The 57,671-nt window shown below is 63.3% G+C and carries 53 protein-coding genes and 1 pseudogene (2 of these 54 only partly in view); 22 read left to right on the top strand and 32 right to left on the bottom strand.

All coding sequences use genetic code 11. The annotated features are described in order from the left end of the window. Together ABC969_RS14200 and ABC969_RS14195 are read right to left on the bottom strand one after the other, a co-directional pair. On the bottom strand, positions 1-357 hold the 5' portion of the coding sequence (locus ABC969_RS14200; protein ID WP_345865779.1) for a hypothetical protein. The gene continues 27 nt to the left of window position 1, outside the view; only the first 357 of its 384 coding nucleotides appear in the window; it begins with the start codon at positions 355-357; its stop codon lies beyond the left edge, outside the window. Between the two features lies 1 nt (position 358). Then, positions 359-841, bottom strand: coding sequence for a terminase small subunit-like protein (locus ABC969_RS14195; RefSeq protein ID WP_345865778.1), 483 nt, complete (start codon positions 839-841; stop codon positions 359-361). 225 nt (positions 842-1,066) lie between these two features. Between ABC969_RS14195 and ABC969_RS14190 the strand changes: the two genes are divergently transcribed. Further along, positions 1,067-2,203 (top strand): hypothetical protein, encoded by a 1,137-nt coding sequence (locus tag ABC969_RS14190; RefSeq protein WP_345865775.1) that lies wholly within the window; start codon positions 1,067-1,069, stop codon positions 2,201-2,203. Positions 2,204-2,205: 2 nt separating this feature from the next. On the opposite strand, the gene ABC969_RS14185 is transcribed toward ABC969_RS14190, so the two are convergent. The 8 genes from ABC969_RS14185 to ABC969_RS14150 form a co-directional block, all read right to left on the bottom strand. After that, positions 2,206-3,888 (bottom strand): hypothetical protein, encoded by a 1,683-nt coding sequence (locus ABC969_RS14185; RefSeq protein ID WP_345865773.1) that lies wholly within the window; start codon positions 3,886-3,888, stop codon positions 2,206-2,208. Then, positions 3,878-4,195 carry a hypothetical protein gene (locus ABC969_RS14180; protein ID WP_345865771.1) on the bottom strand — a complete coding sequence of 106 codons (318 nt, stop codon included), beginning with the start codon at positions 4,193-4,195 and terminating at the stop codon, positions 3,878-3,880. The genes ABC969_RS14185 and ABC969_RS14180 overlap by 11 nt, the downstream gene beginning before the upstream one ends. Beyond that, positions 4,192-4,452: a hypothetical protein gene (locus ABC969_RS14175; protein ID WP_345865769.1), complete on the bottom strand. Its 261-nt coding sequence runs from the start codon at positions 4,450-4,452 to the stop codon at positions 4,192-4,194. Before ABC969_RS14175 ends, ABC969_RS14180 begins: the two co-directional genes overlap by 4 nt. Further along, positions 4,449-4,910: a hypothetical protein gene (locus tag ABC969_RS14170; RefSeq protein ID WP_345865768.1), complete on the bottom strand. Its 462-nt coding sequence runs from the start codon at positions 4,908-4,910 to the stop codon at positions 4,449-4,451. Before ABC969_RS14170 ends, ABC969_RS14175 begins: the two co-directional genes overlap by 4 nt. Next, on the bottom strand, positions 4,907-5,071 hold the full coding sequence (locus tag ABC969_RS14165; protein ID WP_345865766.1) for a helix-turn-helix domain-containing protein: 165 nt from the start codon (positions 5,069-5,071) through the stop codon (positions 4,907-4,909). The genes ABC969_RS14170 and ABC969_RS14165 overlap by 4 nt, the downstream gene beginning before the upstream one ends. 88 nt (positions 5,072-5,159) lie before the next feature. Next, positions 5,160-5,822 (bottom strand): hypothetical protein, encoded by a 663-nt coding sequence (locus tag ABC969_RS14160; RefSeq protein ID WP_345865764.1) that lies wholly within the window; start codon positions 5,820-5,822, stop codon positions 5,160-5,162. After that, complete coding sequence (locus ABC969_RS14155) at positions 5,815-7,026, bottom strand: tyrosine-type recombinase/integrase (RefSeq protein ID WP_345865762.1); 1,212 nt, start codon at positions 7,024-7,026, stop codon at positions 5,815-5,817. Before ABC969_RS14155 ends, ABC969_RS14160 begins: the two co-directional genes overlap by 8 nt. A gap of 319 nt (positions 7,027-7,345) precedes the next feature. Beyond that, a complete protein-coding gene (locus ABC969_RS14150) occupies positions 7,346-7,528 on the bottom strand; it encodes a hypothetical protein (protein WP_345865761.1) in 183 nt (60 codons plus the stop codon). Positions 7,529-7,702: 174 nt separating this feature from the next. On the opposite strand from ABC969_RS14150, the gene ABC969_RS14145 reads away from it, so the two are divergent. From ABC969_RS14145 to ABC969_RS14110, 8 genes are all read left to right on the top strand, one after another. Further along, positions 7,703-7,828 (top strand): hypothetical protein, encoded by a 126-nt coding sequence (locus tag ABC969_RS14145; protein WP_345865760.1) that lies wholly within the window; start codon positions 7,703-7,705, stop codon positions 7,826-7,828. Positions 7,829-7,962: 134 nt separating this feature from the next. Then, positions 7,963-9,093 carry a dynobactin maturation radical SAM/SPASM protein DynA gene (gene dynA / locus ABC969_RS14140; protein WP_345865759.1) on the top strand — a complete coding sequence of 377 codons (1,131 nt, stop codon included), beginning with the start codon at positions 7,963-7,965 and terminating at the stop codon, positions 9,091-9,093. 11 nt (positions 9,094-9,104) lie between these two features. After that, a complete protein-coding gene (locus ABC969_RS14135) occupies positions 9,105-9,287 on the top strand; it encodes a hypothetical protein (RefSeq protein WP_345865758.1) in 183 nt (60 codons plus the stop codon). An 80-nt stretch (positions 9,288-9,367) separates the two neighbouring features. After that, complete coding sequence (locus ABC969_RS14130) at positions 9,368-9,565, top strand: ApyA family aminopyruvatide-related RiPP (RefSeq protein WP_345865757.1); 198 nt, start codon at positions 9,368-9,370, stop codon at positions 9,563-9,565. 10 nt (positions 9,566-9,575) lie between these two features. After that, positions 9,576-10,475, top strand: a complete 900-nt coding sequence (locus ABC969_RS14125; protein WP_345865869.1) for an MbnB/TglH/ChrH family RiPP precursor modification enzyme — start codon at positions 9,576-9,578, stop codon at positions 10,473-10,475. Further along, positions 10,472-11,254 carry a PqqD family protein gene (locus tag ABC969_RS14120; RefSeq protein ID WP_345865756.1) on the top strand — a complete coding sequence of 261 codons (783 nt, stop codon included), beginning with the start codon at positions 10,472-10,474 and terminating at the stop codon, positions 11,252-11,254. The genes ABC969_RS14125 and ABC969_RS14120 overlap by 4 nt, the downstream gene beginning before the upstream one ends. 4 nt (positions 11,255-11,258) lie before the next feature. Continuing rightward, on the top strand, positions 11,259-13,157 hold the full coding sequence (locus tag ABC969_RS14115) for a B12-binding domain-containing radical SAM protein (RefSeq protein ID WP_345865755.1): 1,899 nt from the start codon (positions 11,259-11,261) through the stop codon (positions 13,155-13,157). Next, a complete protein-coding gene (locus tag ABC969_RS14110; RefSeq protein ID WP_345865754.1) occupies positions 13,154-14,206 on the top strand; it encodes a class I SAM-dependent methyltransferase in 1,053 nt (350 codons plus the stop codon). The genes ABC969_RS14115 and ABC969_RS14110 overlap by 4 nt, the downstream gene beginning before the upstream one ends. Here the strand turns inward: ABC969_RS14110 and ABC969_RS14105 are convergent. The 7 genes and pseudogenes from ABC969_RS14105 to araD1 form a co-directional block, all read right to left on the bottom strand. Then, a complete protein-coding gene (locus tag ABC969_RS14105; RefSeq protein ID WP_345865868.1) occupies positions 14,141-15,265 on the bottom strand; it encodes a radical SAM protein in 1,125 nt (374 codons plus the stop codon). The genes ABC969_RS14110 and ABC969_RS14105 overlap by 66 nt on opposite strands. Before the next feature lie 269 nt (positions 15,266-15,534). Continuing rightward, positions 15,535-18,378, bottom strand: a complete 2,844-nt coding sequence (locus tag ABC969_RS14100) for a TonB-dependent receptor (RefSeq protein WP_345865753.1) — start codon at positions 18,376-18,378, stop codon at positions 15,535-15,537. A 305-nt stretch (positions 18,379-18,683) separates the two neighbouring features. Further along, positions 18,684-19,712 (bottom strand): annotated as a pseudogene (locus tag ABC969_RS14095) (glycoside hydrolase family 43 protein); the annotation flags it as partial. A gap of 12 nt (positions 19,713-19,724) precedes the next feature. Further along, positions 19,725-20,762 carry an arabinan endo-1,5-alpha-L-arabinosidase gene (locus tag ABC969_RS14090; RefSeq protein ID WP_345865752.1) on the bottom strand — a complete coding sequence of 346 codons (1,038 nt, stop codon included), beginning with the start codon at positions 20,760-20,762 and terminating at the stop codon, positions 19,725-19,727. 2 nt (positions 20,763-20,764) lie between these two features. Then, entirely contained in the window at positions 20,765-22,324 is a 1,560-nt protein-coding gene (locus tag ABC969_RS14085) for an alpha-N-arabinofuranosidase (RefSeq protein WP_345865751.1), read from the bottom strand. A 10-nt stretch (positions 22,325-22,334) separates the two neighbouring features. Next, positions 22,335-23,267: a Gfo/Idh/MocA family protein gene (locus ABC969_RS14080; protein ID WP_345865750.1), complete on the bottom strand. Its 933-nt coding sequence runs from the start codon at positions 23,265-23,267 to the stop codon at positions 22,335-22,337. After that, positions 23,264-24,256 (bottom strand): AraD1 family protein, encoded by a 993-nt coding sequence (gene araD1 / locus ABC969_RS14075; RefSeq protein ID WP_345865749.1) that lies wholly within the window; start codon positions 24,254-24,256, stop codon positions 23,264-23,266. The genes ABC969_RS14080 and araD1 overlap by 4 nt, the downstream gene beginning before the upstream one ends. Positions 24,257-24,521: 265 nt before the next feature. Between araD1 and ABC969_RS14070 the strand changes: the two genes are divergently transcribed. Beyond that, entirely contained in the window at positions 24,522-25,271 is a 750-nt protein-coding gene (locus ABC969_RS14070) for a FadR/GntR family transcriptional regulator (RefSeq protein ID WP_345865747.1), read from the top strand. Positions 25,272-25,489: 218 nt separating this feature from the next. Here the strand turns inward: ABC969_RS14070 and ABC969_RS14065 are convergent, their stop codons facing one another. The 12 genes from ABC969_RS14065 to cyoA form a co-directional block, all read right to left on the bottom strand. Beyond that, on the bottom strand, positions 25,490-25,903 hold the full coding sequence (locus ABC969_RS14065; RefSeq protein ID WP_345865746.1) for a Na+/H+ antiporter subunit G: 414 nt from the start codon (positions 25,901-25,903) through the stop codon (positions 25,490-25,492). After that, positions 25,900-26,169, bottom strand: coding sequence for a K+/H+ antiporter subunit F (locus ABC969_RS14060; RefSeq protein ID WP_345865745.1), 270 nt, complete (start codon positions 26,167-26,169; stop codon positions 25,900-25,902). Before ABC969_RS14060 ends, ABC969_RS14065 begins: the two co-directional genes overlap by 4 nt. Then, the gene (locus tag ABC969_RS14055; RefSeq protein WP_345865743.1) at positions 26,166-26,657 is read right to left on the bottom strand and encodes a Na+/H+ antiporter subunit E; all 492 of its coding nucleotides are present in this window, start codon (positions 26,655-26,657) and stop codon (positions 26,166-26,168) included. The genes ABC969_RS14060 and ABC969_RS14055 overlap by 4 nt, the downstream gene beginning before the upstream one ends. Next, positions 26,654-28,174 carry a monovalent cation/H+ antiporter subunit D gene (locus tag ABC969_RS14050; protein WP_345865742.1) on the bottom strand — a complete coding sequence of 507 codons (1,521 nt, stop codon included), beginning with the start codon at positions 28,172-28,174 and terminating at the stop codon, positions 26,654-26,656. The genes ABC969_RS14055 and ABC969_RS14050 overlap by 4 nt, the downstream gene beginning before the upstream one ends. Further along, positions 28,171-28,527 (bottom strand): Na+/H+ antiporter subunit C, encoded by a 357-nt coding sequence (locus ABC969_RS14045; protein ID WP_427916133.1) that lies wholly within the window; start codon positions 28,525-28,527, stop codon positions 28,171-28,173. Before ABC969_RS14045 ends, ABC969_RS14050 begins: the two co-directional genes overlap by 4 nt. Next, positions 28,527-31,349, bottom strand: coding sequence for a monovalent cation/H+ antiporter subunit A (locus tag ABC969_RS14040; RefSeq protein WP_345865740.1), 2,823 nt, complete (start codon positions 31,347-31,349; stop codon positions 28,527-28,529). Before ABC969_RS14040 ends, ABC969_RS14045 begins: the two co-directional genes overlap by 1 nt. A 450-nt stretch (positions 31,350-31,799) precedes the next feature. Continuing rightward, the gene (gene scpC, locus ABC969_RS14035) at positions 31,800-33,311 is read right to left on the bottom strand and encodes a succinyl-CoA:acetate CoA-transferase ScpC (protein WP_345865739.1); all 1,512 of its coding nucleotides are present in this window, start codon (positions 33,309-33,311) and stop codon (positions 31,800-31,802) included. 126 nt (positions 33,312-33,437) lie between these two features. Further along, positions 33,438-34,460, bottom strand: coding sequence for an alcohol dehydrogenase AdhP (gene adhP / locus ABC969_RS14030; RefSeq protein WP_345865738.1), 1,023 nt, complete (start codon positions 34,458-34,460; stop codon positions 33,438-33,440). A gap of 297 nt (positions 34,461-34,757) precedes the next feature. Further along, complete coding sequence (gene cyoD / locus ABC969_RS14025; RefSeq protein WP_345865737.1) at positions 34,758-35,153, bottom strand: cytochrome o ubiquinol oxidase subunit IV; 396 nt, start codon at positions 35,151-35,153, stop codon at positions 34,758-34,760. Next, positions 35,150-35,785, bottom strand: coding sequence for a cytochrome o ubiquinol oxidase subunit III (gene cyoC / locus ABC969_RS14020; RefSeq protein ID WP_345865736.1), 636 nt, complete (start codon positions 35,783-35,785; stop codon positions 35,150-35,152). The genes cyoD and cyoC overlap by 4 nt, the downstream gene beginning before the upstream one ends. Position 35,786: 1 nt before the next feature. Further along, positions 35,787-37,781, bottom strand: coding sequence for a cytochrome o ubiquinol oxidase subunit I (gene cyoB / locus ABC969_RS14015; RefSeq protein WP_345865735.1), 1,995 nt, complete (start codon positions 37,779-37,781; stop codon positions 35,787-35,789). A gap of 21 nt (positions 37,782-37,802) precedes the next feature. Further along, positions 37,803-38,897: a ubiquinol oxidase subunit II gene (gene cyoA / locus ABC969_RS14010; RefSeq protein ID WP_345865734.1), complete on the bottom strand. Its 1,095-nt coding sequence runs from the start codon at positions 38,895-38,897 to the stop codon at positions 37,803-37,805. A 216-nt stretch (positions 38,898-39,113) separates the two neighbouring features. Between cyoA and ABC969_RS14005 the strand changes: the two genes are divergently transcribed. Then, positions 39,114-40,472, top strand: coding sequence for an MFS transporter (locus ABC969_RS14005; RefSeq protein WP_345865733.1), 1,359 nt, complete (start codon positions 39,114-39,116; stop codon positions 40,470-40,472). A 12-nt stretch (positions 40,473-40,484) separates the two neighbouring features. Then, positions 40,485-41,117 (top strand): hypothetical protein, encoded by a 633-nt coding sequence (locus tag ABC969_RS14000; protein ID WP_345865731.1) that lies wholly within the window; start codon positions 40,485-40,487, stop codon positions 41,115-41,117. 35 nt (positions 41,118-41,152) lie between these two features. On the opposite strand, the gene ABC969_RS13995 is transcribed toward ABC969_RS14000, so the two are convergent. The 3 genes from ABC969_RS13995 to uxuA form a co-directional block, all read right to left on the bottom strand. After that, complete coding sequence (locus tag ABC969_RS13995; protein ID WP_345865730.1) at positions 41,153-41,863, bottom strand: Crp/Fnr family transcriptional regulator; 711 nt, start codon at positions 41,861-41,863, stop codon at positions 41,153-41,155. A 167-nt stretch (positions 41,864-42,030) separates the two neighbouring features. After that, on the bottom strand, positions 42,031-44,670 hold the full coding sequence (locus tag ABC969_RS13990) for a glycoside hydrolase family 3 protein (protein ID WP_345865729.1): 2,640 nt from the start codon (positions 44,668-44,670) through the stop codon (positions 42,031-42,033). 132 nt (positions 44,671-44,802) lie between these two features. Beyond that, on the bottom strand, positions 44,803-45,993 hold the full coding sequence (gene uxuA / locus ABC969_RS13985; protein ID WP_345865727.1) for a mannonate dehydratase: 1,191 nt from the start codon (positions 45,991-45,993) through the stop codon (positions 44,803-44,805). A gap of 637 nt (positions 45,994-46,630) precedes the next feature. On the opposite strand from uxuA, the gene ABC969_RS13980 reads away from it, so the two are divergent. The 10 genes from ABC969_RS13980 to ABC969_RS13935 form a co-directional block, all read left to right on the top strand. Further along, the gene (locus ABC969_RS13980) at positions 46,631-49,279 is read left to right on the top strand and encodes a glycosyl hydrolase 115 family protein (protein WP_345865726.1); all 2,649 of its coding nucleotides are present in this window, start codon (positions 46,631-46,633) and stop codon (positions 49,277-49,279) included. A gap of 157 nt (positions 49,280-49,436) precedes the next feature. Next, a complete protein-coding gene (locus ABC969_RS13975) occupies positions 49,437-50,132 on the top strand; it encodes an endonuclease/exonuclease/phosphatase family protein (RefSeq protein ID WP_345865867.1) in 696 nt (231 codons plus the stop codon). A 25-nt stretch (positions 50,133-50,157) separates the two neighbouring features. Next, a complete protein-coding gene (locus ABC969_RS13970; RefSeq protein WP_345865724.1) occupies positions 50,158-52,452 on the top strand; it encodes a patatin-like protein in 2,295 nt (764 codons plus the stop codon). Positions 52,453-52,632: 180 nt separating this feature from the next. Next, positions 52,633-52,995, top strand: a complete 363-nt coding sequence (locus ABC969_RS13965) for a hypothetical protein (RefSeq protein WP_345865722.1) — start codon at positions 52,633-52,635, stop codon at positions 52,993-52,995. Further along, positions 52,992-53,666, top strand: coding sequence for an orotidine-5'-phosphate decarboxylase (pyrF, locus tag ABC969_RS13960; RefSeq protein ID WP_345865720.1), 675 nt, complete (start codon positions 52,992-52,994; stop codon positions 53,664-53,666). The genes ABC969_RS13965 and pyrF overlap by 4 nt, the downstream gene beginning before the upstream one ends. An 8-nt stretch (positions 53,667-53,674) precedes the next feature. Beyond that, the gene (locus ABC969_RS13955) at positions 53,675-54,313 is read left to right on the top strand and encodes a phosphoribosylanthranilate isomerase (RefSeq protein WP_345865719.1); all 639 of its coding nucleotides are present in this window, start codon (positions 53,675-53,677) and stop codon (positions 54,311-54,313) included. Positions 54,314-54,489: 176 nt separating this feature from the next. Further along, positions 54,490-55,734, top strand: coding sequence for a tryptophan synthase subunit beta (gene trpB, locus ABC969_RS13950; protein ID WP_345865718.1), 1,245 nt, complete (start codon positions 54,490-54,492; stop codon positions 55,732-55,734). Between the two features lie 142 nt (positions 55,735-55,876). Beyond that, positions 55,877-56,680 (top strand): tryptophan synthase subunit alpha, encoded by an 804-nt coding sequence (gene trpA / locus ABC969_RS13945; RefSeq protein ID WP_345865716.1) that lies wholly within the window; start codon positions 55,877-55,879, stop codon positions 56,678-56,680. After that, positions 56,677-57,534, top strand: coding sequence for an acetyl-CoA carboxylase, carboxyltransferase subunit beta (gene accD / locus ABC969_RS13940; RefSeq protein ID WP_345865714.1), 858 nt, complete (start codon positions 56,677-56,679; stop codon positions 57,532-57,534). Before trpA ends, accD begins: the two co-directional genes overlap by 4 nt. A 44-nt stretch (positions 57,535-57,578) precedes the next feature. After that, positions 57,579-57,671, top strand: partial view of an endonuclease domain-containing protein gene (locus tag ABC969_RS13935; protein ID WP_345865713.1) — the 5' end (the start) only. The gene runs 279 nt beyond the window's last position; only the first 93 of its 372 coding nucleotides appear in the window; its start codon is at positions 57,579-57,581; the stop codon falls past the right edge of the window.

Raw genomic sequence — 57,671 nt, 5'->3', positions numbered from 1 at the left:
CGGGGCCTCTATGCTGGCGGTTGGAGCGGCGATCATGTCACCGTCTGCGGCACCATTATAGCCGAGCTCGACCAGCTTCGCTCGCATCTGGATAGGGTGCCAGCCCGTTGCCCACAGCTCGTCATTGTCGGCCTTCACGCGCGCACGCCCGTCCTCGATCGCGCTGGCTATGCTGCTCACCGGCGCCTCTGGGTAATTATCGAGCGCTTTCTGCATCTGCATGCGCCAATGATGATCGCGCGGGCTGGATGCCAGGGAAGTCATCAGCTCACCCATCTCGCGGCATTGGTCCTGCGACGAGCTAGCAATCAGTGTGATAAATCGGCGGCCTTCTTCCAAGCTTGGCGTTTTGAACACGTCAGTCTCCCTGTGATTGGTTGATCGAGGCCGCGAGGGACGCGAGCCATGCCGCCATCTGCGTGTTGTCCATGCCTTCCAGCTTGCGCCCGTCAGGATCGCCCAGCTTCAGCAGCGAGGCGTCTCCGTACTTTTTGGGGGCCAGCCGGGCGGCGATCCATTTGCGGCTGTCGACACGAAGCCGGGACCGCTGCACATGCTCGGCGTCGAGCGCGGTAACGTCCTCGCCGTCCTTACCCCTGCGTTGCGTCCAGTCGTTGGTGCCATCGTCCGATATCTCAAGGATCTCGTCGACCAGCGCGTCGGCCTGCATCTCGCGAGCGACGGCATAGCGCAGACGGAAAGTCTCATCATCGGCTAGCCACTGGCACACGGTCTTTTTGCTCGGCACGTCATCACCGCGGCAGATCTCGCGCAGGCTCAGGCCGTCTATCAGCCGGTCACAGATTAGGGCCTGGGCAGTCGCTCGTTCGTCTTCCGTCATCTCAGCCTCGCGCGCGCGTCGTGCGCGTAATGGTCACCTTAAGGGGAAGGACGGCGACATGTGAATCGACGCAGCATTTGCGGGTGTTGCGGGTGTTGCGGGTATCAATCCAGCTCTTACGCGGGCAAGTGTCAGTGACAGTTTATAGAAGACGGGCTGAAACGATACCCGCACTACCCGCAACACCCGCAGATAGTAGATCGCAGGTTGCGGACGTATGGCGCGATGTTCGCACGATCAATCACGATCGACCAATCGGCGTCAAAGCCCTTTCGACAATTCCTCTCCATTCTCAGCGCGTTGCGCATTGCTCCAAACGCTGCGCCCCGCCATACAAAACCAGCCTACGGTCAGGCTTTTAATGGGGGGCTAAAATTGGACGAAATTGAGGAGCGTTCCACGCTTATTGCGCGGACGGGCACGTGGCTTGATCGAATAGAATTTCTATACTTGAGGGTTCTGCGAGCAATGCTGCTGGTGGGGGCAACCGTTTTATTAATATGCGCCCTCGTTTGGGCCGCAACGAGTGTAACGAGGATCTTGAGATCCCCAGACTCTGTTGCCGAGCGCCCCAGTGTTGTTTCAGCCAATGAGCTGCAAGAATCAGGGTTGAAAATGTCTAGTAGCGCATCATCAAATGCTGCTTTGAATAAGGATTTTCGGGAGCAAAGATCCAACTACGACAGCTTCTTAAGGCGATACTACAGCCTGTATCGAACACGGTATCAGCCAAACCTTCGCACCGATGACAAGACTTTAGCGATCGGCGAGTTCGATGATTTGACAATCAACTCTTCTGCTAGGCTCGCGTCTATTAGAAAGGGAGAATTGGATTTCGCAGTCGACAAAAAAGATCTGGACACGTTCTTGCCGGTAATCGTCACTGCTTCGTCCTCTAAATCGACCGACGATCGCCTGTCGAAGTATCGGCTCGCGACAAAGAAGCCTGTAGCGACACAAGTGCAACGTACTCGCACGGAAACCCGCCGTGGCTGGGATCCGTACAGCGAGAACTGCCCGGCGTGGTATGAATCACCGATTGGCTGCGCGGTTAATCGACAGGTGGTGGTGCCCTATAGCGAGACAGTGAAGGTTATGCGCTATCCTGACGGCATCGCCTCTCCGAACGAAATCCTAAAATCGTATCAAGACCGATACTTCGGGCTGCTTGCGGAGCGGCGCCGGACAAACGCCGATAAGGCGTCATCCGAGCGTCAGGATATTGTTGCGGGTCAGGCTACCGGCTGGGGCGGACTATCGCAGTCTGTGATGATTGTCGGGGCTTTCCTCGTCCTGATGTTCTTCTTCCTGTTGGTTGCCATCGAGCGCCACCAACGGCGCATTGCGGCTCTTTTGCCTTAACCCTAGGCAGTGAATGGTTCGGGGGTAATGGTTTTTCCTCCGGGCCATTCAGAGCCCACCGCGCGGCCCACTTCAATTACCTGCCACCAGTTCTGCTTCGAATGGTTATCTTTGAAACTGACCAGCTTGAGCCCGCCTACGATCCGGCCTGCGTATCGCCCAAGGTATTTGCCCAACGCTAGGCTGCTAATCTTACCGTATTTGTCGGTTGCAATATCACCAAGCGCCTGCCGGAATTGCGCCCGTTTGGTATTGCCATACTGATCAATCATCTCAGCAATGGATATGATTTCGCCCACCGGCTTAGCATCGCCGCCGATGAGGTCGTGCCATGCCGCGAAGAGGACCGTCAGGCTGCTTGTCACCGGATCTTCCTCCCGCGCCTTGTCCATCGACTTCACTGGGTCAGATCGGCCCAGCCATACAAGCGCGGATCGAACCAACCGGCTCCACGCCTCAAACGAGGCCAAAGGTGATTGCGCTCCAGGATACCCGGCAACGGCGTGAGCCCGGACGATCGTCAGCGCCGCCGAAATATAAGTCGCTCGATTGGCAATCACCGCAGCAAACGGGTCGCCGTGAAACGTGCGCAGTTCCGGCCGTTCTACATCCGGATCGAGGGAGCAGAGCAGGACACGCCGCGTCATGTCGCCGACAAGCTGAATGTTATTCCCGGTCGCAAAGCAGCAGGCCCGACTTTCCACCTTCATGGGTTTCGAGGTGCCAAGCGGACGAACTGATACGATCGGCCGTTCGACAAGTTGGCACAGGAAGTCGCCGCCCAGGCCACCATTTACGTTGTCGACCGTTATTAGCGGGTGCCCTTCGATTGTTGCGCCAACCAGCCGCTTTTCCGTTTCTTCTTCAGTCTTGCCGGCGCTCATCACCGGCGCTCGCTCGCCACCGCTGATCGCTGACACGAGATCCACGATGTAGCTTTTGCCCGAGCCGGGCGCCGTTGCCGTGATCGCGTGCATCGGTGCCACGGTCATCGCGCCCCGAACGACAGGGGTAATAAGAGCGGACAGAGCCACGGCACGGCTGACGTCGTCGGTGAAGGGGAAGTCGTCTAGCAGCGCATCCAACTTCGCGAGTGCATCTTGTGCGTCCGCCTTGTTGGGCGCGTCGGGGATAGCCGGAAGGTTCGGCGGATCCAGCAACAGGAGGTGCGTCGCCGGGTCGTATCCCGCCTTCGACAAGATGGTGCCATCAGGCCGCATCGTCGGCGTCGTAATCACGCCGCTGAGATGGGGAAATTGCCATTCCCCGTCGCGGGAAAGAATTGTCGTCGCAACACTCGACGGCGGATCGGCCGTGACGAGCGCCTGTTTCCGCGCATCGAATTTTTGCCACGTCGCTGCGCGCGACAAATGATCAATCATAGCCCCTTCTTGCACAGCCAAGAGACGGGCGGCCTTCACCAGCGCCCCCGACGAGCTCGGCAGCTTATCGACCACTGGTCGTACGATCATGCCGCCACGTACATAGAACGGCGTTTCGGCCAAGATCAGCGCACGTTCGGCTTGCGTGGCGATGTTGTGCAGCTCTCCCGCCCGCACGATAACAGTTGGTCTGATGTCGCTTCCTGGGGCGCCCTCCCCAAATGGATCGCTATCAGAGTTTTCGGCAGCGCGAAGCGGTGCTGCTTTCCTTCGCGCGTATGTTCCAGACGGATTATTGTGCATGGCGCTCCGCCTTTTCCAAGGCGCAGGCGCCCATCATCAAGAGATTGAGCCCGGATCGTACGAGCAACAGGTCGCCGAAAGAGCGCTCTGCATAAATGGTTGCGGTTGCGGTCCGGGCTACCTCCAGCAAAACGGCGTAGGCGCTTTCCGAGATCGCCCGGTGCATCCCCTTCGCTGCGTGATCGCGCAATGCCGCCAGCTCAACGCGAACTGCGAGATCAAACTCGTTGCAGTTGGGGCGGTGGATGCTGATGGAGCGGCGATATGGGCACCCCGGCTCATAAACGATGCTAGTGGGCGCGTTCATTGCGCGGCCTCCCATGCGTCTTTTTTAGGATCGAAACGACGCAGCTTTACGCCGTTGGCCTCAATGCCGAGCGGCAGACGTTGGAGCGTGGCCGCCTCAATCGCCGCTTGGCATGCCCGCGCATAAGGCCGTGCCGTTGCGATCCGAGCATCAAAGACCCGCTTGGCGCCCTCGAACCGATGCCGCACCACACACCATTGCGTGCCTTCGACCTGGCGCAGCACGATCAGCGGGCGGTATCTTGGCATCGCGCTCACGACGCAAGCGCCGGCACGCTGGCCCGACCCTCCGTCGTATCGTCGATACGCTGCACTCCGATCTTGCGCGCCAGCAGGTCGGCAGCGACCAGTGTGCCGTGCCGCGTCGGAAACCGATAAAATGTCCACTCAATGACCGGCGCCTGGGGAGTCGATCCGCGGATCAAAATGACGATATCGGCGCCGGGCAGGTCGTTATTGCCAAGCGCGGTGACTTCGGCGGATGGCTCAGCGTCGCGAACAAGTACCGCCTTGATCTGGCGGCGGGGGATGCTGTTGAGCACTTCGCCTTGGTCGCTGAAGTTGGGCGTCTGGCCGTGAGCATACACGTCGATCCGTCGATTCAATTCATCGGCGGATCGCGTGTATGCCGGCTTCGGTCCTTCTCCTTGACCCTGATTTGAACCCTGCGACATCGCCCTGTGTCGCGGGGTTCTTTCGTCTGGCAGCGCGCTCATGCCACGCTCACCAGCGCGCGGATGCTGTCGGCGCGGACCAGGGTGCGACGGCCGACCTTCACCGTCTTAAGCCTGCCTGCTTTAATAAGCTGGTACACTGTCGTCCTGCCGAGCCCCAGCGCCTTGCGCGCGCCATCAATCGTGACTGTGACTGGTTCCATTGCCGATCCTCCGATTGCCGAGCGGTGCTGCCGCTGGGCTTCGTATTTGACCGTCAATGTTCGGACGTGTGATTGGGTGGGGGGATAATCAGATTTTTGATTGGACCGGCGGACTGTTCGCCGTCTCGCGCGCCCAATCCAAAACCGCCGCTTCCGTCATGGGCGCTTTAGTATCGGCCGCCCACTCGGCCACGAAGCGTTGAATCTGGCCATACTCCTCGGCATTGTCGGGGGCACTGATTACCCAGTTCAGAATTGTGCCGTGATCGAGAGAATGGCTGCCGTCCTGACGCCGCTTACGTCCTTTCACACCCGCGTCGCTAAAAACGCGCGCGACTGCAGAGCATGCGGCCTTTTCATTATACCCTAAAAACTGCAGGCATTTCACACCAGTGACCGCCTGCTTTTTGATATAACGTCGGCCAAAGGTATCCTTGCCCTTGCCCACCCCCGCACGGCGCTGGAGTAAAACAGGCTGACCGCCGGTGACCAGATCGCCCAAAGCCTGCGCCAGATCTTGCAACGGCAGTAGCCCTTTTCCCCCGGCGAACTGTGGAAGCGCAGCGAGCGCCTGATGAAGATCGATCAAAGCGAATGCGGTGGCAACGGTGGCTTCTACCCGTACCTCCTCTGGGTCGCGATCCGGCTGAGCTTCTTTCGCCAATCGGTATTGGGCTTCCCGGGTGTACAGCCTGGCCTGCAGATCGAGCACCCAGCGAACCAAATCGTTATGGTCCTCGCGGTCAGCCAACGTACGCGCCCCACGCATCAAGCAGAGTGCGCCGCATCTCGAGAAACGTCGTCCGCTTGTAGGCTGCAATCACCTTGTCGGACACGACATGCGCCAGTGCAGCCTCGGCAACCGGATCAGGAATATGCGGCATCTGCTCAGCCGCCCAATCGCGGAACGAGCTGCGGAACCCATGGGCGTCGTGTGGCAAACCTGCGGTCCGCAGCACTTTATTCAACGTCATGTCGGACATCATTCCGCCGCGCTGGCCGGCGAAGACGAGGTCTGTCGGTTTCGGCGTGCGATCGCCCTTCAATTCTGTGAGCAGCGCTATCGCAGCGTGGTTCAAAGTGACCGTGTGGGCCGGCGAGCCGAATCCCTTCATTAACTCGGCAGGCCGCTGCCACTCGCGTTTGGCAAGGTCGATCTGACCCCAACGGGCACCGCGGGCTTCCCCAGGCCGGGCGGCGGTGTAAATCTGAAACAGCAACATCGACCGCCCGCCGGTAGGCGGCTTGGCGCGTGCGTCGGCGACGAACGCCGGGACATCACCATATGGCATCGCGTCGTAATTCCCCGCCTTGGGCTGGCGTGGCAGTCCGACCGTCACGGACCTGCCCGGCGCCTCTGTCGGCCGCCAACCCTTGCCATGCGCGAAGTTGAGCACGGTGCCGATCCGCTGGCGCACCTTGCGGGCCATGTCCGGCTTGCTGGTCCAGATTGGCGCCAACGCCGCAGTGATGTCGGCCGACGTTATGTCACTGACGCGGGTGTCGCCCATGGTCGGGAAGGCGTGGTTGGTGAGCGAGTTAATGAAGGTCTTGGCGCCCTTGGCGGTCCACCCCTCTTTCAGTGCCTCATGTGCATCCTTGGCCGCGTCCCGGAACTTAGGCACAGTCCGCCGGCCACGGTCACGCTCAAGGACAGGATCAAGGCCAGCCTTCGCCGCGCCGCGGAGCAGACCAGCCTTTTCCCGCGCCTCACCCAAGGTGAGCAGCTTTCGCTGCAGTATGGGAATGACGATTGGGGACGGCTCCGCTTTGCCGGTCGCCCTTGCGGATGTATCAACGGCGCCGAGCCCGACGTCGCGACGAACGCCATCCACCTGCACGCGGATCAGCCATGACTTGGCGCCAGTCGGCTTCACGAGCAGGTAGAGACCATCGCCATCGGCATGCCGCCCTGGCTTCGCGCTCTTCACAGCCATAGCGGTCAGCTTGCCCATTTAGCTCCCCTGTTCGTTCCCACACTTTTACGCGACTGTGGGCGAACGTCAACGAACAAAGGCGAAACGCCGAACGTGAATCAATCAGGAACGCCGTGGGTTAGACGACCATCGGCGATCAATGGCGAACATCTAATACGATTCCTGCAACCGGCACCACGCCAATTCCTCTGGAATTGGCCTTAAATTATTGATTTATCTTATTCAATACGACCATATATAAGGCGGCGCGGCGCCTCGCGACGACGTCCGTGGCTCCCCCGATTTCGTCGCTCTTAGACGAGTTTGGGCGACTCCGGTGTACGAGGCAAATACGAGTTCAATGTTCCTCGAGGCCGATAGGGAATCGGAATATCCTCGAAGAGGCATCTTCACTCGCGGCACCATCGAAGCGCGCACTGAAGAAACAGGCCGTATCGATCGCCGCCAATTCGGTTGATATTCGATCTGCAGGTGGTTGTCGTCCGTTGATGCCGCTCACGTTGAAGGCCGCAATCTTCATGCAGGGGCTTTCACCTTTTGAAGGTCAAATCGGCGGTTGCGTCGTTCTTTTTGTGTACGGGTTTTGTACCCGGCCAATCTTAACCACCAGTTTCCTTAGGGATAACCGCCCGACAGCAGCGTATCTCTGCGGATATAAGGTGGGCCACTGAGCGCTCCCAGTGGGACATCGGTAATGACCGATCTCGATTCTTCTGTTTTTGATATTTGCCGAATACATGGCGATGCGACTGCAATCGTCGTGCCGACAATTATCTGGTATCGTATTTTAATGTTGCATTTTTCTCATTTTAACCGCTGAGATACCTAACATTTTTATAATGTCAGAAAGAATAGTATCCGAGCTCGCATTACCACGCTTGACTCTAAAGTAGTACTGACACAATATTAACATACAAGACCGTGACCCGCGCACTTCTTCCTAAGGAGGCTAGCGTGCCCGATGTGTTCACCAATGTCGTCAAGCCGACGCACATCTGCAACATATCGTGCCGCTATTGCTACAATGAGGATACACGCGCGCCGATCATGACGCGTGAAACGCTCGTCAAGGTCATCGAGCAAACATTTGCCGTACCGTGTTCCGGCCCGCAGCGCACGCGCTACGATTTTATCTGGCATGGTGGGGAGCCGCTGGTCCCAGGACTTTCGTTCTACAAGGACGTCATAGATCTTCAACATCGTCACGCCAACGGACGCAGATTTGAAAACACAATGCAGACAAATGGCCTACTGATTAACGACGATTGGGCCACATTCTTTAAGGCAAATCGTTTCAATGTTTCAATCAGTATTGATGGACCAAAGCACTTAAATGATCAAACGCGGATCGATCTGAGAGGGCGGGGTACGTTTGATCGCGTGAGCCGCTCGCTCGAAATTTTGCGACGCTGCAAGGTTCCATTTGGAGTTTGCGTTGTGATAACGCGAGCAAATGAGTCCTTTGTGGACGATATATATGATTTTCTGGTCGCGGAGCGGCTGCCTTTCAACGTTATTCCCTTGACTCTTAGCGGATCAGCCAAAACGTCGTTTGACGAGCTTGGTCTTGACGCTGAAGAGTATGCATCGCCTTGGATAACAATGTTTGACCGGTGGTTTGATTCTCGATCGGGCGATTATATTTATTGTTCTGATTTTGCCTTCAAAACAAAAGCTATCCTGTCAGGGCGACCCGCTGATTGCATTGGACAGGTTAACTGCTCTCGCCATCATGTTTCGACTGATCCAGATGGGTATGTATACCCCTGTGCAACTTTGTCAGGCAATGCCGAATGGCGGTATGGCAATATCCATGAAACGGCGTTGCCAGATTTACTTTCATCTACCGTCGCACAATATGCCTTAGGACGGGAGATAGACCCACAGTGTGCAACCTGCAAATGGCAGCATGTTTGTCACGGTGGCTGCATGCAGCGAGCATTTAAATTCACCGGTGATCATAATCGGCGGGATTATTACTGCCCCAGCCTGTTCAGGATGTACGAACATGTCGAGAATAGGCTGCGAAATGATGGGAGCTTGACGATCGCTCCTGCTCCTCATTCGATACTCTCTGAAACATGAAGGAGGTAGACATGGAACTTGATGAAACAGGCGCTCGGCAAGCTGTGACGGCAGCAGAGCCGCAGCTTCGCGCAGCACTTCAAGATGTAATCCAACGCTTCGGAAGCACGTCGATCCAGATCGAGCTACCAATCGAGCACTCATTTACTGATGATCAGCAATGGTCCGGTAACGTTTATAAATACTCTTTCTGAAGGATTCCTGCCTTTAGGATTGATGGTCAATTGGATCCGTGGAGGCACTCAAAGAGAAACTTTTTTTGATGGAGGCGGATATGGCAATCGAAGACAACAACGTCGTTAAACTTAGTGGCGTGGGAACCAATCGGATCGATTTCGAGGTGCTGGATGAAGGTGCGCGTGACCGGGTAATGGAGTGCCTTCGCAAAAACGGGAAAATCTCGATCATGGTTGGCGAGGGCCGAATCTCATCAGGTGATCCGGACGGCGGCTTCGCGCAGAAGATCGATTAGCGTGACCCGGATGTGGCGCGGGCACGCTGAGCCTGCCGTCGGGCTTGCATATGGCGATGCCGTTGGCTCTTTGCTTGCCCGCCGGCCGGGCGCGGTCGATTTTGTCGAAGTCCCGTTCGAACTGCTGGTGCACACCCCGGAGGCAGCAAGCGCGTACGATCTGCCAGTAGTGTTGCACTGTGCCAGCCTGTCGCTCGCCGGCAATTTGCCACCGAGCCCGGCCGTGGTGGCCGAACTGCGCCGCCGCATCGCGCAGACAGGAACCCCCTGGCTTGGCGAGCATCTGGCCTTCGTGTCGATGATGGCGGCGACGGCGCCGTCGCTCCACGATGCCTTCGCACCGTCGGTGGACGATCTGGCATCGGCCGGCGGCGATGCCGGCCCGTGGAATATCGGTTACACAGTTAGCCCGCAGTATAGCGAGGAGATGCTGGACCGAGTCAGCGCGGCGCTAGAGCGGTGGTCGCAAGTGTTGGCATGCCCGATATTGATCGAGAACGGTCCGGTTTATTTCGAGATTCCCGGCAGCACGATGTCGCAGTCGGACTTTCTTCGTCGGCTTTGCGCGCGCAACGAGAATGTACGGTTGTTGCTGGATCTTGCCCACCTCGTCTGCACGGGCGCGAACACCGGTGAAGATCCCCACGATCTGCTTAAAAAAATTCCGCTCGAGCGCGTCGTTGAGATCCATCTCTCAGGCGCACAGGCCGATGCCGGCACCGTATGGGACGATCATGCCGTTCCGATCGCGCCGCTAGCCTTCGACCTGCTCGATCACCTGCTACATGGTACGACACCACAGGCGGTGACCATCGAATATAATTGGGACCCGGACTTTCCCCTTGGGACGATCGAAGCGGACCTCGCCAAGGTGCGCGCTCTGGCCGGCCGGAGGATGGTTGCGGCATGAACGCGGATATTGCGCAAGGACTGGTGGCGAGGTGCTTGGTCGATGCGGAGTTCTTCGATCGATGCGAGGCGCAGCAGCGGGCGCGGCAACCGGAAGCATCCCCTAAATACCTGCAACTGGCCAAAGTTGCCCGCTTTCGTGGCTTCATAACGCGGATAAAGCACACACAACTGCGCAAGGTGGTTCCGGGCACACTCAGGCTCCTAGGCTTGTATCGGCTTGATATCAGCCTTTTCACCGCCATGGCGCCCGATTTTCAGAAGGCGCGAATGATGGGCTCGATGCCCATCGACGCGATGCTTCTGCGGCTGGAGACGGCAGTGAATGCGCGTCTGGCAACATTTCCCCAGCATGTACGAGCGCCGGTGGAGGCTGTGCTGCGCCATGAAATGCGACTGTTTCGCATGGCTCGCAGCAATCCGACATCGGTGACGTCGCAACCAAGGCTTAGCCACGACGTCGCGATTGAACGCTATATGCTGGATGTGCTGGCGCTAAGCGAACGCCTCGCCCAGAACGGGTTTGAGGTACCGGATATCGTCCTCGAACCGCGGGACTTCCTCTACCGCCGTGTTTCCACGGGCATTTACTGCGCACCCTTGGACGCGTTCAGCGCCTACGTGCTGAGCCGGATGGATGGCGTGACCCCGGTTGCCGAACTCGCGCGCGACGTGATGGCAGCGCTCGGGCACGAAGCGGCCGGCGCGGTGGATGATCTCGTCGCCGATGCAATGGCCCGCGGCTTGGTCATGGCCGCAACCGCGCGGGACCTGGCCTAAGCCGATGCGGGTCCTGTTCGTCGACAATTTGCTCTTCGAGGGAACGGCTCAGGCCCCGGCATTCGATCTCCAGCCTCATCTTGGCCTGATGTCACTCGTCGCGGTGGCGCGACAACATGGCCACGACGCGTCGATCTTCGATCCCAAGTTCGCCGTGGCGAGCGGTGAACTCAGTTGGGACCCTGGTCTGTACGAGCATGCCGCGCGTCTGATCGTTCGGCGTGGGCCGGATGTCGTCGGCTTCACTGCACTGGGCTGCAACTTCCACTGCGTTGTGCAGATCGCGAGCGCGCTTCGCGGTCTTCGTCCCGATCTGCCGATAGTGCTAGGCGGCCCCCATGCGACGATTCTCGACCGGGAAATTCTCGAAGCTTTTCCAATTTTTAGCGCCATCGCACGACACGAGGCAGAGACCACGCTGGTGCTCGTGCTTGACGCGTTGGGGACCGGGCGCATGGCGGACGTGCCAGGCATAAGCTGGCGCCGGGCAGACGGCGCGGTGGTCCGTAACCCCGGCACACCCACGATCGACGAGCTTGACGAGTTGCCAGTTCCCGCATTCGATTGTCACGAGGCGATGGCGGCCAGCCCGACAATGCGGGTCGAGGCGGGGCGCGGCTGCCCCTTCAGTTGCACCTTCTGCTCAACCGCGCCATTTTTCGGCCGCTCCTATCGGCTGAAGTCAGCCGATCGTATCGTCGCCGAGCTTGACCTGCTGCACGATCGGTATGGGGCGAGCGATTTCAAGCTTAATCACGACTTGTTCACCGTCAATCGCCGCAAGGTGCTCGCATTCTGCGAGGCGGCGTCGGATCGCGCCTATAGCTGGAGTTGCTCGGCGCGCGTCGACTGTGTCGATCGCGAACTACTTGAGGCGATGGCCGGAGCGGGTTGCCGCAGCATCTATTTCGGCATCGAGACGGGCAGCGCTCGAATGCAGGAACTCAGCCGCAAACGGCTGGGCCTCGATCTGGTTGCGCCAACGCTAGACGTCACGGCGATGCTAGGCCTGCAGACAACGACGTCGTTCATTATCGGTTACCCAGAGGAAACGTGCGATGATCGCGCCGCTACGATCACGCTGGCCGGACAGCTGCACCGACGACTGCTCAATACCTCGCAGTTACATGTCCTGTCGCCGGAGCCGGGGACGGCATTGCTCGCCCGCTACGGCGATACACTGCGCTTTGACGGTAGCCGATGCGGCTTCAACCTGCCCAGGTTCACGGCATCCGACGACATCCTGATCGCGCAGAATCCAAAGCTTTTCGTTACCCATTATTACTACCCGACCTGCGTCGATCATCGCGTCAACGTTACGGCCACGGCGCTGTGGCAACAGCTCTCGACCATTCGTAAGAACGGCTTCAACTATCTGCTCGATCGCTGTGGAGGCAATCTCGACCGGCTGCTCGCGCGCGCAACGGACTGGTGGCTGGCTCAGGCAAAACCAAATGCTACGCCCGCGGCGGGCGCGCTGGCCGACTGGGCAATAGCGACATTCGGGGACGCGGCGCCGATCGTCTCCATGCTGCGCCACAGTTTTGCCGCGCAGGCCTGTCCGTCCGGATGCACGCCGCTTCCGCGCGGGCTAGGCAGCATCGCTGGCCCGGCGCTGGCCGATGGCGTCAGCATATTGCGTGACTGCCATGACCCCTCCAGTCTCGGCTTCCAGCTGGAGGCGGAGAGCAACGTGGATCTCGCCCACCTAGTTGTGCTGCGCGCGACCGGCAGGCAAGGCGCGACAACCTATCAAGTAGATCGCCTCACCGCCGACCTGTTGATCGCGGCCGCCGATCCGTCCGGAAGCAGCATGCTCGGCTTGCTTGATCCACAGGACCTTGCCCAGCTTCAAGGGCTGGGTATCGTCGTTTGCGCCGAAGGGCATGCGGTCACAGCGTGATCCGAGCGCCCCTGCCACGGCTCTTGGAGCACCATTATGTAACGCTCATCCTTGATGCGCTGCATCAGGCGGGCGTGCTCGCGGCGCTTGAGGTGCCACTTCACCCCAGCGAAGTAGCGCGCCGCTGCGGCTTGGACGAAGCGTTGCTAGCGCCATTGCTGACGCTTGCTTGCGCGCGCAGCGATCTGCTCGATGTGCTTCACGATGGGCGGGTCGTTCGTACCGGCGGCGATGCGGCGCTCGACATGACCCGGCACCTGCTCGACCAATATGTCGGCGGGTTCGGCCCGACGCTGGGATCCTTGGCCGTCATGCTGAAAGGCGACGGTGGCCGGCCCGCCTTTGATGAGCAACGGCACGCGGCAGCCTTCCTCGGCAACGACCCATTCGACAGTCCGCTCCAGGAAGTCGCCCGCCTCATACTGGCGCTCGGGGCGACCGGCGTGGTGGAGCTCGGCTGCGGCGGCGCGCAGACCTTGTGCCAGCTCGCTGCGCGGAGCCCGGGGCTGCGCGGGCTGGGCATCGACGCAAATCCATGGATGATCGGTCAGGCGCAGCGGACGGTTGATCGGCTCGGATTCCGGTCTCGGGTAGAACTGGTCTGCGGCGACGCGATCGCCGTGGTTCGGGCACGCGGCCCCGCCGCCATGTCGAACGTGCAAGTGGTGTTGGCGTCGAGCTTCCTGAACGCCTTCTGGCGCCGCGCTTCCGATCTTCCCGACTTGATCCGCGCGCTGGGCGCGCTCGCGCCGGGCCGCATTCTCATCGTAAGCGACTATTATGGAGGCTTGGGCCAGAGCGAAATTGACGCCTTGGCACCGCGCACACTAGTGCATGATATCGCCCAGCTTGCCTCGGGCCAAGGGGTGCCGGGATCGTCGCGCATACTCTGGTCCGACGCCTATGCGGCGGGCGGGGCGACGCTGCTGGAATGCCACGAGGCATGTTTCGACGGCATCGACCGCTTCATCCATGTCGTGGAGCTAGGCGAGAGCGCGGATGCCCAATTCGGCCCTGACCTCAGCGGTGAGCTGCGCGACGGTCCATGATTGTATGGCAGAGGTCAGCGCCTCCAGATCACTGCAATAGACCGAGGGATTATCAAATCCGGATCCGCGCCGGTAGCGGTGCGGCAGATACCCACCAGCGCAGAGATCGGCGACGCGACAGGCACGGCAGATTACGCTCAGGCGTTCAGCACCGTAATAATATGCCTGCATGAGCGGATCTGCCAGTGCCTCGTCCAGCGAGTGCGCCAGCACGGACAGGCCGCGTCGCGTGAAACCGTTCTCGCAAACCCTGAGCACATCCGCGGGCTCGATCGAGCCACCAGTCTCGATCGTAAGCGTCGCATTTCTGCCCGGACCAAGCGCGTCATAATCGCGCGGCCGGCCAAGTACTGTCCGGATGATGTTTTCGAACAGCCGGATCGAAAACGGCGGGACAGGCTCGGCCGCCCAGCGCGCGAAGATGCGCAGCAGCCATGCGCCATACTCGCCCGCCACGGCGCAATCCGGTGGATTGTCCCAAGTCGCCTGCGGCAAGAGGAAGTCGATGGTTCGCGGGGCCAGGCCCGCAATGTGCTCGAACACCTCGTCGGGATCGGTGGCGGGATCGACCACGATCAAGAGCCCCGGAGTGAGCCCGGCCGCCCGCGCATTCTGAAGGCCGCGCAGCGCCCGTTCATATGAGCCGCGGCCCTTGTGATCGACGCGCGCGCGGTCATGACTCGCTCGGGTCGCGTCCAGGCTGACACCCACTCGAACGCCGAGCGTGAGGAGATCTTGTGCCCAACGCCTGGTGAGGAGCGCAGCGTTGGTCTGAAGCGTGAAACTTGTCCGAACTGTCGGTTCGAGAGAGTGCCGCGCTTCGGCGACGAACCAAGCGTAAAAGTCGGGCGAGACAAGTAGCGGTTCGCCTCCGTGAAAGACGAACTGAAAATGCCCGAGCTGGTGGTCATATGCATGCTCGGCGACGCGGGCGATTGCCGCACTGGCTATCTCACGACTCATGACCACGGGCTCCGTGCGCCATCCATCGTCGCCCATGTTGTATACGTAGCAATAAGAACAATTGAGATTGCAACGGCTCGTGACCTTCAGAACCACCGCCGTGCAAGCGGGACCCAACTGTAGGGCACGAGGCTGGTCGCTTCCGGTGGTCACGGCGATCTCCGAGGCTATCGAAGTTTCGCACACCTCATAACAAGAGTCACTATTGTTGGATCACCCTTGCGGTGGCGTGGCCAACGTCGCCATCACTGCCGCGCGTTCAGCGATCAAAAGCAGTCGGCGGTCGTTCCAGGGAAGGATGGGAATCCCCGGAACAACCGCCGCAGTCGGTGCGCAGACTGGAAAGCGCCACGCCCGCCCATGCCTCAGTCGAACTTGAAGCGGACGCCCAATGCAAAGGTGCGATCGATAAGCAGTGTGCTCGAGTTAAACTGCTCAGGGTTACCGACATCACCGAATTTGTAATAATTTTGCTGCGTAGCCTTGGTCAGGTTCACCGCGTCGAAGGTAACGCCGATATCTTCGTTCACGTTCAAGGTGAGCTGGAAGTCCAGGCTCTTTTCAGGGGCGCGCCAGAAGCCAATGGGATTGGCGAAGGAGCGGGCTTCATTGCTCTGTAGGAACCCCTTGCGCCATACATATGACAGACGCGCGCCGATCGGCCCGTTATCATAGGCAAGCGTGGTATTGTAAGACAGCTTCGACACGCCGAAGAAGGCGGACTTGGTCTCGCCAGTAATCTGGCCGGCGCTATTGGTGAGCGGAATGGTCTGTTCGGAATCGAGAATCGTCGCGCTGCCCGTAAAACCGAGCCCTTTCAGCGGACCCGGAAGGTAGCCCGGGAAGTATGTCAGGCCCAGTTCCACCCCCTTCAGCACGCCGTCCGAAGCGTTCACCGGGCGGGTGATGTTGAAGGATTCCGTGTAGGTCTCGTTCCGGGGCAGATAATTGTTCGGGATTACCTCGCGCACGGTAAGCGGCACGACCAAGCCATCGATTTCGCGCCGGAACGCCGTCGCATAGATCGCGCTGTTACGTTCGAAATACCATTCCACCGCCAAATCGAAATTCTTCGAATGCGTCGGCGTCAGGTTGGCGGTGCCCGACGTGCCCGAGCCAAAGCCGATGCGCGACAGATCGCCCGTCAGCACCGGGTTAGGATTTAAATCACCGAAATTGGGTCGCCGCAGCGTCTCACCATAGTTGAAGCGGATGCGCAGGTTATCGGTAACCGCGAAGCGCGCAGTGAACGAAGGAAGCCACTTCTCCGATGCGCTGGAAACGCCGGTGCGGGCAAAATTGGCGCCCCTGTCGAAATAGTCATAATCGGTATTGATCGCCACATATCGCACGCCGGCCTGAAGCTGGAGCGGACGCCCAAAAATCTCGACCTCGCCATCCGCCAAAGCATAGGCCGCAAGGTTCTGCTCGTTGATGCTGAACACACGGCCGAAGCTCATCTCGTTCGACAAGAGCAAGCCCGGCGCGTTGGCGCGATACAGGGTACGGACGGCATCCGTGTCCATGCTGCGCGGATCAGCCAGCACCCAGCTCGTCGGGATGTCGGCGCGGCCATCGAAGAAGCCGCTGTTAGTGAAGGGCGTGCCGGCGCCGAATTCGGCCAGCGTCGTTCCCAGACTGCCCGCGCCCTGATCCCGCACATAGGTGTCGGCCTTGCGGTCGTCGTAGCGGAAGCCCGCCTTGACGCGGCGCAAAAAGCCGTCGTCCCACCCATATTCGCCGTCGAGCATCATCGTCAGCGCACTGCCGGTATTCTTCGTGCCGCTGTCAAACAGGTTGCCGATTGTCCATGCGGTCGCGTCGGTCAGCACGCCCTGATTGCCGAAGCTGTAGGACGGAAGCCCACCGCCGGCGTTGAAGTCCACGTCGATGTCGAGCGGCGCACGATCGGTGCGGATGGCGAAAAAGGACGTCTCGTTCTTGCTGTCTTGATAGGCTATGTCGGCTGAGATCTTGCCGCGCTCGGCCACGTCCCATTTCGCGTTGAGGGCATAGACATAGCTATCGGTCTTGTTGGTCGCCGTGTCGCCGCTGTTGAAGCCCGCGACTGCCCCCACCCGGCGTGACTTGATGATGTTCGTGCCGTCATAGAGTTCGAAGCTGGTGCCCGGGTTGGCGGGCAGGCTGCCCCACCAATCGACGAAGCTGAAGTTCAGGCTGTTGAACGTACTGCCCTTGAAGCCGGTGTAGAAGACCTCTGCGGTGTAGACCGAGCTGTCGTTGGGTGCCCATTGCAAAGCGGCGTTGACCGCACGACGTTCCCGCTTGCCGTAGAGATCGGACGCGATGACGGCGTCGCGCGACAGATAATATGGCGTGTTGACGCCATTGATGTTCAGCGTCGAACCCGGCGTGGTCGGCAGGCCGGCGTCCAGGCCCGGCGTCCAGTTTTGATTGGTAGCGCCGGGGAAAATCCGCTGCAGTGGCGTGAGCCCCGAACCCACGGTCGGATTTTCCGTCGCGAAAGGCACCATGGCGCCTGCCTGAAGATTCTGGTTCCGGAATTCAGCGCGGGTGTAACTGCCGTTCACCAGAAAGCCGATGTCGCCGATACCGGTCGACCAGCGGTTGCTCACCAGCAGCGCGGCATTGGGATTGGCCTTGTCGGCCAGCTCTGAGTAGATTCCGCGCGCCAGGCCGGAAACGGTGAGGCCCTCAAAGTCGAGCGGGCGGCGGGTCTGCACGTCGATCTGGCCGGCCAGGCCGGTCTCGAGTTGATCGGCCGAACGGGTCTTGTAGACGTCGACCTGCTTGACGAGGTTGGCCGAGATATCCTGCAGCGCGAAGGACGTGCCAGCCGCAGTGAAGATGTTGCGCCCGTTCAGGGTCGTTAGTGGATCGGTCAGGCCGCGGATGGTGATCGTCGCCGCTTCGCCACCGGCGCGGTCGGTAACCTGAATGCCGGTGACGCGCTGGAGCGCCTCGACGACATTATTGTCGGGCAACTTGCCGACGTCTTCAGACACGATCGAATCTACGATCTGGATCGAATTCTTGCGCACGTTGAGCGCGCCTACGATCGACGCTCGCACGCCCGTGACGATAATGTCCTGATCGCCACCTTCCGCATCCGGCGCCGTCTCGACGCGATCCTGCGGCGTGGTCGGCACGGCCTGAGCAAATGCGGGAGCAGCCAATGTCAGCGCGATAACTGACACGGACCCCAAGACAATCGGCTTCAACCCCATTTACCCTCTCCCATATGATGTCCGGCTTAAATCGCCCGGTATTACTCCTACAACATTACGGAGTGCGACCGGCGATAGCAAGAATCTTTAAGCCGATTAGAACGAGATTGGGAGCGTAGCAGTCCTGTGTTACTCTGACATATCGCCCGAAGCGGCCCCACGGCCGCGGTGACCACCGACGCCGTCCCGCACCCGGCGGCGGCAGCGCCTGGAACCACGTCCGCTCCACCGCCGCGATCGGCTTACCACCGCCATTAGATTTGAAATGGTTCAGCGCGGGGGAGGAAGCGGCCGTTCGTCCGTTACAGCCGCCCGTTGGCCAACGGCACGCCGAAGTTCGGGCTGCCATCCGCGTGGTAGGTGAACGGCTGGACGCGGGTATGGCGGTTGGGATCGAACAAGGGATCGCCCTTGATCGCCGCATAGTCGCGCCCGTGATAGACCAGCATGTCGCGGCCACGCTCGTCGACCGTGAAGCTGTTATGCCCGGGGCCGAACACCTTGTTCTCTGGTGACGATTTGAACACCGGCTGCTGGGCCTTGGTCCAGACCGCCGGGTCCATCAGGTTCGCATCCTCCTTCGCGCTGAGCAGCCCCAGGCAATAGCGGTCGTCCGTGGCGCTGGCCGAATACGTGATGAACACTTGCCCATTGCGCGCCAGGAAGGCGGGCGCCTCGGCCACCTTGAAGCCGCGAACTTCCCAGTCGAGCGTCGGCACGGTCAGTCGCATGGGCTTGGCCCCGAGCGTCAGCGCAGTTTCGAGCGGCGCAAGATACAGGTTCGAATTGGTGTCGATCCCCTCCTCACGCTGCGCCCAGCACAGATAACGCGTGCCGCGATGCGTGAAGACGGTGGAATCAAGATTGAAGCTGTCCCATGCCAGCTGCAGCTGACCAAGCACGCTCCACGTCCCGGTCATCGGATCCTGGCCATCGCATATCACGGCATAGCTGCGGATACGGAACACATCCTCGCCGCCGCCGCTTGGGCCAGCAGCGAAATACACGATCCACTTGCCGTCGATCAGATGCAGTTCCGGTGCCCAGAGAAAGCCGGACATCGGCCCGGTTTTTTCGTGCCGCCACAACACACGCTCCTGCGCCGTTGACAGGCCGGCGAGCGTGCGCGACCGGCGCAGCACCAGCCGGTCATATTCGGGCACGGATCCGGTCATGTAATACCAACCATCGGTGTGGCGGAAGACCTGTGCATCGGCGCGCTGGCGCACCAGCGGGTTGACGATTCCCTTGCCGGCAGGGTTGCGGGCGAAGGCTGGCGCGGCGGTTGCCACGGCAGCCCCGGCGAGGAACAGGCGGCGCGATACGGTATCCATGGTCTCTCTCCTCTAGCGAGCGGTCGGCCAGCCGTCCGCATCCCAGCTCAGGGTTGCGATACGAAGGGTCGGTGCGCCGTTCTTGTCTTTGTCATAGGCGTGATAAACGATGAGATCGGTGCCATTCGCGTCGCGAAAATGCCCCGAATGGCCAGGCCCGCGGAAGCGCTGCTTTTCCTGCAGGTCGGCGCGCAACAGGATCGTGCCGCCGCCCTTGAGCAGCGAACTGCCGTCCTTGCCGCGATAGGGCCCGGCGACCGTCTTGGAGCGACCGATCACCGTGTAATACGTGCTGTTCACGCCCTTGCAGCAATAGTCATAGCTCGCCAGGAGCCAGTACCAGCCGCCGCGCTCGAAGATGTATGGCGCCTCGACGATCGACGGCGCGCCAGCGGGAACCGGGCGGCGGGCGATCGGAACGGGCTTCGCGCCCGGGTGCAGCAATTTGCCAGTCCGCGGGTCCAGCTCGAACAGCTTGAGCCCGGTCCAGAAGCTGCCCAGCGACAGCCAGTGGCGACCCTGCTTGTCGGCGAGGAAGGCCGGGTCGATGGCGTTGAAATCGTCGCCCGGTTGCGACGCCACGACGAGGCCCTCGTCGCGCCAGCCATAGCCCGGCTTGCTCGGATCGAGCGTCGCGCTGGTGGCCATGCCGATCCCGGAGCGGTTCGAGCCGAAGGTCGACGCCGAATAATAGAGCCGGTAGCGGCCGTTTACGTACGAGATATCGGGCGCCCAAAGGTTCTTGGCGCCCGGGATCGTGCCGGCTACCCAGGCTGGCAGCGTCGCGAACGGCGGCGGCGCGGCTTCCCAATGAACAAGATCGCGCGAGGCGCGATGCGATACCATGCCCTGCCCGAGCGGTCCGATCCCGGTCGAGAAGACGTGATAGGTATCGTCTTCGCGGATCAGCACCGGATCATGGACCGGCGCGATATCACCCTCGATTTGAGCGTTGAGCGTTGTCGGCGCTACCGCATCCTGCGCACCCGCGACCGGGGTGGAAAGCGCCAGCAATACCGCCAGCGCTCCCCCCATGCGTTTCACGATCATGTTCAGCGCAGTTCGAGCATAACGACCGACTTGGCCGGGAGCGTAACCGTCAGCATATTGCCCTGCACCTGCGCACCGGTGAACGCCACCGGCGTCACCGCCTCGGCGACGCCGAAATCGTTGCGTGCATTCATCGCCGGGGCGGTTAGCACGCGGCCCGAGACGCTGCTTGCCGCAACGCCCGTCAGCGACACCGAAATTGTCACCGGCGCATTGGGATCGGCGTTGGCGAGGCCGACATGGACCAGCCCGTCCTTGCCGCGCACCGCGCTCGCGCTGACCTGCGGGATGGTCCACTGGTCCTTATTGTACCACGGTGATTTGATCTCGAGCGGCAGCACCGTGCCGTCCATGTACGGCTTGTACATCTCGAACACGTGATAAGTCGGCGTCAGCACCATCTTGCTGCCGTCGGTCAGGATCATCGCCTGCAGCACGTTTACCATCTGCGCGATCGCCGTCATCTTCACGCGCTCGGCATGTTTGGCGAACACGTTGAGATGGATCGCCGCCACCAACGCGTCGCGCAGTGTGTTCTGCTGCCGCAGGAAGCCCGGATGTGTGCCCGGATCCTGCGCAAACCACGTGCCCCATTCGTCGACCGCCAGCCAGATGCGCTTCTGCGGATCATACTTGTCCATGATCGCGCTGTGCTTGGTGATCAGCTCGTCCATCTTCCACGCGCCGGCCAGCGTCTCCGCCCAAACCGTCTCGTCGAACTCGGTCGGCGAGGCGCGCGGCGGCCAACTGCCGGGGATCGTGTAATAATGCAGCGAGACGGCATCGATCTGGCCGATCGCCTCGCGCATCATGACTTCAGTCCATTTGTAATCGTCGACGTTCGCGCCGGCGGCGATCTTCAAGATGCGGGTGCCCGCAGGCGCCTTGATGAACGTCGCGTACCGCCTGGTCAGGTCCGCGGCATATTCAGGACGCATGTTGCCGCCGCAGCCCCACAGCTCGTTGCCGACACCGAAATACGGCACCTTCCACGGTGCCTTGTGGCCATTCTTGGCCCGCTCGCCAGCCAGCGTGCCAGCCGGGGATGTCATATATTCAACCCACTCGGCCATTTCCTGGGGAGTGCCGTTGCCGACATTCCCGGCGATATAGGGCTCGGCGCCAATCTGCTCGGTCAAGTCCATGAATTCGTGTGTGCCGACCGTGTTGGGCTCGGTCACCCCGCCCCAATGCGTGTTGATCTTCACCGGGCGCTTGTCTTTCGCGCCGATCCCGTCCCGCCAGTGATATTCGTCGGCGAAGCAGCCACCGGGCCAGCGGATCACCGGCACGCCAAGCCGCTTGAGTGCGCCGACCACGTCGTTGCGGAAACCGCGGGTATTGGGAATCTTCTTGTCGTTGCCAACCCACAGGCCGCCATAGATGCCGTTGCCGAGATGCTCGGCGAACTGGGTGAAGATGCGCTTGTCGTAAACCGGGCCGGGCTTATCGGCCTGCAGTGTCGCGGCGACCGGCGCCTCGGCCGGCATGGTCTGCGCCCCCGCGATCGCGGTGGTGGAAAGCAGCAAGGCAGCGGCAAGGCCGCGCAGGGTCCTGGACATGGTCTTCTCCTCAATCATGGAAATTCTCAACCGGCACGCGCGTCGCGCGCAGGAAGGCATCGGCAACGAGGCACAACGGGCTGGTGTCGACATCGCTTTCGCCAGCGCGGATCAGTGCCGCGAAGCGCGCATACAGCCCGGGGTATTCCTCGTCGTCATGCTGCTCGATGCCGCTCGGCAGCGTCAGCACCCCACCGCCCTTGGCGAGGCTCAGCGTACCAGCATCGGTCTCGACCGTCATGTCCCAGCTTTGCGGGCCGGTCTGGCGCCAATCGAGATCCATCGTCACCGGGGCGCCGAGCGCATCGCGGAACGTGAGATCGGCGGCGATCGGCGCAGCGCGATTGGCCGGCGTCGATAGCGTGCCCGTGGTCAGGAAGAACGGGTTGGGCAGGATATACGTCGCGATCGACAGCGCGTTGATCCCGGGATCGAACACGCCGAGGCCGCCCGGCTCCCAGATCCAGGCCTGGCCCGGATGCCAGTGGCGCACGTCCTCCCGCCACACGATCGATACGCTGTCGATACGGCGATCGGCCAGCCAGGCGCGCGCCGGCGCGACGCCGGCGGCGAAACGGGAATGCCAGCCAGCGAACAACGTCGCCCCGCTTTTGACCGCCTGGTCTTCCAACAACCCGACTTCGGCCAGCGTCGCGCCGGGCGGCTTTTCGAGGAATACATGCACGCCGCGCGACAGCGCCAGCGATGCCAGGTCGTAGCGCACCTGCGGCGGGGTGCACAGCGCAACGGCATCAATCGCCGGGCCGTCGTCGAGCAGCGACTGCAACGTCTTGTGCCACGCGACACCGGGCATGGCCGGATCGCGCGAGCTGACCACGGCGGTCAGCACGTACTCCTGACTGCGGGCAATCGACGGCACATGCTGGTCGATGGCGATCTTGCCCATGCCGACGATGGCGACACGAATCTTTTCCGTGCTCATAGTTCCCGCACCATGACCGCTACTGCTTCAGCCTTGGCGAGCGGATTGCGCAGCGGCAGCGTGAACGGCGCCGCTTCAATCTCGAACACATCACCCTCCTCGGTCGTCACGCCATCGGCGAATGACAATGTCGCGGTGCCAAAGAAATGGACGTGCACATCGCCGGGGCGGCGGAACAGATCATATTTGAAGTGATGTGCCTCGAGATTGGCGATCGTATGCGACATGTTGGCCTCGCCCGATAGAAACGGCTTTTCCCACAGCAAGGCACCATCACGGTAGATGCGGCTGGCGCCTTCGATATGCTGCGGCGGCGTGCCGACCAGGAGCTCCGGCCCGAGCGCGGCTTGGCGCAGCTTGGAATGGGCCAACCACAGATAGTTGTGCCGCTCGGTGATGTGGTCACTGAATTCGTTGGCCAGGCACAAGCCGAGCCGGAACGGCGTGCCGTCCGGACCGATCAGATAGATGCCGGCCAGTTCCGGCTCCTCGCTGCCGTCCTGCGCAAAGGCCGGCGAGGAGAGCGGTTCGCCCGGGCCCACCAGCGCCGAGCCATTGCCCTTGTAAAACCATTCCGGCTGCTGTCCGATGTCATCCGCGGCCGGCTTGCCGCCCGCTACCCCTTCAAGGAACATGCGCATCGAATCGGTTTGCTTGTCGCTCGCCGCGGCATCGCGATGCATCTTGTCGCGGCCCTCCGCCGAACCAAGATGCGTCAGGCCCGTGCCGGACATCAGCAGCCGTGCATTGTCCTCATGATCGATCGGCGCGATCAGCCGACCGGCAGCATGTTCCGACATGAGATCCACGGCATCGCCCTGCCCGGCCGCGGCAACCGCTGCTTCAAGCGTCTGCCCCTGTGCGATGGCGTGTGCCGCTAGTGCCCGGATGCTCTCGAATCCAGGCACGAAGCTGGCGTGGTTTCCCAACGCCGCAATGACCGCGCGGCTTCCATCGACGCCGCGATGCTGCAGCAGGCGAAATGCCATATAACCCTCTCCTTCGGCATGAGCGCCGTTATGGCCAGCGCCCTTTGTTCAGTCGGTTCAATCCGGTCTCCCGCCGAGCCGGCGATCAGCCACGGCGCGCCACCGCCTTTCACGTCAGCGGGAAGTTCGACCGCAGCAGATCGATTAGTGCGATAATCAAGTCCAAACTTTATACTCTGAGTAATGCAGACTGCAGACGTTGGCAATGTTTGTCGTTTCGCCTGCTGTGACGGCCTGATAGGGATTTCCCAGCGGAGAGCAGTCTATGGTTGACGACAATAACCACATCGGGAGTTCGAACGCGGCAAACACGATCCGCGGCCCCGGTCGGCGCTTGCGTGGCGCGGTCGCCCACAAGCTTGGCCTGGCGATATTGTCTGGAAAGTATGCCCCGGGCGACACGCTATCCGGCGAGATCGCCTTCGCTGAGGAACTGGAGGTATCGCGTACTGCATACCGCGAGGCGGTGCAGGTGCTGACCGCCAAAGGGCTGGTCGAGAGCCGGCCAAAGACGGGCACCCGGGTTTTGCCACGCGGCCGCTGGAACCTGCTTGATCCAGATGTCCTCGCCTGGGCCTTCGCCAGCGAACCCGATATCGACTTTGTCCGCAACCTGTTCGAGCTACGTGCAATCGTTGAGCCGGCCGCGGCGATGTTGGCGGCGCAGCGCCGCGATCGCGCCGATCTCAAAGCGATGAAAGATGCGCTGACCTCGATGCGCCGCGACACACTGGTCACCGAGGCCGGTCGTGCCGCCGATCGCGACTTTCACAGCGCGATCCTGCAGGCGACACGCAATGACGCGCTGATGGTGCTGACCGCCAGCATCGGCGCGGCGGTCAACTGGACGACGCAGTTCAAACAACGCCAGCGCGCGCTGCCGCGCAACCCGATCCCCGATCACATGCGGGTCTATGATGCAATCGCCGCCGGGGATCCAGCGGCGGCAAGCGAAGCGATGCGCGTCCTGGTCGAGTTGGCGCTGGAAGATACGCGCAGCTCGATGACGGCCTGACAGCGGCGTACAAAGGCAAACCACATCGCCTGGTGAGCAGCCCAGCCCTGCTGAAGATGGTGTGCGAACCACCCCATCGCGATCGTGTGCTACGCCCGCAGCACCCGCCACGCGCAAGCCATGTTGGCGTCCGGCTCAACCGACGCAGGCCATAGTGCTCAGCTTGTTTTTCTTGGGTGGACATTGCGGTCGCCGGATTCCGCCTCGACCGGAAAGGTTCAAGTATTTGCCGTCGCGGCAGGTGTGTCCTGTTGCGGCTCCGCAAATGTCGCCCAATCGCCATCGTCGCCCGGACGGGGCGGCGGGCCGGCAATGCTGTCTGGCTCAGATAGTGCGCCGGTGTGGAGGCGGTGCAGGTGAACCTTGGCGATCATGTTGGCGGAGATCGGCGCGGTAATGAACAGAAACAGCGAGATCAGCAGTTCATGCGCGCTCCACGTACCGAGCCGGAGCTGAAAATATAGCACCGACCCCAGCAACAATGCGCCCAGCCCCAGCGTGGTCGCCTTGGTCGGCCCGTGCAGCCGCTCCATCGTCGACGGCAGACGCACCAGCCCCCAGCTGCCGATCAGGACGAACCCGGCGCCCAGCAACACCAGCGCCGAGATGACGATATCGACGATCATGGTCATTCCACGATGTCCCCGCGCAGGATGAACTTGCAATAGGCGATGGTGCTGACGAAGCCGACCATCGCGAGCAGCAGTGCCGCCTCGAAATAGGTGTCATTGCCGCCGATCATGCCGATCAGCACGATCAGCGCGATGACGTTGATCACCATCGTATCCAACGCCACGATGCGATCGCCCAGCGCCGGCCCCTTCAATAGCCGCCAGCCGTTGAGCAGTAGCGCCAGCGCTACCGCGACCGAAGCGATGTTGAGTGCCCATGCGATCATGTGAATACCCGTTGCAGTCGCGCTTCGTACCGCGCCTTGATTCGCGCGACCTCGGCCTCCGCGTCCGCCACGTCGAGCGCGTGAACGAGCAGATAGCGTCCGTCCGCCGACACGTCCGATGAAACCGTGCCGGGCGTCAGGCTGATCGTCCCCGCCAGCACCGTCACGGCCTCGGGCGTCGTCAGATCGATCGGGATGATCAGCCAGCGCGATCGCAGGTCGCGGTTGCGGCGGAACAGGATTATGCGGGCGACCTCGAAATTGGCGACCAGAATGTCATACAATACGATGACGACATAGCCCGCCAACGCGCGGCCGAAGCGGATGCGCGGTCGATCGGGCCAGAACGGCTCGGTAAATTTGGGCAGAATGACTGCGAAGATCGCGCCCAGCACAAGCCCGCCCACCGTAATCGTGTTGGCCATCAGCAGCCATACCGCGAGTAGCATAACAGACAGCGCAGGATGGGGCAGCAGCCATTTGATCATCGCGCATTCCCCAGCACGGCATTCAGATAGTGCTGCGGCGCAAACACCTGCGCCGCGGCCGCCTGCGCCTGCGCCGTCGCCCCGCCGCCGAAGAGGGTCATCATGGCGAGCAATGCCACCAGCGCCATTGGCGCGGCAAGTTCGGCGCGCGACCGTTCGGGACAGGCGATCGGATCCCCATCGGCTTTCGCCTTCCAGAACAGCGCGCTGCCGCTACGGGCAAAACCGACCACGCCGATCAGCGTGGTGCCTAGCACCGTCGCCCACAACACCCACGACAGCGCATTTGTGCTGACGCTTTGCAGGATAAACAGCTTGGCGACGAACCCCGACAGCGGCGGCAGCCCGACTGCGGCGATCGTGGTGGCCAGGAACAGCAGTCCCACCGCCTGTTGCCCGACGAAGCGCGGGCCCGCGACGATCGCGTCGCCATATTGGCCGCGCCGCCGCATCGTCACGTCCGCAACCAGGAACAGCGCCGCCGCGGCGAGCGTTGCATGGACGAGATAATAGAGCGCCGCTGCCGTCGTCGCTTCGGTCCAGCACGCCACCGCCAGCAGCAGCGTGCCGGTCGAGCCGAGCAGCGCGAACGCCGCCTGTTCGCGCATTCCCCGCGCCGCCAGCACGCCGACGAACCCGGTGATCGTGGTGAGGATGGCAGCGGGCATCAGCCACGGTGCAGGCACCCACGCCGCCGCACCCGCGCCCGGGCCGAAGATCAGCGGCACGGTGCGGATCATGGCATAGACCCCGACCTTGGTCATGATCGCAAACAGCGCCGCGACCACCGGCATGGTCGCGGCATAGGTGCGCGGCAGCCAAAGGTGCAGCGGCACCACCGCCGCCTTCAGCCCGAACACGGTCAGCAACAGCAGCCCGGCGACCCGCGCGAGCCCCTGATCCGCCGCGCCCAGCGTGGCAACGCGCCGCGCGAGATCCGCCATGTTGAGCGTGCCGGTCAGGCCATAAAGCAGCCCCAGCGCGATCAGGAACAGCGCTGATCCGACGATATTGACGATCACATAGGCGACCCCCGCCTTCAGCCGTGCGCCCCCCTGCCCGTGCAGCATCAGGCCATAGGAGGCGATCAGCAGCACTTCGAAAAACACGAACAGGTTGAACAGATCGCCCGTCAGGAACGCGCCGTTCAGGCCCAGCAGCTGGAACTGGAACAGCGGATGAAAATGCCACCCCTTGCGATCGACCGACGTGACGAGCGCATGGATCATCACGATCAGCGCCAGCGCGGCCGCCAGCACCAGCATGATCGCCGACAGCCTATCGAGCACCAGCACGATCCCGAACGGTGCCGGCCAGTCGCCCAGCGGATAGGCGCGGATCGTGCCATCTTGCGCCATGCCAAACAGCGCGAGCGCCGCGAGCAGCATCAGCACACACCCCGCCAACGACAGCGCGACGCCGACCCGCCGCCGCCGTCGCATCGCCAGCAGCGCCAGCGGTGCGACGATCGTCGGAATGACAATCGGCGCGATGATCAGCTGGTCCAGCGCGGTCACGACGCGCTCCCTTCGTCCGCGGGATCGGCGATTCCGTCGACCTGGTCGGATCCGCTTTCGAGAAAACTGCGGAGCGACAGGATCACGACCAGCGCGGTCATGCCGAACGTGATGACGATCGCGGTCAGCACCAGCGCCTGCGGCAACGGGTCGGCATGGTCGGTGAGGCCTTTGGCGAACAATGGCGGGCGGTCGATGACCAGCCGCCCGATCGCGAACAGGAATAGGTTCACCGCATAGGACAGCAGAGTCAGCCCGAGCACGACTTGGAAGGTCCGTCCACGCAATGCGAGATAGACGCCGCCCGCGGTCAGCACGCCGATCGCGCTGGCGATCAGGAACTCCAGGCTGATCATAGGCCTTCTCCGTCAGACGCATCGCTGCCGCGCGCCGCGCGCTGCGCCACATGGCTAAGCTGTGCCAAGGCCATCAGCACCGCGCCCACCACCACGCATGCCACGCCCGTATCGAACAGCATGGCTGTCGCCAGCTCGAATTTGCCGATCAGTGGCAGATGGAAATAGCCAAAGCTGCTCGTCAGGAACGGCGCACCGAATGCGAGCGATCCGAGCCCGGTCGCGACCGCGATCAACACGCCAAAGGCGATCAGCGGATGCTCGCCCATCTGCCGCCGCTCGTCGGTCCAGTCAAAGCCGGAAGCGAGATACTGGAGCAGGATGGCGATCGCGAACACCAAGGCGGCGACGAACCCGCCGCCCGGCTGGTTATGCCCGCGCAGGAAAATGTAGAGGCCGACCAGCAGCGCCAGCGGCAAAAGCAGCCGCGTCGCCATCACGAACATCATGGGGTGACGCTCGGGTGAATGCGGCATGTCCTTTCGCCAAGCACGTAATCGGCGGCCCGCAGCGCCCCGCGCGGCAGGCTCAAGCAGCGCATAGATCGCCAGCCCAGCGATCCCCAGCACGATAATCTCGCCCATCGTGTCAAACGCACGAAAATCGACCAGCGTGACGTTAACGACGTTGGTCCCGCCGCCGCCGGGATAGCTGTTGGCCCAGTGATAGGACGACACTGAATCGCGCACCTCACGCGTCATGATCGCCCAGGCCGCGAGCCCGGCGCCGATGCCGGCCGCGATGCCCAGTGCGCCGTCGCGCAGCCGCCGGGGAACACTCGACAGTTGGCGCGGTGTCTTGGGGAGAAGGTGCAATGCCAGCAGAAGCAGCAAGATCGTCACCACTTCGACAGCGATCTGGGTGAGCGCGAGATCGGGCGCGGACAAGTGGACGAAGGCCAGTGCCATGACCAAACCGATGACGCTGATGAACACCAGCGCCAGGAACCGCTGCCGGTGGGTCAGCACGACGGTCACGGTAGCTGCGATTAACGCGAGCCATGCCGCGATGGCGACCGGCGACGCGGGCAACGGCGCGCGGGGGCCGGTGAGCAGCCCGCCGCTGGTCAGCATACCGTCAAGGCCCAGCGCCACCGCCACCGCGAACAGCATGAAAAGATAGCGCTGTAGTGATCCGGCATGGATCGCCAGCGAGGCGCGCCGAGTCTGCGTGATGACGGCTCCCATTGCCACGTCGAACATCCGCTTGGCATCGGGCGCGGCGCGATTGGCAAGCCGCGCCGCCAAAGCGGGATACTGCCAGACAACGGCTGCACCGAGCAGCACCGCGACAAGGCTCATCACCAGCGCCGGATTAATGCCGTGCCAAAGCGCCAGTTCGAGCCGCGGCGCAGCTTCGCCCGTCACCGCCGCCGTGGCAGCGGCAACCAGCGGCCCGGCGATCGTCATGGGCAGCAACCCAAGGCCGAGCGCAACCGCCACCAACACGATCGAGGGGCCGATCATCGCCGCGCCGGGATCGTGCGGCTTTGGTGCGTCGCCCGTCCGTGTCGGCCCGAAGAAGAGTTTCGCGGCATAGCGCAGCGAATAGGCGGCCGACAGCAAGGCGGCGAGCGTCGCCAGCACCGGCACGAGCAACGTCTGGCCGCCAAATATCGTGTGCGCGCTTTCCTCCAGCATCATCTCCTTCGAGATGAAGCCGCCCAGCGGGGGAAGGCCCGCCATTGCCGCCGCGGCCAGCGTGCCGAGCGTCGCGGTCAGCGGCATCAGCGCTGCGAGCCCGCCCAACCGGCGGATGTCACGCGTGCCGGTCTCGTGGTCGACGATCCCCGCGTTCATGAACAGCGCCGCCTTGAAGGCGGCATGGTTGAGGATGTGGAACACCGCCGCCGCGGCGGCCGCCGCCGTACCGAAGCCGAGCAGCATCACCATCAAGCCGAGCTGGCTGATCGTCGAATAGGCGAGGATCGCCTTTAAATCGTTGCGGAACAGCGCGACTCCGGCGCCGAACAGCATCGTCAGCAGGCCGGTCGAGGCGACGAGGTAGAACCACAGCTCGCTGCCCGCCAGCACCGGCCACAATCGCGCGAGCAGAAATACGCCGGCCTTCACCATCGTCGCGGAATGCAGATAGGCACTGACCGGCGTGGGCGCGGCCATCGCGTGCGGCAACCAGAAGTGAAACGGAAACTGCGCCGATTTGGTGAATGCGCCCAGCAGCACCAGGATCAGGATCGCGGGATAGAGCGGCGACGCCATGACGACATCCCCGCGCGTCAGGATCGTCGACAGCTCATACGACCCCGCCACCTGCCCCAGCAGCACCAGCCCCGCGATCAGCGCCAGCCCGCCGCCGCCCGTCACCGCCAGCGCCATCCGCGCCCCCTGCCGTGCATCGGCGCGGTCGCGCCAGAAACCGATCAGCAGGAAGGACGACAGGCTGGTCATTTCCCAGAACACCAGCATCAACAGCACGTTGTTCGACAGCGCGATGCCCACCATCGCTCCCTGGAACAGCGTGAGGCAGGACAGGAACCGGCCCGTCGCTTCGTCCCGCGCCAGATACCCCTGCGCGTAAATCACGACCAGCAGGCCGATGCCCAGGATCAGGCCGGCAAACAGCAATCCCAGCGGATCGAGCCAGAGACTGAAGTCGAGCCCGAGCGCGGGGACCCATGCGAGGTGCAACGCCAGCGGCGCGCCCGCCACCACCCCTGGCGGGGCGCTCAGCAGCAGGCCCAGTCCGCCAGCGCTCGCTCCCGCCGCAATCAAGACGTGCGTTCCGCGACTTGCGCTTGTGCAGAGGGCCAGCAGAAGAGCCGCAGCGAACGGTAACAGGGTCAGCGCTGCCAGGATCATGTTACGTCTTCCCTGGATTGCAGAATTGCCACACGCCTCACGCGGCAGACCGATGGGGTCGGCGGCGAGAAGCAGCCCGGCACTCGCGTACGGTCAAGGCCCTGCCGACCGCGGCGCGGCGCCAGCCACTCGATCCATCAATCATCGCACAGCGCACTCCGTCGCGGGCCGGCGACTTCGTCGGAAAGTGCAGCTGGCTTTGGTCTGATGTGCGACATTACGTCTACGATGCCTTTCACTGAGCCAGCGAACTATTGAACGTCCCGGTCGGTCCCTGCCATCTTTCGGCCCGATCGAGCGAGCTGATAATGCCGATGAGGAGCACCGTCATGATGGCCGAACCGCATAGAAGCAGTGGCCGCGGGATGTCGACTGCGCGTGGCGAGCCAGGCGCCATCTCCCGATGGAGCGCTGCATCACCCCACCTGCTCCCGCGTCGGGTCGCGGAGATCAGATTAGCATGGTGCCCGTATCGATAAAGCGCTGGTGCCAGCTCAACGCCTCCGCCGGTAGCGATGGTGACTGCATGCCGTATGAGCCCAGCCGGGCCCGCGCGTAATAGTCCTGGAGCATCGGTCGATAGCTCGGGTGCGCGCATTTCTCGATGATCAACGTGGCGCGCTGTTTCGGGCTGAGCCCGCGCAGATCGGCCAGCCCCTGCTCGGTGACGAGCACCTGCACATCCTGGCTGATATGATCGACATGGCTGGCCTGCGGCACGATCGCCGAAATCTTGCCGCCCTTGGCGGTCGACGGCGTCATGAAGATCGAGACATAAGCGTTGCGGGCAAAATCCCCCGAGCCGCCGATGCCGTTCTGGATGCGCGATCCCATGATGTGGGTCGAATTGACGTTGCCGTAAATATCGGCCTCGATCAGCCCGTTCATTGCCAGGCAGCCCAGCCGCCGGATCAGCTCGGGATGATTGCTGATCTCCTGCGGCCGCAGGATCATGCGGTCGCGATACGCCCCCAGATCGGCATTGAGCCGCGCCGCCGCTTCGGGGCTGAGCGAGAAGGCGGTGGCCGATGCCATCCTGAGCTTGCCGGAGTCGAGCAGGTCGAGCATCCCGTCCTGAATGACCTCGGTATAGGAGGTCATGTCGTCGAACGGGCCCGATACCAGCCCGGTCAGCACCGCATTGGCGATGTTGCCCACGCCCGACTGGAGCGGCAGCAACGAAGCCGGCAGGCGGCCGCGCGAAACCTCGTGCGCAAAGAACTCGATGAGATGCCCGGCAATGGCGTGGGCAGCGGCATCCGGCGCGGCGAAGGGCAGATTGCGATCGGGCGCCGCGGTTTCGACGATGGCGACGATCTTGGCCGGATCGACGCGGAAATAGGCCTCGCCGATGCGATCGTCGGGCCGCACCAGCGGAATCGGCACGCGGTGCGGCGGCAGCGCGGTGCCGTAATAAATGTCGTGCATACCCTCCAAAGCTGGATTCTGCCAGCTATTGACCTCGAGGATGATCTGCTCGGCACGATCGAGCCAGGTCTTGTTGTTGCCGATCGACGAGGACGGGATCAGCGATCCATCGGCGCGGATCCCCGACACCTCGATCACGGCGGTGTCGAGCGGCCCCAGAAAGCCCTGCCACGCCATCGGCGCGACCTGGCTCAGATGCATGTCGAAATATTCCATCTCGCCGCGGTTGATCTTCTCACGCGCGATCGGATCGGAATTGTACGGCAGGCGGAATTCGATGCCATCGGCCTTGGCCAGTGCGCCATCGAGTTCGGGGCCGGTCGAGGCACCGGTCCAGATGCGGACGCGGAACGGGCGGCCTGCGGCATGCTCGGCCTCGATCCGCGCGGCAAGCGCCAGCGGCACGGCTTTGGGATAGCCCGATCCGGTAAAGCCGCTCATCCCCACCGTGCTGCCCGAGGTGATCATGCTGGCGGCGGCGTCTGCACTGACGATTCGGGTCCGCAATTGGGGGCAGGCGATACGCTCGGTCATGATGTCTCCAGCGGACAGGGACGACGGGCTCGGCCCATCGTCTCAGGTGAAGGCGTCATTGCGCCAGCGCCGCCGCCCTAGCAGAGCAGCGGATGCGACATCACCCTTGAATATGCCGCGCGGGCTTCAGGGGCGCAGCACGATGCGGCCATCGACCTTGCCCTGCCGCAATCGATCGAGCACGGCGTTGACCTGATCGAGCGGCTCGACCGTCACTGTCGCGCGCACCTTGCCCTCCGCCGCGAACGCCAGCGCCTCGGCCAGATCGCGGCGCGTGCCGACGATCGACCCGCGCACGGTGATGCGCTTGAGCACCACATCGAAGATCGGGGTCGGGAATGCGCCCGGCGGCAGGCCGACCAGCGCGACGGTGCCACGCCGGCGGGCGCAGGCGATCGCCTGCGAAAAGGCGGTCGGGGATACCGCGGTGACCAGCACCCCGTGCGCGCCGCCCCCGGTCGCCGCGAGCACTTTTGCCACCACGTCCTCAATTGCGCCATTCGCCGTCACATCGGCGCCCAGGCTGCGCGCGAGTGCCAGTTTGTCCTCCGATACGTCGAGCGCGGCGACATGCAGGCCCATCGCCTTGGCATATTGGATCGCGACATGTCCCAGCCCGCCGATGCCCGAGATCACCACCCATTCGCCGGGGCGCGCCTCGGTTTCCTTCAGGCCCTTATAGGTGGTGACGCCAGCGCACAGGATCGGCGCCAGCGCGGCGAAATCGGGATTGGCGGGAAGATGCCCGACATAGGCGGCGCGCGCGATGGCATATTCGGCATAGGTGCCGTTGACGCTGTAGCCGCTGTTGTTCTGCCGTTCGCACAACGTCTCCCAGCCGCTCTGGCAATATTCGCATTGGCCGCACGCATCATGCAGCCAGGGGATCCCCACCGCATCGCCCTCTTTCAGATCCGTTACGCCGCTGCCGACCGCCGCGACATAGCCGACACCCTCATGGCCGGGGATCAGCGGCATGACCGGGGGAACCGGCCAATCGCCATCGATCGCATGGATGTCGGTGTGGCAGACGCCCGTCGCCTCGATCTTGACCAGCACCTCTCCAGCGCCGGGCGCGGGGATGGGGACATCCTCGATGCTCAGCGGTTGGCGGAATGCGCGGGCGACGGCGGCTTTCATGGTCGACATTGGTCGGCTTCCTCTGTTCCATTGGCACCGCTATCGAACCGACGCGGCGGGCTGTATTTGACGGCGTCGGTCGCCGAACGCGCCCCCGGAATGCCCCGCGAATGCTCGGCGCTTTGAAGTTTGATCCACCTACGTTGCACCAACTCCCGTCATGCTGAACTTGCATCAGCACCCTTGCGCGAACGGCGGCATCGCGTGCGCGGCTCAAGACCGCCCAGGGGGGCCTGACACAAGGTCAGGATGACGTGGGCGGCGGGTCGGTCCAGGTCGTGTGGATCATACTCGGGGCAGCGGTCGCTACATCCCGCCGGTCATGTTCCCGGCCATCGGCATCGGCATCATGTTGGCGTTGAGGTGATACATCACCCAGATCGATCCGGCGATCGTCAGCACCACGATCACCGTGGTGAACAGGAAGGCGAGCAGCGTCCAACCGCCCTCGGAGCGCGTGTCGAGATGCAGGAAGCACAGCACGTGGACGATGATCTGGATGAACCCCATGGCGAAAATCAGCGCCGCGGTGGTCTGCCCATCCTGGATCACCCCGGACATGACGAGCCAGAACGGTATGACCGTCAGGATGATCGAGAGGATCGTCCCGATGTGATAGCCGCGCCGGCTGTGGCCGGGCGTGTCGTGCCCGGGTGTGTCGTGCCCGTGGGCGGCGTCTTGCGCGGTCGAGGGATGGCTCACCGGATGGCTCCAAACAGATAGACGAAGGTGAAGACACCGATCCAGATGATGTCGAGGAAATGCCAGAACATCGACAGGCAGATCAGCCGGCGCTTCATTGGCTGGCTGAGCCCGTGCTGCCCAAGCTGCACGAGCAGCACACCGATCCACAGCAGCCCGACCGTGACGTGTGCGCCATGCGTGCCGACCAAAGTGAAGAAGGCCGAGAGGAAGGCGCTGCGCTGCGGGGTCGCGCCCTCCGCGATCAGCGTCGAGAATTCGTACAGCTCGATGCCGACGAACGCCGCGCCGAGCAGGCCGGTGACGGCGAGCCAGAAGCGCGTCGGGCCGACACGCCCGGCCTCGATATGCGGCATCGCCTGGCCAAAGGTGATCGACGAGGCCAGCAGCAGCGCAGTGTTGAGCGCGACCAGCGGCAGCTCGAAGATCTCGTGCGGCATCGGGCCGCCGGCGTAACTCGTCCTGACCACGCCGAACATCGCGAACAGCGAGGCGAAGATCAGCGCGTCGCTCATCAGGTAGATCCAGAAACCGAGCACGGTGGCGCCGTTGCCGCCATGATCGTGATCATCGTCGTCGGCCAGATGCCAGGTCGGCGCGGCGTCGCTGGGGGCGAGCGTGTGGTCGGTCATGTCAGGCTCCCTGGACCAGCGGATGGCGCTTGCTTTCGGTCAGCGCCACCTCCTCGGCCGGAATGAAATAGTCGCGCGCGAAGTTGAAGGTATGCGCCGCGGCGACGACGATCAGCCCCGCGAAGCTCAGTGCGGCGAGCCACCACATGTACCACACCATGCCGAAGCCCAGGCTGAGCGCGAGCCCGGCGAGGATCACGCCGGTGCCCGTGTTGCGCGGCATGTGGATCGGGCGATAGCCCCCTGCCGGCCGCTCGTACCCGCGGCTCTTCATGTCATACCATGCATCCAGATCGTGGATCACCGGCGTGAAGGCGAAGTTATACGCGGGCGGCGGCGAACTGGTCGACCATTCGAGCGTGCGGCCATCCCAGGGATCGCCGGTCAGGTCACGCAGCTGGTCGCGCTTCACGAAGCCCATGACGATGCTCATCACGAAACCGAGGATGCCGATCAGGATGATCACCGAGCCGATCGCGGCGATCACGAAATACGGCTGGAGGCTGGGATCGTCGAAATGGTTCACGCGGCGCGTGGTGCCCATCAGCCCGACGACGTAGATCGGTGTCCAGGCAATCCAGTAACCGATCACCCAGCCCCAGAAGGCAACCTTGCCCCAGAATTCGTCGAGCTTGAAGCCGAACGCCTTGGGGAACCAATAGACCATCCCGGCGAACAGCCCGAACACCACGCCGCCGATGATCACATTGTGAAAATGCGCCACCAGGAACAGCGAGTTGTGCAGCACGAAATCGGCGGGCGGAATCGCCAGCAGCACGCCGGTCATCCCACCGACCACGAAGGTCAGCATGAACGCCACCACCCACATCATCGGCAGTTCGAAACGGATGTCACCGCGATACATCGTGAACAGCCAGTTGAAGATCTTGGCGCCGGTCGGGATCGCGATAACCATCGTGGCGATGCCGAAGAAGCTGTTGACGCTCGGCCCCGCTCCCATGGTGAAGAAATGGTGCAGCCAGACGAGATACGACAGGATCGTGATCACCACCGTCGCATAGACCATCGACGAATAGCCGAAGAGCCGCTTACCGGTGAAGGTCGAGGTGATTTCGGAATAGATGCCGAAGGCCGGGAGGACGAGGACATAGACCTCGGGGTGGCCCCAGATCCAAACCATGTTCCAATACATCATCGGCGCGCCGCCAAGCTCGTTGGTGAAGAAATGCGTGCCGATATAGCGATCGAGCATGAGCAGGAAGAAGGCGGCGGTCAGCGCCGGGAAGATCGCGATGGCCAGAATGTTCGAGCAAAACGCCGTCCAGCAGAATACCGGCATCTTCATCATCGTCATGCCGGGCGCGCGCATCTTGATTACGGTCGCGACCATGTTGATTGCCGACAGCGTCGTACCGACCCCGGCGATCTGTAGCGCCCACAGATAGTAATCGACGCCAGTTTCGGGGCTGTAGGCGAGGCCCGCGAGCGGCGCGTAGGAGAGCCAGCCGGTGCTCGCGAACTCGCCGACGAACAGCGAGATCATCACCAGCACGGCGCCTGCCGCGGTCAGCCAGAAGCTCAGATTATTTAGGAACGGGAACGCCACGTCGCGCGCGCCGATCTGCAGCGGCATGACGAAGTTGACGATCCCGACGACCAGCGGAATGGCCACGAAGAAGATCATGATCGTGCCGTGCGCGGTGAAAATCTGATCGTAATGGTGCGCCGCGAGATAGCCCGGATTGTCCCCGAAGGCGATCGCCTGCTGCGCGCGCATCATCAACGCATCCGAAAAACCGCGCAGCAGCATGATGATGCCGAGGATGATGTACATGATGCCGATCCGCTTGTGATCGACGCTGGTGAACCATTCGCTCCACAGATAGCCCCACAGCCGGAAGTACGTCGCCGCGCCGACCAGCGCGACCCCAAGCAGCACGACGACAACGAAGGTCGTCAGCAGGATCGGTTCGTGCAGGGGAAAGGATTCCCAGGTGAGCCGTCCGAAGATCGATTTGAGAAGGTGATCGCTCATGTTTGTCCCGATGGTTGGGGATCAGACCCGCACGGTGCGGAGCGCACCGGGGGCGAGGAAGGGCTGCGTGGCGGACATGTCGCGATTGCGCGGATCGCCTTGCTTGCGTTCGCCGGGCGCACCGGGCTTGGCGGGCTTGGTCACGTTGGGGCCCGTGCCCTTGTCTTCGGGCGCCTTGAAGATGGCCGGGGTCGGCGTGTTGCCATGCAGCGGCGCGGCGCTCCGCCCCGGCATGTCCCCGCCGCTGCGCGCCATGTCGCGGCGCATCACGTCGACCATGCACGGCGTGCCGGGCGCAACGCAACGATTGAGCGCACGCTCGAACAGACCAGGCATCACCGACCCAAAATACTGTACCGGCTCCTTGATGCTGGGTTGTTCCAGCGCGATGTAACTGGCCGTCGCGAGCGCGCCGTCCTTGCTGGTCTTCACCCGCGCGACCCAGCGGTCGAAATCCGCCGGCGCCAGCCCACGCAGCTTGAAGCGCATGTCACTATGCCCGCGGCCCGTATAATTGCCTGAAAAGCCCCAGCTCTCGCCCGGCGCGTTGAGCACCGCGTTAAGCACTGACTTCATCCCCGGCATCGCGTAGATCATGCCCGCCATGGTCGGCGCGTAGAAGGTGCTGAACTGGCTCGTCGAGGTGATCGAAAAGTGCACCGGCACATCGACCGGCAGGGCCAGTTCGTTGACTGTGGCGATGCCTTGCTCGGGATAGATAAACAGCCATTTCCAGTCGAGCGCGACGACCTGCACCTCGAGCGGCTTGGTATTCGCCGCCAGCGGCCGACCCGCCGAGAGGCGTTCCAGCGGCCGGAACGGATCGAGGAGATGCGTGCTCGTCCAGGTCACCACGCTGAGCGCAATAATGATCAGCAGCGGACACGCCCAGATGACGAGCTCGAGCGTCGTCGAATGATCGAAATTGGGATCATAGACCTTGTTCGGGTTGCCGCGGCGATAGCGCCAGGCGAACAGCACCGTGAGAACCATCACCGGCACGATGATCAGCAGCATTACCCCGGTTGAAAACAAGATAAGATTGCGCTGCTGAACGGCAATATCGCCGGTCGGGTTCATGACGACCATCTCGCAGCCGCCCAGCAATATCGGCATGGCCGCGAGAGGAAGGCACAAGGCCCTGCGAATACGATGAAAAGTTGGTCTGGCCATAGTTGGCACCTAGCCCACGGATCGACTGCCGGACTTTGACCCCGGTCAAAGTTTTGCTGATTGTTGCTCGCTATATCGTGGTCGTTGGCATCGCCGATTGCTCACGGCGCGCCGCCGCAGTCGTCGCCACGAACGGCTGAGCAAATAGGACGGAACGCGATGGTAGCCACGACACTCGGCACAACTGGGGCCGCAGGGAATTCGACCCCCTTGGAGCGCGACGCGCAGCTGATCAACGCGCACGAGCATGAGATTCGACCGGGCGATATCGCGGTCGGCGTGATCATTGGGCGATCATCGGAATTTTTCGATTTCTTCGTCTATGCAATCGCCTCGGTGCTGGTCTTCCCCGCGGTCATCTTCCCCTATGTCGATGCGCTCACCGGCACGCTTTATTCCTTTGCGGTCTTCGCGCTCGCCTTTGTCGCGCGGCCGTTCGGCGCGCTGGCCTTCATGTGGATTGACCGCAAGCACGGCCGCGGCGTCAAGCTGACCGCAGCTTTGTTCCTGCTCGGCGGGTCAACCGCGGCAATCGCCTTCGTGCCCAGCCACGCCCAGGCCGGCGGCTTGGCCGTTATCCTGCTGGCGCTGTTCCGGCTGGGCCAGGGCTTTGCGCTCGGCGGCACCTGGGATGGCCTTCCTGCCCTGTTGTCGCTGAACGCTCCTGCGGCGCGGCGCGGGTGGTTCGCGATGATTCCGCAGCTCGGTGCCCCCGTCGGGTTGTTCGTCGCCGCCGCTGTCTTCGCCTATCTGTTGAGCGCGCTCAGCACGCCCGATTTCCTGGATTGGGGCTGGCGCTTCCCCTTCTTTGTCGCCTTTGTGATCAACGTGGTGGCTTTGTTCGCGCGGCTGCGGCTGATTTCGACGCCGGGATTCAAGCAGCTGTTCGAGAGCCGCGAGCTTCAACCATCGTCGCTTGCCACGTTGCTGCGCGAAGAGGGGCGGACGGTCGTGCTGGGGGCATTCGCGCCGCTAGCGAGCTTCGCTCTGTTCCACCTTGTCACAGTCTTTCCGCTATCCTGGTTCGTGCTTACCTCTGGCGAGCCACCGGTCCGCTTTCTTGTCATCGAACTGGTCGGCGCCCTGGTCTGCCTGGTCGCTGTGACACTGTCGGGCGTGATCGCCGATCGTGTCGGCCGTCGCACGTTGCTCGGCGTCTCCGCCGCGCTGATCGCCGGTTACAGCGGTTTCGCGCCACAACTTCTGGCCAAGGGCCCCGCCGGCGAATGGACCTATATGATGCTGGGCTTCGTCCTGCTCGGCCTGTCGTTCGGACAGTCGTCTGGCGCGGTCAACGGCAGCTTCTCACCCAAGCATCGCTATACCGGCTCCGGCACCACGGCCACCGCATCCTGGTTCATCGGCGCCGCGTTCGCGCCGCTCGCGGCGCTGTTGCTGGCAAGCCGGTTCGGGCTGATCTCGGTCGGCGTCTATCTCTTGTCGGGCGCGCTATGCACGCTGGCGGCCTTGGCGCTCGGCCGGGATTGGGGGCGCAAAACCCCCGTCGCAGCGGCCTGACAGGATCCGGAAATGGCCGATACGCCCGAGCATGACGGCGAATTGCCTCCACGCCATGATATCAGCCGGATCGAGGCGCATCGGCCGCTTGGCGCGACCCATGGGGTGTTGCGCGGACACGGGCCGGTGGCGGCACGGCAGAATGCCAAGGTACTGCCCTTCCCCCGTCGCCCGAAGCTGATCAGCAAATCCGCCTTGCAGGGCCTTTTGACGGATCACGCGCGGTTGCGCGATCTGTGTGACGAGTTGGAAAGCCTGGCGGATTGCCTGCCGGCTTATCCTCCGCTCGAGGACCGCCGGACGCTAGCCGACAAGATCGAGCGCGCCACCATCGCCCATGTCAAAACGACGAGCTCATTTCTTGGGCGATTCTTCTCCGGCAACGAACCGAGCGTGACGCGCAGCATCTTGTCGCGCATCCTGCTGCGCCAGATCTCGGATGCGATGCACGCCGAAGACACGGCAGACATCTTGCGGTCGCGATCGCTCACGCCTGCCGCGATCGACATGTTGAGCTACATGCTCAGATTTCTGTTCGAAGGCGGTCGTCGAGCGCTGGATTGTGAACGGCTGTTCCTGCTGTCGCTCGGCAGTACCCGCCTCACCCGCTCCGCGCTTGCCAATCTTGAAGGCGCTTTGGCCTGACGGTGCGTTGCAGCTCAACGTCAGGATGCACCCTGCTAAGCGGCACGGGCCCGCATTTCCAATGCACTTCGATCCGAGATAGTGACGGCCCGACCGCCCGGCAGACCGATCACCCCGGCCCCCTTAAGCCGAGTCATCTGGCGGCTCACCGTCTCGATCGTCAGCCCCAGAATGTCGCCGATCTGGCCACGGGTGAGCGGCAGGTCAAAAGTCAGTGGTCCATCCGGCGTCGCGCGACATCCGGTGCCCGATGCGCGCAGCGCCATTTGCAGCAGAAAGTCGGCGATCTTTTCTTCGGCTGATTTGCGCGCCAGTGACAACATGCGGCCCCGAGCATCGCTCAGCGCAGCCAGCGTCCGCTGCAGCAACAGCCGCTCCATGCGGCCATGGTCCTCGAGCACGCGCTGGAACGCGGCGCGCGGAAACACGCATAGCTCGGCATCGGTCAACGCAGTGATGGTGAAATCGGCAAGCCCGGCATAGGCCTGACCGACAAAATCGGCAGGATGGAGCAGGCCCACAATCTGTTCGCGGCCATCGGACGTCGCGGCGACGAGCTTCAGCATACCTGACAACAGATTGGCGCAAACGATGCTCTCATCCCCCGCCCAAATCACCGTCTCGCCGCGTCCGACGCTCTGGCGCCGGCCAATCGTATTGAGCGCGGCCAGCTCCGTGTCGCTCAGGCTCGCGCACAGCGCTTGGTCGCGCACCGCACAATCGCGGCAGATGTCGAGATTGGCCATGCCTTTCCCTACACTATCCGCTTAATAAAGCCGACCCCCTGCCGCACATGTCGGTCGCATTGCCCCGGCGGCGCATTTGGCACGCCGGAGCGAATCCGCCGGAAGACGGCGAATGCGAGCCCCGATATCGGTCTCGGCGCAGGACTTTTGCCCGGCGCCGAGGCCGGTCAGCGCGGCAACACCGCTTGACCAACGACGGTCAGGTCTGCCGCGCTGCCGGCCGCGATCGGCAGCCCAGCCCGGGTAACGGGCTGGCCGCCGCCGATCCACAGCTTCACCGGCCCCGGCGTCAGCCGCCGCACGCCCTTGGCATCGACGAGGCTCAGCGCACGCGCATCGAGCGTGAAGGTCACTTGCCGCGTCTCGCCTTTCTTCAGGTGCACGCGCTCGAACCGGGCGAGCGACCGGATCAATCCGTTTCGCGCGCGCGGATGGGAGACGTAGAGTTGTACGACCTCATCGCCATCGCGCGCGCCGATATTGCGCACCGCCACCGAAACATCGACCTTGCCGTCCGCCCCGACCCGCGTCGTCGACAGCGATGGCGCGGCGTAGGCAAAGCTCGTGTAGCTCAACCCATGACCGAACGGGTACAGCGCCTCGCCGCTGAAGTAGCGATAGGTCCGCCCCTTCATGCTATAGTCGCTGAATGCAGGGAGTTGGGTGGCCGATTTGTAAAACGTCACCGGCAGCCGCCCCGCCGGGCTGAAGTCGCCCGCCAGCAACCCCGCAACGGCGTGGCCGCCCTCGCCGCCCGGATACCAGGCCTCGACGATCGCCGGCACATTCTTGTCGGCCCAGTTCACCGCCAAGGCGCTGCCGTTCATCAGCACCAGCACCAGCGGCTTTCCGGTCGCGTTCAACTGTTCGAGCAGGGCCTGTTGCGGTGCCGGCAGGTCCAGACTGGTGCGGTCGCCACCGGCAAAGCCCGGGGCTTGCACTTTCATCTCCTCGCCCTCGATCCGCGCCGACAAACCGCCGACAAACACCACCAGGTCAGCGGACTTGGCCGCCGCGAGCGCTTGATCGCCGGCCGCGCTCGGCACGCTCCACACCAGTTGCTGCGTGCTCCGCGCGCCGCGTTGCACGCCTTCGATGCGGATCGGGTAACGGCGTCCCTTTTCCAGCGTGATCGTCCCGGACAGGATCGAGGGAGCGTCGCCGACGCCCCAGTCATCGACCACCAACTTGTCGCCGACGAACACGCGGTAGCCATTCTCGCTGGCGAAGCGGAAACCGTATTCCCCGCTTTCCGGTGCCACGAGCGTGCCGGTCCACCGCGCTGACGTTTCACGATCGCCGCGCCACTCGAGCCGCGCGTTCGCCGTGGTCTCGCTTCCGGTCATCGAGCCGTCGAGGTTCGCGCCCGCGAAATACTCTACCTTGAGCCCCTTGGTGGAGCATGCCGCATCGACGCACAGCGCATCGTCCGGCACCGGCACTTCTGCCGGGCCGATCAGTCCGGTGCCCTGGACATGCACGACCTTGGCGTTCGGATAGCGCGCGCGGATGCCGTCCAGCACCGTCACCGGCCGCGATGGCGTGCCGTAATAATTGCCCACCAGCGCATCGACGCTATCGGCATTGGGTCCGATCACCGCGATAGTGCGCGGCTCGCCCTTGATCGGCAGCAGCCCGCCCTCGTTCTTGAGCAGCACCATCGATTCTTCGGCAATCTTGCGCGACACGGCATGGTTCGCGGGGGTATCGTAATCCTTCGCCGTGATGTCGGCGAACGGCAGCTTGGCGTCGAACAGCCCCAGGCGGACACGCGCCACGAACAGCCGCTCCAGCGCACGATCGACCGTGGCTTGCGGCAACAGCCCCGTGTTCACCGCGGTGACGATACTGTCCGCATCGGTGGTCATATTGTTACGATAATCGCCGCAGATCAGGTCCATCCCTGCTTTGATGCCCAGCGCAATGCCCTCGGGCGCGGTCTTGGTATAATGGAGCGCATCGGGCCGGTAGATATTCGCCGCCGCGCCGCAATCGGACACGACATAGCCCTTGAATCCCCAACTCTGCCGCAGAGTATCCTCCATCAGCATTGTGCTGGCGCAGCCGGGCACGCCGTTGACGGCGTTGTAAACGCACATCACCGATTGCACCTTGCCTTCGGTGACGGTCGCGCGAAATGCCGGCAGGTAGGTGTCCTCCAGATCATAGGCGCTGGGATAGACGTCTTCGCGGTGGCGGTTGCTCTCCGGCCCGCTGTGGACCGCGAAATGCTTGGATGTCGCGATCACCTTGGAAAAGCGGGGATCGGTGCCCTGCAGCCCGTCAATATAGGCGATGCCAAGCCGCCCGCTGAGATACGGATCCTCGCCATATGTCTCTTGCCCGCGGCCCCAGCGCGGATCGCGGAAGATGTTGATATTGGGCGACCAGACGGTCAGGCCCCGGTAGAATTCGCTGCCGCCATCGGGCAGCCGACGTTCGAGAAACTTGGCACGGAATTCGGTTGATACCGTAGCGCCGACCCGATTGAGCAGCGCCGTATCCCAGGTTGCCGCCATGCCGATCGCCTGCGGAAAGACGGTAGCGATGCCGGCGCGTGCAACGCCGTGCAGTCCCTCGTTCCACCAATTATATTCGGGCACGCCCAAGCGCGGAATAGCGGGCGCGGTGTGCCCCAGCTGGCGCGCCTTTTCCTCCAGCGTCATGCGTGAGACGATGTCGCGCGCACGCTGCTCGGGTGTCGCGGTGGAATCGCGGAGCGTGCCGGGCACGCTTTGCGCAGTCGCCGTCGGCGCCAAAGCGCTAGATGCGAGCAGAGCCAGCGCGATTTTCAACTTATCAGTCATCCTCTTACCCCTGTTTTCGGAATTTGCCCGAGGCTAGCGCAATGCTGATAACGCTACCAGTACCGATTGGCGGCCGTGATTTCGCGCGCTCTTGGCGATGCTCAGACGACTGCCTCGCGCCCAAACAAAGCGTCACGCATGCCGCAGCCCCCGCTCAAGGCCCCGTAATTCGGATAATCCCCGCATACGGCCGATCAGCGAATACCCCGGATTGGTGGTCTTGGTCAGATCGTCCATCATTTGGTGGCCATGATCCGGGCGCATCGGGATGCGGCGCTGTTCGCGATCCGATAACGCGACGACTTCCGCGACGACTGCGGCCATCCCTGCATCGCCGCCGAGATGATCCGCTTCGTGAAAGCTGTTTTGTGATTCATGCTGAACCGAGCGAAGATGCAGGAAGCCGATGCGATCGCCCAAGCGCCGTACCATGCCGGCGAGATCGTTGTCGCGTCGCGCGCCGAACGAACCAGTGCAGAAGCATAATCCGTTGGCGCGGCTTGGCACCCGCGCGAACAGATCGGTGACATCCGCTTCGGTGCTCACCACGCGCGGCAAACCGAAGATGGCGAAGGGCGGATCGTCAGGATGAACCACCAGGCGCACACCGGCCTCTTCGGCAACCGGGCATACCGCCTCCAGAAAGGCGCGATGATTGGCGCGCAGACCGGCCGCGTCGACCTCCGCATAGCTGTCCAGCGCGCGCAGGAATTGCGGTGAATCGAAGCTTTCTTCGCTACCGGGCAGCCCGGCAATGATCGTCCGCTCCAGCGTGCGACGCGCCGCATCGTCCATGGCCGCAAAGCGCTGGGCGGCCAGCGTACATATCTCGGGCGCGTAGTCAGCATCTGCACCAGGCCGGCGCAGAATGTGAATGTCATATACCGCCACTGCCACCCATTCGAAACGCAGCGCCAGCGCCCCATCAGGCATTGGCCAGGCGAGATCGGTTCGTGTCCAATCGAGCAATGGCATAAAATTATACGTTACTGTGGTAATGCCACAGGCACCGAGATGACGGATCGAGCGGCGGTAAGCATCAAGCAGCCGGTCGCGATCCGGCCCGCCGCGCTTGATCTGTTCGTGCACCGGCAGGCTCTCCACCACCGTCCAGCCCAACCCGGTCGCGGCGATCATCGCCTTGCGCGCGGCGATATCCGCCTGCGTCCACACCGCGCCGTTGGGCAGCTCGTGCAGCGCCGTCACCACCTCGTGCGCGCCGGCCTGCCGGATATGCGCCAGCGGCGCAGGATCCGCTGGCCCGAACCAGCGCATCATCGGCGTCATCAAATAACGGTCGTCGAGACTTTCATCGTGCGCCAATTGTTATCATCCTCGCCTTACCCCGGTCATTACGCTCTTGCGATCCGGCACGCTCATCAAGTCGTCAGCCGCCGTCGCTCGAGTCCCCATGATCTGTTCGCCAAAATTTTGCAAAAAACAACTATATTGGCCTTACCAATTGAGCGCGGCTGCAGCTTCCATTTTAGCGGGCGGGCGGGTCCGCGTACGAACGGCACGGTTCTTCACCGTATGGTCTTCCATAGCAAAGGCAGTTGATCACTAACGATCCTTCTCAACCATATCATACGCCGTCATAATCGGCCCACCCCAAAATGATCACTCTTTCGGTAGTTTAGCAAAGATAACCGACACATTGGCCTAGCTGATTTGCGTTGACTTTCTGACCAATTATTTTAGGGAGCTGACAGGCTCACTGGCGCAGAAAAGGTATCGCAGAGGCGTTCAAATGCCTGGATTTCGTCGAGCCGACCGGCGCCTACGCCTGTGTCTCGGGCCACGTCCGCTCAAATGACGCCACGCGGTACGGCGCAGCGGATCGGGTGCATGACCTCCGACCAGCTCGAACCGACGGTGGTGCAGCAACGCAAGCGGACTGGCCGCGGCACGCCCTGGCGCGTGCGGTGAGATATAATAGGCCCCCGCGTAGGAGAGAAACATGACTGCCTTTACCCCTCCAGCCCTGTCGCGCCGCAGCCTGATAGGCAGCGCCACGCTGCTCGCCATGCCGATGCACGCCCTCGCCGCGCCCGCGCGCGCGCCTCGGGTCGATCCGCGCACCGCCTTCGCGCTGATCGCCGGTGGCGTGCCCGCGTCGCTCGTGATCGACGCCGGTACCGACAGCGCGGTGCGCCACGTCGCGACCAATTTCGCGTTGGATCTGGGACGGGTCAGCGGCACGCGGCCGGCATTGATCGATGGCGGCACGGCGGAATTGCGCGGCCCGGCAGTGATCATCGGGGTGCTCGGGGACAGCGCGATCATCGATGGACTGGTCGCTGCCGGCAAAATCGCCGCCGGCGACATCAAAGGCGAGTGGGAGGCATTCCGCCAGATCGTCGTGGACAATCCGCTGCCAGGCGTGGCGCGCGCGCTGGTCATCGTGGGGTCGGATCGCCGCGGCGCGGTTTTCGGCACCTATGACGTGTCGGAGCGCATCGGCGTATCGCCGTGGCACTGGTTCGCTGACGTCCCCGTTCAGCGCCAGCGCGACGTGCTGATCCCGGCGGGCAGCCGCCGCGACCAGCCCAAGGTGCGCTATAGAGGTTTCTTCATCAACGATGAAGATCCCTGCCTCAGCGGCTGGGCCAAAAAGGCGTTCGGCGGGGTAACTTCGGCGATGTACGTCCACGTCTTCGAGCTGCTGCTGCGGATGAAGGGCAATTATCTGTGGCCGGCAATGTGGGGCAAGGCGTTCGCCGACGACGATCCCAAGAGCATGGTGCTGGCCGATGCGATGGGCGTGGTGATGGGCAATTCGCACCACGAACCGATGCTGCGCGCGCAGGAGGAATGGCACCGCCACAAGGACCAAGGCGTGACCGGCGGCGCCTGGGACTATACCAGGAACGGCGACAATCTGCGCAAGTTCTGGCGCGGCGGCATCGAGCGCATGATGGCCAAGGGTCGCGGGCGGCAGTATGATTCGCTGGTCACCGTCGGCATGCGCGGCGATGGCGACGAGGCGATGGCGGAGGGCACTGCGACCGGGCTGCTCGAACGTATCGTCAGCGATCAACGCAAGATCATTGCCGACGTCACTGGCAAGCCACCCGCGGAGACTCCGCAGGTCTGGGCGCTCTACAAGGAGGTGCAGGACTATTACGATCACGGCATGAAGGTGCCGGACGACGTCACCCTGCTATTCTCGGACGACAATTGGGGCCAGATTCGGCGCCTGCCCGATCCCGCCGTAGCGCCCCGCAGCGGCGGTTACGGCGTCTATTATCATTTCGATTATGTCGGCGGCCCGCGCAATTACAAATGGGTCAACACCAACCAGATCGAGAAGATCTGGCAGCAGATGGACCTCGCCTATCAGCGCGGCGCGCGGGCGATTTGGATCGTCAATGTCGGCGATATCAAGCCGATGGAATATCCGCTCGGCTTCTTCCTGGCGCAGGCGTGGAACCCCGAAGCGATGACCCCAGCAATGCTTGCGGACTATCCGCGCGTCTGGGCCAGCGCGACCTTCGGGGCTGCAGAGGGCAAGGCGATCGGCGAGATGATCACTGCCTACAGCCAATATGCCGCGCGGCGGAAACCCGAATTGATCGACCAGGACAGTTTCGCGATCGGCGGGATTACCCCCGAGGGGCTCGACGGGGGTCAGTTCGGCACGATGGTCGCCGAATGGGATGCGCTGGAGACCCGCATGACCGCAGTGCGCGCGACGCTGCGCCCCGACCAGCGCGACGCTTATTACCAGATCATCGAATTCCCCGTCAGCGCGATGGCCAACCTTTACCGTCTTTACTACTCCACCGCCTGGAACCGCGCACTCGGCGCAAGCAACGACCCGCGTGCCAATTATTTCGCCGACCAAGTCGAAGCCAGCTTTCGCCGTGATGGCGAATTGACCCGGCGCTACCATACGATCAACGGTGGCAAATGGGACGGCATGATGGCGCAGGTCCATATGAGCTACGTCAGCTGGAACGATCCCACGCAGCAGACGATGCCAAGCATCATGCGCATCGGCGCCGATACGCCGGAGGCCGAGCGCCGCCGCCAGCCCAAATTCGTCTCGTCACAACCGGCAGACGGGGGCGTGCTGATGATCGAAGCGCCAGCGTTCAGCCGCGCGCGCGATGGCAAGGGTCTGCGCTGGACGACGATCCCCCATCTTGGCCACGATGCGGGCGCGGTACTCGCTTTACCACAGGGCCGCGGCGCGAGCGTAGCGGGTGATGGCATTTGCCTGGAATATGACGTGGTGGTGCACAAGGCGGGGCCGGCGACGCTCACGCTCCATCTCGCGCCGACGCTGGACACGAGCGGTCATGGCGGATCGCGCATCGGCGTCTCGCTCAATGACGGCGCGGTGCAGGCGCTGCAGCTGCAGCTCGAAGCCAGCGGCGGCGCGCAGGACACGCCGGGCAAGAAGCGCTGGGCCGATGCCGTCTGCGACAATCTCGTGCAGCTGTCGGCAACGCTGGGCAGCGTCGGCGCGGGGCGCCACACGATCAAGCTGTGGCGGCTTGACGACAACATCGTGGTGCAGAAGCTCGTCCTCAGCACCAGTGCGTCACCGCCGCCGGTCGCACGGTCGGTGGCGTCTGCCGTGCATAGCGCCCCTTCGGGTTGACAAGGGGGTGTCGTAAGGGGCCATCTTGCCATCAGCCCCTCTTCGTGAAGGCGATCGATCTGCCCATGTTCCTGCCGCCCCGCGCTACTGCCCCCGGCAGCGCGCGTTTTTCGTCCCGCCGGGCAACATCTTCATCGTGCGGCGTTACCCTCTCCGCATGATCAAGGTCGCCAGCTACAATATCCACAAAGGCATCGGGCTTGACCGGCGCCGCGATCCCGCGCGCATCCTGGAGGTGCTGCGCGAGATCGATGCCGATGTCATCGCGCTGCAGGAGGCGGATCGCCGGTTCGGCGCCAGGGCGTGCGTCATTCCGCTCCACACGCTTGATGAACATTCGCCGTGGAAGCCGATTTCGTTTGGCGTGCGCGCTGGTAGCATGGGCTGGCACGGCAATGTGCTGCTGGTGCGCAAGGACGCGGTGGTTCTCGATGAAGCAGCGATCCACCTCCCCGCGCTCGAACCGCGCGGTGCTGTGATGGCCGACGTCCGCATCGGCGGCACCGCGCTGCGCGTCGTCGGCATGCATCTCGATCTGTCCGGGCTGTGGCGGCGGCGCCAGGCACATGCGATCCTCAGCCATGTCGATGGCAGTGCCGAGCGCCGCCCGACGGTGCTGATGGGCGATCTCAACGAATGGAGCGCGGCCAGCGGCTGTCTGCGCGATTTCGGCAAGGATTATGCCTTCGCGCCGACCAGCCCGAGCTTCCACGTCCGCCGCCCGATCGCGCGGCTCGATCGCATCATGGTGTCGCGCGATCTGAAAGTGGTCGATTGCGGCGCGCATCACAGCGCGGCCTCGCGCAAGGCGTCTGATCATTTGCCGATCTGGGCGATGCTGGAAAGCGCATGACCAGCCGCGCACGCCGCCGCCGCTGATGCGCGAGAAGGAACTCCGGCTCGCTCTGGTCTGCTATGGCGGGATCAGCCTGGCGGTCTACATGCACGGCATTTCCAAGGAAATCTGGCGCATGGCGCGCGCCAGCCAGGCATTTCACGCCGGCGAGGAGGCGGCGACCGGCAGCCAGCACGTCTATCGCGCCCTGCTCGAAGAGATCCAGTCGGAGACCGGCGTACGGCTGCGCGTGCTGGTCGACATCATCGCCGGGGCCAGCGCGGGGGGCCTTAACGGGGTGTTCCTGGCGCAGGCCATCACTACCGGGCAAAGCCTTGAGCCGCTGACCGATCTGTGGCTCGATTCGGCCGATGTCGAAGCGCTGATCGACCAGTCAGCCGCGCCGAACTCCGGCATGACGAAGGCCTGGGCCTTGCCGCTTGTGTGGATGGCGGCGGGGCGCGGCGCCCGCAAGGTCGACGAGACGGTCGATCCCGAAACACGCGACGAAGTGCGCCACAAACTCTCGCACTTTATCCGCTCACGCTGGTTTTCGCCCCCGTTCGGGGGCGAGCGCTTTACCGGTCTGATCCTCGATGCGCTGGATGCGATGGCGACGGGTCCGCGCGGCGCGCGGCTGCTGCCGGATGGCCAGCCGCTCGATCTGTTCGTCACCGTCACCGATTTTCGCGGCCACCCCGAACGGCTTAGCCTGCACTCGCCCAGCGAAGTGATGGAGACCGAACATCGCCTGGTCGTGCCGTTCAGCGATCGCGGCGTAGCCGGCGAGACGCTGGCGCACGCCGCGGAACTCGCCTTTGCCGGGCGCGCAACGTCCAGCTTCCCCGGCGCCTTCCCGCCCTTCACGGTCAAGGAGCTGGATGCGGTGCTGGCGGCGCGCAAACGCTCCTGGCCCGGGCGGATGGAATTTCTCAAGCGCATCCTGCCGCGCCAGTTCGCCGCCAATGCCGCCGAGGGCGCGGTATTGATCGATGGCTCGGTGCTCGCCAACGCGCCGTTCCGCCCGGCGATCGATGCCCTGCGGGACCGCCCGGCAAGACGCGAGATCGATCGGCGCTTCATCTATATCGATCCAACGCCCGGCAATAAGATGCGCTTCAGTAGCGCGGCGCAGGAATCGCCCAGCTTCTTCCAGACGATTGTTGGCGCCGCTTCCGAGCTGCCACGCCAGCAACCGATCCGCGACAATCTCGAGGCGCTGGCCGAGCAATCGCAGCGCATCGAGCGCATGCGCGCGATCATTGCCGCGATTCGCCCCGAAGTGGAGGCGCAGGTCGAATCCCTGTTCGGCTACACGCTGTTTCTCGATTCTCCTACCACCGGCCGCCTCGCCAACTGGCGCAATCGGGCGCAGAATGCCGCCGCCGCCAAAGCCGGCTACACCTATGCCGCCTACGGCCATCTCAAGATCGCCGGGGTGGTCGAGCTGATCGTCGGGCTGCTCTATCACGCCGGTGGCGACCCTGGCCCGGGCCCGTGGGACCGCATTCACCGTCACATCTGCGCGGCGATCAAGGCGCGCGGGTTCGATACGATCGGCCCGAATTTTTCGGGCGGGGCCAGCGCCCAGACGATCGCGTTCCTGCGCTCTTATGATCTCGGTTTCCGCATCCGCCGGTTGCGGCTGCTGGTGCGCCGGCTCGGCGATCTCGATGTCGAGGGCGCCGAGCAGGATTTCGCCCCCTTGCGCGAGGCGATCTACCACAGCCTCGCCGCCTATCTCGATCGCAAGCGCAGTGAGGTCCATGCGCACCTCGCCGGCGATATCCGCGCGCTGCGCGACGATGCCGGCCCGCTGCTCGATCAACTGGCGGAATCGCTCGATCTCAAGCGGCTCGATACCGAAACCGACGCGCGCCTCGCCGCCGCCTTTGCCGCCTTGCCCAAGGATAAGCGCCGCCCGGTGCTGCTGACCTATCTCGGCTTCCCCTATTTCGACACTGCGACCTTGCCGTTGCTGCAAGGCGAGGGGCTCGACGAATATGATCCGATCAAGGTCGATCGCATCTCGCCGGACGACGCCAGATCGATCCGCGGCGGCGGCGCGGAGGCGACGCTCAAGGGCATCCAGTTCAACAATTTCGGTGCGTTCTTCAGCCGCGCCTACCGAGAGAATGACTATATCTGGGGCCGGCTGCATGGCGCCGAGCGGATGATCGACATTCTGGTGTCCACACTGCCCGAAAATGTCCGGCTGAAACCCGGCCGGGTCGCGGCGGTGAAACGCGCGGCCTTTCTGGCGATCGTCGATGAGGAAGGGCCCAAACTGACCGCAATCCCCGGGCTGATCGAAACGCTGCGGCGGGAGATCGGCTGACCAAATCCCTCTCCCCCGGGCAGAGGCGCGCGCAGCGCCGGAAGGAGAGGGCAAAGACAGCCATCGACGCCCTTCTACGGCGTCACCCTCGCCCTTTCCCCCGGCTTCCCCGGGCCCCTTCCCTTTCCCAAAGGGAGAGGGAGTATGGTCAAAGCCATCACGCCACGTTAGCCTGCCGCCATGCAATTCCTCAAAATCCTCTTCTGGTGCCTGCTCGCCTTCCTCGCGGCGCTGTTCACGATCGGCAACTGGACCAACGTCCAGATCAAGCTGTGGGGCGGATTGATCGCCGAGGTGAACCTCCCGCTGCTGCTGATTGCAATGTTCCTGCTCGGGCTGCTGCCAATGCTGCTATATCATCAGCTTGTGCGGTGGCGGCTGCGCCAGCGGCTCACCACCGTACAAGGCACGCTCGAAACGCTGCGAACGCCCGCTCATGTGCCCGCGGCGGCGGTGTTGCACGCCGATCCCGCGCCGCTCGCGTCTACTAACATCACGCCTGCCAGCATCACGCCCGCCGTCGCGCCATCGGCTGAAGCATGAGCAACCGCATTTTCGTGGCGCTCGATACGCCCAATCTGCCCAAAGCCAAGGCGATGGCGGCGCGCGTTCATCACCATGTCGGCGGGATCAAGCTCGGGCTCGAATTCTTCATGGCCAACGGCCATGCCGGCGTGCGCGAGATGGCCGAGCTCGGGTTGCCGATTTTTCTCGATCTGAAGTTCCACGATATTCCCAATACCGTCGCCAAGGCGATCCAGGCGCTGCATGGGCTCGAGCCGGCGCTGCTCACTGTCCACGCCGCGGGCGGGCAGGCGATGCTGGAGGATGCCAAGGCCGCTGCGGCCACGGGCACCAAGGTCATCGCGGTGACCACGCTGACCAGCCTCGACGCGACCGATCTCGCGGCGATCGGCTGCTCGAGCGATCCGCACGAGCAGGTGCTGCGGCTGACCGAGCTGGCCAAGGCCGCTGGCGTCGATGGCGTGGTCTGTTCGGGCGCGGAAGTCGCGGCGGCGAAGTCGGTATGGCCCAAGGGCTTCTTCGTCGTGCCCGGCGTCCGCCCCGCCAACGGTGCGGTCGGCGATCAGAAACGCGTCGTCACCCCGCGCGCCGCGCTCGACGCGGGCGCCTCGATCCTGGTGATCGGCCGCCCCATCACGCAGGCAGATAACCCAGACATGGCCGCGCGCGAGATCGAAGCGACGCTGTAGTTCATCCTATGACGATCAACGCCAAGATCTGCGGCCTCTCCACCCCCGAAACGCTCGACGCAGCGGTCCGGGCCGGCGCCAGCCATGTCGGCTTCGTGTTTTTCCCGCCCTCGCCGCGCCATCTGGCTCGCGAGCGCGCGCAGCAGCTCGCCGCGCGCGTGCCGCACCATGTCGCCCGCGTCGGCGTGTTCGTCGATCCCGACGACGCCTTGCTCGACGCCTCGACTTCCGCCGGCGATCTGCACATCCTGCAGGTGCACAAGACCAGCCCGGCGCGCGTCGCGCAGATCAAGGCGCGCACCGGGCTGCCCGTCTGGGCTGCGGTGGCGGTCAAGGAGCGCGCCGATCTGGCCGCGGCGGCGACCTTCGCCGGCGCTGCCGATCGCATCCTGTACGACGCCAAGACCCCGCCGGGTGCGGCCTTGCCCGGCGGCATGGGCGTGCGCTTCGATTGGACCTTGCTGCAGGGCTTCCGCCACCCGCTGCGCTGGGCACTGTCCGGCGGCCTCGATCCGCACAATGTCGCAGAGGCCATCCGGATGACGGGGGCAGAGCTGGTCGATGTCTCGTCGGGCGTCGAAGGCGCGCCGGGCGAGAAGGACGTGGCGAAGGTCCAGGCGTTTCTCGCGGCGGTGCAGGCTTCTTAGCCCTCCCCCGCTCTTCGCGGGAGAGGGTTGGGTGAGGGTCTTCTTTTGCTCCTGCTTCCTATCCGGCGCACAAATAAGAAGTAAGAAGACCCTCACCCAACCCTCTCCCATAAAGAATGGGAGAGGGCTTAGAGCGTCCGCCTCGACACGCCCGCCCGAGATGCTAAACGCCTCCCATGAACGCTCCCGACACGCTCACCCCCAATTCCTATCGCGCGCAACCCGACGAACGCGGCCATTTTGGTGCGTTTGGCGGCCGCTATGTCGCCGAGACGCTGATGCCGCTCGTGCTCGAGCTCGATCAGGCCTACCGCGCGGCGAAGGAAGATCCGGCCTTCAAGGCCCAGTTCGAAGATCTGCTCGAACATTATGTCGGCCGCCCCAGCCCGCTTTATTATGCCGAGCGCCTGACCGAGGCGCTGCGCGATTCCGCGCCCGACGGCAAAGGCGCGCAGGTCTGGTTCAAGCGCGATGAATTGAATCATACTGGCGCGCACAAGATCAACAATTGCATCGGGCAGATCCTGCTCGCCATGCGCATGGGCAAGACGCGGATCATCGCCGAGACCGGTGCCGGCCAGCACGGTGTCGCCACCGCCACGGTGTGCGCGCGCTTCGGTCTGCCCTGCGTGATCTATATGGGCGCCAAGGATGTCGAGCGGCAGGCGCCAAACGTGTTCCGCATGAAATTGCTCGGCGCGGAAGTGCGCCCCGTGGTCAGCGGCGCGCACACGCTGAAGGACGCGATGAACGAGGCGATGCGTGACTGGGTCGCCAATGTGCACGACACGTTTTACATCATCGGCACCGCCGCCGGCCCGCATCCCTATCCAGAACTGGTGCGCGATTTCCAGAGCGTGATCGGCAAGGAAGCGCGCGCGCAGATGCTGTCGCGGATCGATCGCCTGCCGGATCTGCTGGTGGCGGCGATCGGCGGCGGCTCCAACGCGATCGGCCTGTTTCACCCGTTCCTCGACGATGTCGACGTCAAGATGCTCGGCGTCGAGGCGGCGGGGCACGGACTCGACAAGGAACATGCCGCCTCGCTTGCCGGCGGCTCGCCCGGCATCCTGCACGGCAACAAGACCTATCTGCTGCAGGATGAGGATGGCCAGATCACCGAGGCCCACTCGATCTCCGCCGGGCTCGATTATCCCGGCATCGGCCCTGAGCATTCGTGGCTGCACTCGATCGGCCGCGTCGAATATACCTCCGTCACCGACGTCGAAGCGCTCGACGCGTTCCAATTCCTGTGCCGCACCGAAGGCATCATCCCCGCGCTCGAACCGGCCCACGCCATCGCGGCCGTCGCCAAGCGCGCGCGCGAAATGGACCGCGAGCAGATCATCCTGGCTAACCTATGTGGGCGTGGCGACAAGGACATCTTCACCGTCGCCGAAGCACTGGGAGTGAAGATGTGATGCCTGCTCAGCATCGTGGCTGCGCCGTCGATCGTCATCCCAGCGAAAGCTGGGATATCCCCGTTGGCGCGTGCAGCATCAGCCCGACGAAGACCCCAGCTTATGCTGGGGTGACGGCCTTGGCCGACACGAGTTCCTCCAAATGACCCGCCTCGCCGCCGCCTTCGCCAAGGCCCACCCCGCGCTCGTTACCTTCGTCACTGCCGGCGACCCCACGCCCGGCGCCACCGCCGCCATCCTCGACGCGTTGGTCGAGGGCGGCGCGGATGTGATCGAGCTCGGCATGCCGTTCACCGATCCGATGGCCGATGGCCCGGCCATCCAGGCGGCGAACCTGCGCAGCCTCGCCGCGGGCACCAGGACGGCGGACATCCTGTCGATCGCCAAGGGCTTCCGCGCCCGCCACCCGGAAACACCGCTGGTGCTGATGGGCTATGCCAATCCGATGACGATCCGCGGCCCTGAATGGTTCGCCGCCGCGGCCAAGGATGCCGGGGTCGACGGCGTGATCTGCGTCGATATTCCGCCCGAGGAAGACGAAGAGCTCGGCCCTGCGCTGCGCGCTGCCGGGATCGATCTGATCCGCCTGGCCACGCCGACGACCGATGCGGCACGGCTGCCCACCGTGCTCGCCGGCGCCAGCGGTTTCGTTTATTACGTCTCGGTCGCCGGGATCACCGGGCTGCAACAGGCCGTGCAATCCTCGATCGAGGAGGCGATTGCACGGCTCAAGGCGGCGACCGACATCCCCGTCGCGGTCGGCTTCGGCATCCGCACGCCTGAGCAAGCCGCCGCGGTGGCCAGGGTCGCCGACGGCGTCGTGGTCGGATCGGCGATCGTCGATCTCGTCGCCGAGCACGGTGCCGATGCGGCCGAGCCGGTTCGCGCCTATATCCACTCCCTCTCGTCGGCGATCCGCGCCGCCCGCCTGGAAACCGTCAAATGAGCTGGCTTACCAACGTCCGCAACGCGCTCGCTTATGTCGTGCCCGCCAGGAAGGACACCCCCGACAATCTCTGGCACAAGTGCAAGGGCTGCGGGCAGATGGTGTTCGTCAAGGAATTGGAGGACAATCTCCATGTCTGCCCGAACTGCGACTTCCACGAGCGCATCGGCCCGCTCACGCGGTTCAAATATACCTTCGACGAAGGCAGCTACACGATCATCCCGCTCCCCAAGGTGCCCGATGATCCGCTCAAATTCCGCGACACCAAGAAATATGCCGATCGCATCAAGGCCGCGCGCACCGCGACCAGCGAAGGCGACGCGCTGATCAACGCGCGCGGCACGATCGACGGCCACAAGGTCGTCGTCGGCGTGCAGGATTTCGCTTTCATGGGCGGCTCGATGGGGCTGGCCGTGGGCGAAGCATTTATCCGCGGCGTTGAAAATGCCATCGAGGATCGCTGCCCCTATGTGATCTTCACCGCGGCGGGCGGCGCGCGCATGCAGGAAGGCATTTTGAGCCTGATGCAGATGCCGCGCGCCACCGTGGCGATCGCCATGCTGCACGATGCCGGCCTGCCCTATATCGTCGTGCTGACTGATCCCACGACCGGCGGCGTGACGGCGAGCTATGCCATGCTGGGGGACGTGCAGATCGCCGAGCCGGGCGCGCTCATCGGTTTCGCCGGGCAGCGCGTGATCGAACAGACCATCCGCGAAAAGCTCCCCGAAGGATTCCAGCGCGCCGAATATCTGCTCGATCACGGCATGCTGGACATGGTCACCCATCGCAAGGAATTGCGAGCGACCGTGGCCAAGGTGGTGGATTATCTGTGCGTGCCGCAGCCGGCGTGAACTGAGGGCTCCCCTCCCGCTTGCGGGAGGGGTTGGGGGAGGGAATGGAGCAAAGAACCCGAGCCCGGGAATTGCGGGCGAACCCGACCGACGCGGAAGTCATGCTGTGGCGCGCGCTCAGTGCCCGCAAAGTCGCC

The sequence above is a fragment of the Sphingomonas qilianensis genome, from assembly GCF_039614825.1.
GTDB classification, from domain to species: Bacteria; Pseudomonadota; Alphaproteobacteria; order Sphingomonadales; family Sphingomonadaceae; genus Sphingomonas; species Sphingomonas qilianensis.
This window is presented reverse-complemented; position numbering and strand designations above follow the sequence as displayed.

Excerpts from the sequence above, each read along its gene's own strand:
- ABC969_RS13980 (WP_345865726.1), top strand. The coding sequence starts at position 46,631 with ATGACTGCCTTTACCCCTCCAGCCCTGTCGCGCCGCAGCCTGATAGGC.
- ABC969_RS14065 (WP_345865746.1), bottom strand. The coding sequence starts at position 25,903 with ATGACCATGATCGTCGATATCGTCATCTCGGCGCTGGTGTTGCTGGGC.
- ABC969_RS14185 (WP_345865773.1), bottom strand. The coding sequence starts at position 3,888 with ATGCACAATAATCCGTCTGGAACATACGCGCGAAGGAAAGCAGCACCG.
- ABC969_RS14130 (WP_345865757.1), top strand. The coding sequence starts at position 9,368 with ATGGCAATCGAAGACAACAACGTCGTTAAACTTAGTGGCGTGGGAACC.
- cyoA (WP_345865734.1), bottom strand. The coding sequence starts at position 38,897 with ATGCCGATATTGCTGGGCGGCTGCGAGATGGTCGTCATGAACCCGACC.
- ABC969_RS14040 (WP_345865740.1), bottom strand. The coding sequence starts at position 31,349 with ATGATCCTGGCAGCGCTGACCCTGTTACCGTTCGCTGCGGCTCTTCTG.
- cyoB (WP_345865735.1), bottom strand. The coding sequence starts at position 37,781 with ATGAGCGATCACCTTCTCAAATCGATCTTCGGACGGCTCACCTGGGAA.
- ABC969_RS14165 (WP_345865766.1), bottom strand. The coding sequence starts at position 5,071 with ATGGAACCAGTCACAGTCACGATTGATGGCGCGCGCAAGGCGCTGGGG.
- ABC969_RS14150 (WP_345865761.1), bottom strand. The coding sequence starts at position 7,528 with ATGAAGATTGCGGCCTTCAACGTGAGCGGCATCAACGGACGACAACCA.
- scpC (WP_345865739.1), bottom strand. The coding sequence starts at position 33,311 with ATGACCGAGCGTATCGCCTGCCCCCAATTGCGGACCCGAATCGTCAGT.
- ABC969_RS14145 (WP_345865760.1), top strand. The coding sequence starts at position 7,703 with ATGACCGATCTCGATTCTTCTGTTTTTGATATTTGCCGAATACATGGC.
- ABC969_RS14170 (WP_345865768.1), bottom strand. The coding sequence starts at position 4,910 with ATGAGCGCGCTGCCAGACGAAAGAACCCCGCGACACAGGGCGATGTCG.
- ABC969_RS14085 (WP_345865751.1), bottom strand. The coding sequence starts at position 22,324 with ATGTCCAGGACCCTGCGCGGCCTTGCCGCTGCCTTGCTGCTTTCCACC.
- ABC969_RS14055 (WP_345865743.1), bottom strand. The coding sequence starts at position 26,657 with ATGATCAAATGGCTGCTGCCCCATCCTGCGCTGTCTGTTATGCTACTC.
- ABC969_RS14115 (WP_345865755.1), top strand. The coding sequence starts at position 11,259 with ATGCGGGTCCTGTTCGTCGACAATTTGCTCTTCGAGGGAACGGCTCAG.
- ABC969_RS13955 (WP_345865719.1), top strand. The coding sequence starts at position 53,675 with ATGACGATCAACGCCAAGATCTGCGGCCTCTCCACCCCCGAAACGCTC.
- ABC969_RS14005 (WP_345865733.1), top strand. The coding sequence starts at position 39,114 with ATGGTAGCCACGACACTCGGCACAACTGGGGCCGCAGGGAATTCGACC.
- ABC969_RS14135 (WP_345865758.1), top strand. The coding sequence starts at position 9,105 with ATGGAACTTGATGAAACAGGCGCTCGGCAAGCTGTGACGGCAGCAGAG.
- araD1 (WP_345865749.1), bottom strand. The coding sequence starts at position 24,256 with ATGGCATTTCGCCTGCTGCAGCATCGCGGCGTCGATGGAAGCCGCGCG.
- ABC969_RS14070 (WP_345865747.1), top strand. The coding sequence starts at position 24,522 with ATGGTTGACGACAATAACCACATCGGGAGTTCGAACGCGGCAAACACG.
- ABC969_RS14100 (WP_345865753.1), bottom strand. The coding sequence starts at position 18,378 with ATGGGGTTGAAGCCGATTGTCTTGGGGTCCGTGTCAGTTATCGCGCTG.
- ABC969_RS14090 (WP_345865752.1), bottom strand. The coding sequence starts at position 20,762 with ATGATCGTGAAACGCATGGGGGGAGCGCTGGCGGTATTGCTGGCGCTT.
- ABC969_RS14080 (WP_345865750.1), bottom strand. The coding sequence starts at position 23,267 with ATGAGCACGGAAAAGATTCGTGTCGCCATCGTCGGCATGGGCAAGATC.
- adhP (WP_345865738.1), bottom strand. The coding sequence starts at position 34,460 with ATGTCGACCATGAAAGCCGCCGTCGCCCGCGCATTCCGCCAACCGCTG.
- trpB (WP_345865718.1), top strand. The coding sequence starts at position 54,490 with ATGAACGCTCCCGACACGCTCACCCCCAATTCCTATCGCGCGCAACCC.
- pyrF (WP_345865720.1), top strand. The coding sequence starts at position 52,992 with ATGAGCAACCGCATTTTCGTGGCGCTCGATACGCCCAATCTGCCCAAA.
- accD (WP_345865714.1), top strand. The coding sequence starts at position 56,677 with ATGAGCTGGCTTACCAACGTCCGCAACGCGCTCGCTTATGTCGTGCCC.
- ABC969_RS13970 (WP_345865724.1), top strand. The coding sequence starts at position 50,158 with ATGCGCGAGAAGGAACTCCGGCTCGCTCTGGTCTGCTATGGCGGGATC.
- ABC969_RS14195 (WP_345865778.1), bottom strand. The coding sequence starts at position 841 with ATGACGGAAGACGAACGAGCGACTGCCCAGGCCCTAATCTGTGACCGG.
- ABC969_RS14060 (WP_345865745.1), bottom strand. The coding sequence starts at position 26,169 with ATGATCGCATGGGCACTCAACATCGCTTCGGTCGCGGTAGCGCTGGCG.
- ABC969_RS13990 (WP_345865729.1), bottom strand. The coding sequence starts at position 44,670 with ATGACTGATAAGTTGAAAATCGCGCTGGCTCTGCTCGCATCTAGCGCT.
- ABC969_RS14120 (WP_345865756.1), top strand. The coding sequence starts at position 10,472 with ATGAACGCGGATATTGCGCAAGGACTGGTGGCGAGGTGCTTGGTCGAT.
- cyoC (WP_345865736.1), bottom strand. The coding sequence starts at position 35,785 with ATGACCGACCACACGCTCGCCCCCAGCGACGCCGCGCCGACCTGGCAT.
- ABC969_RS13995 (WP_345865730.1), bottom strand. The coding sequence starts at position 41,863 with ATGGCCAATCTCGACATCTGCCGCGATTGTGCGGTGCGCGACCAAGCG.
- ABC969_RS14180 (WP_345865771.1), bottom strand. The coding sequence starts at position 4,195 with ATGAACGCGCCCACTAGCATCGTTTATGAGCCGGGGTGCCCATATCGC.
- ABC969_RS13975 (WP_345865867.1), top strand. The coding sequence starts at position 49,437 with ATGATCAAGGTCGCCAGCTACAATATCCACAAAGGCATCGGGCTTGAC.
- ABC969_RS14155 (WP_345865762.1), bottom strand. The coding sequence starts at position 7,026 with ATGGGCAAGCTGACCGCTATGGCTGTGAAGAGCGCGAAGCCAGGGCGG.
- ABC969_RS13965 (WP_345865722.1), top strand. The coding sequence starts at position 52,633 with ATGCAATTCCTCAAAATCCTCTTCTGGTGCCTGCTCGCCTTCCTCGCG.
- ABC969_RS14125 (WP_345865869.1), top strand. The coding sequence starts at position 9,576 with ATGTGGCGCGGGCACGCTGAGCCTGCCGTCGGGCTTGCATATGGCGAT.
- ABC969_RS14190 (WP_345865775.1), top strand. The coding sequence starts at position 1,067 with ATGTTCGCACGATCAATCACGATCGACCAATCGGCGTCAAAGCCCTTT.
- ABC969_RS14000 (WP_345865731.1), top strand. The coding sequence starts at position 40,485 with ATGGCCGATACGCCCGAGCATGACGGCGAATTGCCTCCACGCCATGAT.
- trpA (WP_345865716.1), top strand. The coding sequence starts at position 55,877 with ATGACCCGCCTCGCCGCCGCCTTCGCCAAGGCCCACCCCGCGCTCGTT.